The organism is uncultured Plantibacter sp. (genome assembly GCF_963518075.1).
Lineage (GTDB): Bacteria > Actinomycetota > Actinomycetes > Actinomycetales > Microbacteriaceae > Plantibacter > Plantibacter flavus_A.
In genome coordinates this window covers 229,870-287,064 of sequence record NZ_CAUQHZ010000002.1, presented here as the reverse complement: position 1 = coordinate 287,064, position 57,195 = coordinate 229,870, and the positions used below count along the sequence as shown (strand labels likewise).

Sequence of the window (57,195 nt, the reverse complement as noted above, 5' to 3'; positions counted from 1 at the left end):
AGATCACGCTCATGACGTCCATGCAGCGACCCCAGTGTCCCGTCTGCGAGTCATCGCGGCAAGCCACCGTTGTCGAACATCGTGCGAGCCAGGTAGGTTGACGGCGACGTGATGAAGGGACCACCGTGGCCAAACGCAAGACGCCGGAGCAGATCGCCGACGAGGAACGTCGCTACGAGCTCGCGCGATCGGCGAGCACGTTCGAGGAGTTCTCCGTCCTCGCGAACGACCCCAATCAGGCGATCCGCGCCGCTGCGGCCCACAACCCGGCAGCCGACCCAGCGGCGTTGGAGCTCTTCCTCGAGGACCGCTTCTGGGGTGCGCGCATCGAGATCGCGCTGCACCCGAACGCCACGGACGAGCTTCTGATCCGCCTCCTCGAAGCCGATCCGCGCAAGCGTGGCGTCGTCCACCACGAGGCGGAACGCCGGCTGGCGGCGAAGGGCTTCCGCTTCGACGACGACGGCCTCCCGCTGACCGACGACGCGGGCACGAGCGCTCGTTGAGCCCGTACAGCCAGGTCGACTGGGACGCGAGCCCCGAGCATCCGTCGTCCGTCGCCGAACCGTATCTGATGGGCACCGGCGTCGTCACCGACGAGGACACCAGGAGTCGACCGCTCTCGCCACCGCACCGTCATCCGGACGCCATGCTCGCCTGGTGCTACCGCGGCACCGTGTGGGTGCACCTCCCGAACGCGATGTGGCGCCTCGCACCGGGTCAAGGCGTCTGGATCCCAGCACACACGCCGCACACCGCGCACCACGAGCGCGACTCCACCGGGTGCTACACCTACCTCCCCGCCACCTCGCTGATCGCGCCCGTCGAGACCGTCACCCAGGTCCTTGTCCCGCGTGCGGTGCAGGAGATGTTGCTGCACCTCGGCATCAACGACATGCCGACCGACCTCCGGGTCCGTGCGCAGGCGGTCCTCATCGAGATGCTGCAGCAGCCCGCGCCGGAGACGGCGGACGGCTGGGGCGAGATCCCGATGCCGTCCGCCGATCGTGTCCGTCCGCTCGTCCGTGCGATCCTCGCCGACCCGGGTGACCTCCGGGGCGCGCGCGAGCTGTTCGACGTGCACGGCCTCCACGAGCGCACCGTGCTGCGGATCTTCCAGCATGACACCGGGATGAGCTTCGCCCGGTGGCGAACGGGCGTCCGGATGACGCTCGCGGCGCGGCTGATCATCGACGGCATGCCGATCGGGGCGGCAGCACACCGGTGCGGGTACGCGTCCTCGAGCGCCTTCTCCGCGAGCTTCCGAGCCCGGTTCGGTATGACCCCGCGGGAGTACGTGGAACGGGTGCAGGCGGACCCCGCCCACCAGCTCTACTGGCGCTGATCCACCCGGGCACGCATCGTCCTGTCGGATCGGCGACAGAACTCGTCGGTTCCTCGACACTGTCACGCCGTGAAGCACCCTACGATCGTTCTGTTAGGACATGCTTACCTAACTTCTGGATCGCCAGCGGTGATCCCACTCCCCCCTCTTCAAAGGAGCCCCATGCCGCACGCTTTCGCGCGCCCGAACGTCCGCCGAGGATCCACCCTCCTCGCCGCCGTCATCGCCACCGCTCTCGCTCTCGCCGGATGTTCGGCCGCCACCGGCGACACCGGATCGACGACGGCATCGACCGACGGCGTCGTCATCGAACACGCCCACGGTGAGACCGTCATCCCGCAGAAGCCGGAACGGATCGTGGCCCTCGGGTGGATGACGCCCGACATCGTCGCCGCCCTCGGCACCAACCCCGTCGGCATCGAAGAGGTCTGGGGAGCCGGTGAGAGCGGCTATCAGCCCTGGTTCGAAGACCACGTCTCCGAGGCGTACGGCGAGATGCCCGAGATCATCCCCTTCACGGACGACGGCCCGAACTACGAGGCGATCAAATCCCTGAAGCCCGACCTGATCCTCAGCCTTTACTCCGGTGTCACCGACATCGAATACGAGCGGCTCACCGAGATCGCCCCGACCGTCCCCTACATCGAGGGACCCTGGAACCCGGGCACCTGGGAGGGCATGACCCGCACCGTCGGGAAGGCGATGTCGGAGGAGGCCAAGGCCGAGGAGCTCATCGGCGAGACCGAGGATCTCATCACCTCCCTCGCCGACGCACACCCCGAGTTCGACGACAAGAGCTTCGTCTGGGGCCTCACCCTGAACGAAGGCGGGACGGACCTCGGCGTCTACCTCGAGTACGACCCGCGGGTCCGCATCACCGAAGCACTCGGCTTCACCTCGACCTCGGCGATGGACGGCTTCCTCGCGAGCGCCGAGGGCGACAACTGGTACACCGGCGTCAGCCTCGAGCAGCTCTACGACGTGGACGCCGACCTGTTCGCCGCATGGGGCGGAAGCGCCGAGGAAGGGACGTACACGGTCGAGAACGCCGTGGTGTCGCGCTGGGCGCCGATCGCCGCCGGGTCCTACGTGATCTACGCCGACGCCGCCAAGGCCTCTGCGATCAGCGCGCCGACCGTCCTGTCCCTGCAGTACGTCCTGCCCGGCTACGTCGACGACCTCGCAGCGGCCCTGCAGGGCGAGCCGACCATCGACGGCAAGTGACGTCGGAGATGTCCCGGTCCGCCGCCCCGTCAGCAGCGCCGGCTGCGGGCGGGGCGGCGGACGTCCCGACGCCCGGTGGGGCCGGACGCGCGGACGTCTCGCCCCACCGCACCGGGACCCTCGCCGTCGGGCTCCTCGTCGCCACCGTGGTGCTGATCGCCGCAGCCGTCGCCTCACTCGTCATCGGCAATCGGGCCATCGACCCCTTGACCGTCGTCCGCGCGCTCGTCGCCTATGACGACGCGAACCCCCTGCACCTCATGGTCATGGAGCTGCGCGTCCCACGGACGCTGCTCGGTATCCTGGTCGGTGCGGCGCTCGCCGTCTGCGGCGGGCTCATCCAGGCCTTCACCCGCAACCCGCTCGCCGACCCTGGCATCCTCGGGGTGAACGCCGGTGCGTCGTTCGCCGTGACCTTCGCGGTCGGTGTCCTGGGACTGACGACTCCCGGCACCTACGTCCCGTTCGCCCTGGCGGGTGCGTTCATCCTCACGGTGATCGTCTACACGCTCGGATCCGTCGGGGCCTCGGGCGCGACCCCGATGAAACTGACCCTCGCGGGGGTCGCCCTCGGTGCCGCCTGCACCGGTTTCACCACCGCGATCGTGCTGCGGGACGAAGGCACCCTGCAGGTCATGCGCTTCTGGAGCGTGGGATCCGTCGGAGGCCGCACCCTCGACCAGCTCACCTGGGCTGCTCCGTTGATCGTCGCGGGCCTCGTGATCGGCCTGCTCTGCGCCCGGTCGCTGAACGCGCTGACCCTGGGAGACGAACTCGCCCAGGCGCTCGGGGCGCGAGTGCGCAGCACCCGGGTGTGGGTCGTCGTGGCCGTGACCCTCCTGGCCGGTACGGGCGTCGCAGCCGCCGGTCCCATCGCCTTCGTCGGACTCATGATCCCCCATGTCGTCCGGTGGTCCACAGGCCCCGACCAGCGCTGGGTGCTGACGTACTCGATGGTGATCGGCCCCGCGTTCCTGCTGCTCGCAGACGTCCTCGGCCGGATCGTGCTGCCCTCCGGAGAGCTCCGGGTGGGGATCGTCACGGCACTCCTCGGCGCCCCCATCCTGATCATGCTCGTCCGCCGGAAGCGGGTGAGCGGACTGTGAGCGTCGTCGACCACGGCCGACGCCAGATCCGCGTGGAGACCGTGCACATCGCGACGCTCGTACCGGTGCGGTCCGTCCTCGTGTGCCTCGGACTCGTCGTGGTGATCATCGGAGCAGGGCTGTTCGCGACGACGATCGGCGCGTACGAGATCGGCTTCGACGCGGTGATCCGGGCGATCGTCGACCCCGCGTCCGACCCCGACGTCCGCCAGGTCGTGACCGAGTGGCGACTCCCACGGGTGCTGTTCGCGGTGCTCTGCGGAGCGGCACTCGCGCTCTCCGGAGGTATCTTCCAGTCGCTCACCCGCAACCCGCTCGGCTCACCGGACATCATCGGGTTCGGTGTCGGCGCACAGTTCGGCGTCACGCTGACGATGCTCGTCCTCGGGCTCAACACCTACCTGTTCAAAGCCGCCGGGGCACTCGTGGGCGGTCTACTGACCGCCCTGCTCGTCGCCGTCCTCGCGAACCGCCACACCATGTCGTCCTTCCGGCTGATCATCGTCGGCATCGGCGTCTCGGCCGGGCTCGGTTCCCTCACCTCCTGGATCCTCATCTCGGTCAGCGTCGAGCAGGCGATGATGGCGGCCACCTGGGGTGCAGGATCCCTCGCCTCGCTCGGCTTCGACCAACTGCTCCCCGCCGCCACGGCGTTCGTCGTGTTCGCCCTGCTGGCTCGGCCACTCCGGCGTTCCCTCCCCGTGCTCGAGATGGGAGACGACGCCGCCATGGCCCTCGGCGTGCGTCCCGGACGCACTCGCCTGATCGCCATGGTGGTCGGTGTGGCCCTCGTGGCGCTCGTCACCGCCGCGGCCGGCCCGATCTCGTTCATCGCCTTGGCCGCCCCGCAGATCGCTCAACGGCTCACCCGCTCGAACACCCCGATGGGCCTCGCGCCGGTGATGCTCACCGGAGCCGCCCTGGTCGTCGTCTCCGACGCCGTCGCCCAGCTGCTCGCGGTCCCGGTCGGCGTGGTGACGCTCTCGGTCGGTGGCATCTATCTGACCTGCCTGCTGGCCGCCCAGTTCGTGCGCCGCACGTGAAAGGAACTCCCATGACCACGTCGCTCCTCGCCCGCGACCTCACCCTGGGCTACGGCGATGCTCCGATCGTCTCCGAGCTGTCGCTCGAGGTGCCGGACGACTCGTTCACGATCATCATCGGACCGAACGCCTGCGGCAAGTCGACCCTGCTCCGCGGACTCGCACGGCTCCTGCGCCCGACCGCCGGCGCCGTCCTCCTCGACGGGGCCGACATCCGCGCATCGAAACCGAAGGACACCGCTCGCCGACTCGGGCTCCTCCCCCAATCCGCCATCGCCCCCGACGGGATCACCGTCGCCGACCTCGTCGGGCGCGGCCGGTTCCCGCACCAGAGCGCGATGCGGACGTGGAGCAGCGCCGACGAAGCGGCGGTCTCGGAGGCGATGGCCGCGACGGGGGTCACGGAGCTGTCCCGCCGGCTGGTCGACGAGCTCTCGGGCGGACAGCGGCAACGCGTCTGGGTCGCGATGGCACTCGCCCAGCAGACGAAACACCTGTTGCTCGACGAGCCGACGACGTTCCTCGACGTCGCGCACCAGATCGAGCTGATGGAGCTGTTCACGGATCTGCACCGCAGCGGCACCACCCTCGTCGCGGTCCTCCACGACCTCAACCACGCCGCCCGCTATGCGACGCATCTCGTCGCGATGCGCGACGGCGCGATCGTCGCCCAGGGCGATCCGCAGGAGATCATCACCGCCGACCTCGTGGAGGCCGTGTACGACCTGCCGTGCCGGGTCATCACCGACCCCGTCTCCGGTACCCCGCTGGTGCTCCCGCTCGGACGGCGGAGCCGGTGAGCGGGACGACGACGAATACGCCGCGGCGCCTCTTCGGCATCGCGCTGGGAGCGGACGGTCGCGGCGCCATGCTCGCCGCCGCGACCGGCCTCCTCATCGTGCACGCCCTGTCGGAGGCGGCGATCCCCGTGATCATCGGGGCGACCATCGACCGCGCGGTGGTGCCGTCCGATCCGGTCGCCCTCGGGGTCTGGATCGGGGTCCTGGTCGGAACCTTCCTCGTCCTGACGGTGAGCTACCAGTCGGCGTCGCGCCTCATGGTGTCGATCTACGGGCACGGCGAACAGGCGCTCCGGCACCTCACGCTCTCCCGGATGCTTCGGCCGCGGTTCTCACGACAGAACCTGTCGGCGGGTGAGGCCCTGACGGTCGTCACGTCCGACACCTACCGGGTGGCCGGCGTCGCCTGGTCGGTCGCGCAGCAGTCGGCGACCATCGCCGCGATCATCGGAGCCGCCCTGGCGATGTCGGTGATCTCGCCCGTGGCGACGATCGTGGTGTTCGTGTCGACCATCGGGATGATGCTCGTCATGCGCGTCGTGTCCCGCCCGCTGGAGCGCCGAGGGTTCGCCGAGCAACGGGCGGCGACCGAGGCCGGAGCGGTGGCCGCCGACTTCATGAGCGGGTTCCGAGTGCTCGTCGGCATCGGCGGGCGGGCTGAAGCCGTCCGGCGATATGACGCCGCCAGTGATGTCTCACGACGCGCAGCGACGGCCGCCGGGCGGTCCCTCGCCCTCTTCGACGCCGTGAGCGGCACGCTGGCGGCGTTCGTCCTGGCCGCACTCGTCGGCTTGTCCGCCTGGTTCGCTGCGGATGGGCGGATCAGCATCGGTGAGCTCGTGACGGTGCTCGGTCTCGCGCAGTTCATCAGCGGGTACCTCGCACAGGCGGGTTCCTTCCCATCGAACTGGATCCACAAGCTCGCGTCCGCCAAACGCCTGGCCGCGGTCGTCGACGCCGACGACCTGCTCGAAACGGGCGGTCGGCTGGACGAGCTGTCCGACTCCGGCCCTGCGTCCGACGTCGTGCTGTCCTTCCGCCCGGAACACCAGGACCGACCGGTGGACGTCCATGCTGGTGAACTGCTCGGCGTCCGGCCGCCCGACAGCGACACCGCGCGCGCCCTCTCCCGCCTACTCGGCATGCGGACCCCCGCGGAGCGCGGCAGCGTCTCGCTCGCTGTCGACGGTACACTCGTCGACCAGCTGGACCTCGACCCGGTGGCGTACCGCCGTCGTGTGGTCGCGCCACCGCACGGCCAGCGCATCATGAGCGGCACCCTGGCGGAAGCGGTCCGCGGTCATGACGCGACCGGCGACCCGGATGCGGTGTTCGTCGGCATGGCGGCGCTCGACGACGCGGTCGTGCAGCTCGGCGGTTGGTCGTCTCCGGTCGGTGAGGCGGGCAGACGGCTCTCCGGCGGGCAACGCCAGCGCGTCGGCATCGCCCGGGCGCTCCATGCCGGTGCGGACGTGCTCGTCCTCGACGAACCGACGTCGGCGGTCGACGTCCTCACGGAGACCCGCATCGCCCGAGCACTCGCGGCGCACGAGGGCACCGTCGTCGTCATCACCACCTCGCCGGTCCTGTTGAACGCCTGCGACCGGGTCGTCGAGCTCACTCCCGGTTCGGAGACCCGCCATGACTGATCCCGCCATGGAGCCCAGCACCGCCGAGATGCTCCCCGTCGCCGACGGCTCCCGCGTCCGAACCGTCGTCGGTGCCCTCCTCAGACGCCACCGCGGACGGACCGCCGCCGTGGTGGTCCTCTTCCTCGCAGCCGCCGCACTGGGCGTCGTGATGCCCGCCTGTCTCGGGCGGATCGTGGACGCCGTCGCTTCCGATGCCGGACTGAGCGTCGTCTCAGGCTGGGTGGCCGCAGCCGCGGTCGGCGCTGTCGGGGCGGTCGCGGTGACGCTGTGGGCGACTCGGGTGCTCACGGGGCTGGTGCAGGACCTGCTCGCCGAACTGCGCGAGGACGTGTTCGCCTCGGCCATGCGGCTCCCGGTGAGCACCGTCGACGACGGCGAGCGTGCCGATCTCCTGTCCCGGGTCACCGGCGACGTCGACGCGGTCGCGGAGGCCGGCGGGAACGTCGCCCCGACCCTGCTCTCCGCCGGGTTCGCGATCGGGGTGTCGGCCGTCGCCCTGGCAGCCGTCGACCCGTGGCTCGCGCTCGCCGGTCTCGCCTCGGCGCCGTGCTACGTCCTCGGGACCCGGGCGTTCCTCCGGCGATCCCGAGTGGTGTTCCGCACGGTCCGGATCCGCGAAGCGTCGCGCAGTCAGGCCGTGCTGGACGCGGTCGACGGCGCGGAGACCCTCGCCGCGTTCGCGGGCACGGACCACGCGCTCGAACGCGTCCGGGAACGCGCTACCGCCTCCATCGACGCGCAGATCGAGGGCGTGCGCGTCGCGAACCGTCTGTTCCGATGGATCAACTCGGGTGAGCTCGTCGGGCTGTCGGCGATCCTGGCGACCGGCTTCCTCCTCAACCTGCAGGGCACGATCACCGTCGGGCTCGTGACCACCGCCGCGCTCCTGTTCCACCGGCTGTTCGATCCGGTCGGCCGGCTCATCTTCGGGCTCGACGACATCCAGCGGGCCACGGTCGGGCTGGCTCGGCTCGTCGGGGTCATCGACCTCGCAGCAGCGTCGCCCGCGATGCCGGAGTCGCCCTCGCCCGTCGGCGGTACCGCGGACGATGTCGCCGCACCGCCGGCGATCCGAGTGCACGACCTGACGTTCCGCTATCCGACCACGGACCGCGGGGTCACGCAGGTCACCCTGGACGTGCCGCCCGGGACGACCACTGCGCTCGTCGGCACGTCCGGCTCGGGCAAGAGCACCCTGGCGCGGGTCGTCGCCGGACACCATCCCCCGACGTCGGGGCGGGTGCTCGTCGGCCACACCCCGTACTACCTGTCGCAGGAGCTCCACCACTTCCGTGGCTCGATCGCCGACAACCTCAGGCTCGGCGCACCGGACGCCAGCCGGGACGAGATGGTGTCGGCGCTCCGTGCCGTCGGAGCCGAATGGGCGGTCACCGCGTTGCAGGACGACCCGGCGGCGGACCCGACCGACTCGAGGCCGTCGCCCGTGCCGCTGGACGAGGGACGGATCCAGCAACTCGCGGTCGCTCGGGCGTTCCTGGCGGACCCGGCGATCGTGATCCTCGACGAGGCGACGGCCGACGTCGGCTTGCACCATCGCGACGCCGTCGAAGCGGCGATCGCCGCCCTCCGGACGGACCGGACCGCGCTGCTGATCGCGCACCGGTTGGAGCAGGCCGCCACCGCCGACCGGATCGCGGTCTTCGCGGACGGTCGGATCGTCCAACACGGCACGCACGCGGAGCTCCTCGCCTCGCCCGGCCCCTACCGCGAGTCCTGGCTCGCGCACAGCCCGCACCCGACCCAGCACACCGAACCGACCCGAGAGGCCGAGACGCCATGAAGATCCACCGCGGCATCGTGACCGCAGCGACACCCCTGAGTCCGAACCTGATCCGCATCACCCTCGGCGGTCCGGGCGTCGAGGACTTCGAGAGCACCGGCACGGGTGATGAGTACGTCCGCGTCTTCTTCCCCCACGGCGCCGACCCGACGGAGGTCTCGCTCCCGGTACCGGCAGGCGACTGGTGGGAGACGCCGGAGGGCTCCCCGCAGGCACCGATGCGGACGTACACGATCAGCGCCGTGCGGCAGGACCCCGTCGAGATCGACATCGACTTCGTCGTGCACGACGCCGGGGTCGCGGGGCCGTGGGCGGCTCGCGCCCAGCCCGGGCACGTGCTCGGCCTGAACTCGCCCACCGGTCTGTACGCGCCGCCCGCCGACATCGGTTGGCAGGTGCTCGTCGCGGACCTCACCGGCCTTCCCGCAGTCAGGCGCATCGTCGCACGGACTCCGCGAGGACTGCGGACCCGCGTGGTGCTCGAAGTACCGAGCGAGCGGGATCGGGTCGCGGTCGAGACGAACGACGACGTGACGGTCACCTGGGTGGTGGGCGGCAACGGACACGGCCCGAGCGCGCTGGGCCGACTCGTCCGGAGTGTCGTGGACGAGCGCCTCCCGCTCGATCACGGCTACATCTGGGTGGCCGGCGAGACGGTGGCCCTCCGCGACGTGCGCAAGTATCTGCGCAGGGAGCTCGGGCTACCCGCCACCCGGTTCAAGGTGGTCGGCTACTGGACGCCGATCGCAGCATGGGACGAGAAGTTCGCCGCCCTCCCGGCCTCGGTCCAGCGGGAACTCGAGGCGATCTGGGCGCCGATCGACGGCGTCGAGCCGGAGGACGTACAGATCCGGTACGAGGAGCAGCTCGAACGGCACGGGCTCTGACCTCTCGCCGGTCCACGGGTTCGGGTGTCCGGCCCAATAGGCTGAGGGCGAAAGGACGACACGGCCATGACCTCACCTGCCGGGCGCCGGAGACACGGCCGCCCCACCATCTCCGATGTCGCCGCGCTCGCGGGCGTGTCGGCGGGAGCGGTCTCGAAGGTCTTCAACGGCACGGGTCGCATCTCGCCGCCGACCGCCGAGCGTGTCCGGGAGGCCGCGCGCAAACTCAACTGGACGCCGAACCCGGCTGCGATCGCTCTCCGGACCTCGCGCGCCCAGGCGATCGGGCTCGTCCTCACCAGTTCCTCCCCGGTTCCCGAGGTCGGTGCGGCCAATGTCGGACTCATCTCCGGGATCGAGTCCCTCCTCAGTCCCCGCGAGTACGGGCTCCTCCTGAACGTCTTCCTCACGGGACAGCACGACGAATCGGCGTTCTACCGGTCCCTCGCTGAGCGCCAGCGGATGGACGGCGTCATCCTCACCAACTCGGTGGTCGGCGACACCCGCTTCGACCTCATGCGCGACCTCGGTGTGCCCGCGGTGCTCGTCGGCACCCCGTGGAAGCCGGGCGTGGTCGACTACATCGACGCGGACCCGCCGAGCGCCGGCATCCCCGAGACGGTCGACCACCTCGTCGGTCTGGGCCACCGCGACGTCGCGTTCGTCAGCGGCCCCGACGGGTTCGTGCTCCCGAACATCCGACGCGAGGCGTTCACCGCCCGGCTCGCCCATCACGGGCTCACCCCGCACTCCATCTCGAGCGTCGGCTATTCGCCGGCGGCCGCCGCCGAGGAGACGAGTCGGCTCCTCGACGGGGCGGCACCGCCGACGGCGATCCTCTACGGCACCGACACCATGGCGATCGCCGGGATGCGGACGATCCAGAGCCGTGGACTGCGGGTCCCCGAGGACGTCTCGGTCGTCGGGTTCGAGGGGCTCGAGGTCGGCGAATGGGTCGACCCCCAGCTCACCACCGTCCAGCGGTTCGCGTTCCAGCGTGGGCGGGCGGCGGCGGCGAAGCTCCTCGGCCTCCTCGGTGAGACCATCGAGGAGGACGTACCGCTCGAGAAGCCGGTGCTCATCGTCCGTCAGTCCACCGCCCCGCCGCGCGGCCGCTGACGAGACCGGGACGCGTCGGGGCCGACACCTGCGGTGCCGACCCCGATCAGCGGGCGTGGGCCCACCACCCCCTCAGAAGCTCAGTCTGACCATCCCGAGCTCGCGGACGGTCGGGAGCTCCACGATGATCGTGCCGTCGGCCACGGCCACCGGAGCCGGCGTCCGCCGATCGTCGAGGACCACCTCCGCCATGAGCTCGGCCGGGACGACGGGACGCCCTGTGGCCTCCGCCAGTCGCGCGGCGTCGATCTGCACCCGGATGCCGGTGAGCTCGGTCACCGCACGTTGCTGGCCCCGCATCGCCAACGGGTCGGTGAGATTGGCGAACGCCAGCATGAACGCCGCTCCGTCCGTCCATACCGCCGCATCCAGGAGCCCCGGGCCGTCGATCCGAACCAGACTCGATCCCCCGAGCGCGGCCTCGATCGTGTTGCCGAGCAGGGTGAGGTGATCACCGAGGAGCGTCTCGTGGTACAGCTCGGCGAGGTTGAAGGCGATGACCTGGACCGTCCCGGCGCCCGCCTGCACCGTCCCGCCGTCGTCCGACGTCGCCAACGACGCACGGAACACCGCGGGGTCCACGGCTTCACCTCGCGGGTAGACCTCCTCCATGGGGAGGTCGGGGTGATCGGGCACGAACCGCCAGTGCACGACGGCCTCGGTGGTCGGCGCGAAGCGGGCCAGACGGGTTCCACCGATGATGCGGTCCGCGCCGTCCAGACCGGCGGCGAGTGCGCCGTCGGACGCGCGTTGCACGTAGTTGTTCCGAACGACCCCGGCCGAGCGGGCGGTCAGCGGTGCGCCCGTGAGCTCGGTCACGAGCGGTGTACCCCCGTCGATCAGGGGCCCGGCTCCGGTCACCACGAGCTCACCGCCGCCCTCGACGAAGGCACGCAATGCAGCGGCGGACCGTTCGTCGATCTCGTCGATCTCCGGGAGGACGACCACCCTGGTCTCAGGCAGTCCGAGCCGATGCAGGCCACGGGGGCCGACGAACTCGAACGGCGTCCGCAGCTCGACGAGTGCTTGGTACATGCCGGAGGCGGCCCGTCGCGTCCGGGCGTCGGCGAAGGCGTTGTCCACGTCCCAGACGCACACTTCGGCGACCGGGCGCGACTGCTGCCAGATCGCACCGATCTCGCGATGCAGCGTGAACGCCCGCTCGACCGCTGGAATCCAGCGCGTGTCGTGGATCCGCGCGGCGAACTTCGTGAACCACGGGAACGCTCCGTGCACGAAGCCGTCGACGATCCAGCCCACGGTCTCCTGACCCGCGTTGACGGAGTCCTTCCAGCGGTAGCCGTGCGACTCGGGCCCGACGGAGGTGATGAGCCCCACCGGCTTGTCGGGGTGGATGGACCGGGTCCGCTTCGCGTCGCGGCCGGCCGCCCACTGGGTCTCCCCCTCGTTGCGCGCCTGGTGGTCCACGAGGAAGAACGGGACATGCAGGCGGGCGACGTCGTCGCGAAGCTCGCCCGCCGCGAACGAGCCGAGGTTGGGGATGAAGCGCACCTCCGGCTTCACGTCCTGGACCGCCGCGTCCCAGTGGGCGACCAGGTCGCTCAGCCGCTCCCGGCGCCATCCCCGGTAAGCCCGCCAGGACTCTCCGTCGACGGCGTCGCGTGAGGTCGGCAGGGCGAGCCCGGACGCCGCGCGGAAGAGTCGCTGCGCGGTCTCGGTGTACCCGGGTCCGTGACCCTGCCACCGGTTCGCGAACACCGCGTCGATGTCGTAGTCCGAGGTGACCTCGCGTGCGACCTCGGTCGTGAACTCCCAGTTGTAGTCGCCGAACGCGTCCGTCACGAAGGTGCCCGGGTGTGCCCAGTGCTCCTGCAGTGCCCCGTCCTCGGTACGGGCGATCCACTCCGGATGGGCGTCACGGACGTCCCGATGGACGGCGTGCGGGTCGATCCGAGCCATGACGACCATGCCACGACTCCGTGCGAGATCGACGATCTCGCCGAGGAGATCGCGGTCTCCGAGGTGCCGGCTGCGGTAGTGCAACGGGATTGAGGTCGGATAGAACGCGATGTACCCCCCGGCGCTGATGCAGATCGCGGTCGACGCGGTCCGGTCCAGGACGTCGGCCCACGCGTCGAGGTCGAAGTGGAGCGGGTCGTCCTCGACGAACGTCAGTTGTGTCCAGCGCTGGTCGCCGGAGAACCAGGCGATCGTGTCGGTTCCGGTCGTGAGCGGCTGTGTCGTCGTCATTTGATTCCCGTCGTGGCGATGCCCTTGATGATGTACTTCTGCGCGAAGAGGAAGAAGAGGAGGATCGGGACGAGCGAGATGAGCGACATCGCGAACATGATGCCGATCCCGCTTTGCGTCTCCGTGTCGACGAGCGATTTGAGCGCCACCGGCACGGTGTACAGCTTCGTCTTCGTCAGGTAGAGGAGCGGTCCGAAGTAGTCGTTCCACGTCCAGATGAAGGTGAAGATCGTCGTCGTGATGAGTGCCGGCTGCATGAGGGGCAGGATCACCGACCAGAAGATGCGGAACGGGCCGGCACCGTCGAGCATCGCCGCGTGGTCGAGTTCCCGCGGGATGGTGCGGATGAACTGCACCATGAGGAAGATGAACACCGCGTCGGTCGCGAGGAACTTCGGGATGAGCAGCGGGGCGTAGGTGTTGATCCACCCGAGCTCCGCGAACAGGATGTACTGCGGGATGATCAGCACATGGAACGGCAGCATCATCGTCATGAGGGTGAGGCCGAAGTACAGCTTGTTCGCGCGGAAGTTCAGCCGTGCGAGCGCGTACGCCGTCACGGAGCAGGAGAACAGGTTCCCGACGATGGCCCCGACGGCGATGAGACCGGAGTTGAGGAGGAACGCTGTGAAGGGCGTCCCCAGGGAGTTCCATCCGTCCCGGTAGTTCGACAGCGTCACCTCGCTCGGGATGAGCCCCGTCTGCGACAGGATCAGGTTGCTGGGTTTGAAGGAGCTGACCACCATCCACAGCAACGGATACAGCATGAGGAGCGCGAACACCACGAGGAGGATGTGGCGGACGATCGGTCGCGGTCGGCCGGCGTCCCGCTTGCGCCGGGTCGGCGTGGGATCGGGGTCGGCTGGAAGGAGGGTGGTACTGGTGATGGCCATCATTCGTCTCCGTAGTGCACCCAGCGGCGCGAAAGGATGAAGTTGCCCGCCGTGGCGATCGCAATGACGATCAGGAGGACCCAAGCCATGGCAGCGGCGTAGCCCATGTCGAAGTTCACGAATCCCTCCTGATAGATGTAGAGGGTGTAGAACAGCGTCGAGTCGAGGGGTCCACCCGTGCCGCCACTGACCACGTGTGCTTGGGTGAACGCCTGGAACGCGCTGATCATCTGCAGGATCAGGTTCAGGAAGATGATCGGCGTGAGCAGCGGGATGGTGATCGACCAGAAGCGTCGCACCCGGCCGGCACCGTCGACCTCGGCGGCCTCGAGGAGTTCGTCCGGGACCTGACGCAGCCCGGCCAGGAAGATCACCATCGGCGAGCCGAAGGTCCACACGTTGAGGATGATCAGCGTCCACGGAGCGGTCGCGGGGTTCTGCAACCAGCTGTCCGCCTCGATGCCGAAGAACCCGAGCACCGTGTTGATGAGCCCTGCGTCGCCGAACAGCTGGCGCCACAGGATCGCGATCGCGACGCTGCCACCGAGGAGCGAAGGCAGATAGAAGGCGCTCCGGTACAGGGAGAGCCCGCGGATCCCCTTGTCGAGGATGACCGCCAGGAAGAGCGCGAAGGCGAGTTGCAAGGGCACGGAGACGAGCACGTACAGGCCCGTCACCCGTGCTGACGCCCAGAACCGCTCGTCGCCCATCATGCGGGTGAAGTTGTCGAACCCGATGAACGACGGTGCGGTCAGGAGGTCGTAGTCGGTGAAGGCGAGGACGGCGGACGCGATCAGCGGTCCTGCCGTGACGGCGATCATCCCGAGCATCCATGGGAGGAGGAAGACGTGTGCCACCCAGCCCTGCCGCTGGTGGGAGGCCCGACGCCGCTTCCGTCCGGTCGTCGTCGCGGATTCGGCCGTCCCGGTCCGCGCCTCGGGCTCGCGTTTCATGGTGAGGGTCATCAGTCGCCCACCGAGGAGGAGACGGCCGAGACGAAGTTCGACGCGGCCTGTGAGACCGAGGTGTTCCCGAGGGTCACGCCCTCGAGTTCGCGGATCATCACGGTGCGCCATGAACCGGAGCCGGCGGGAGCCTCGTATCGGGGCCGCTGCTCCTTCGCCGCGATGTCGCGGGTGGTCGCGATCACCTTCTGCTCGTCCGGGGTGGCCGACGGCTCGTACTCGTCGAGGAGCGCCAAGCTCGGTGGCGCCCCGGCCGACAGCCCCACCAGCTTCAGCAGGTCGATCGAGTTGAGGTTGTAGCTCATCAGTGCTCCGGCCGCGTCGACGCGGTCGTCCTCGATCCCGGCGTACATCGCGAACCGGCTGAAGTAGGTGAAGTGGTACCCGGGCGTCGCATCGGCGAGTGCCGGGACGTCCCGCTGCCGGAACTCGTAGTCGGGGAACGCTGCGGCCTCGTCGACGATGTGGTTCGAGTTGGCGAAGGTGGCGAGGACCTTGGCGCCGGTGTCGGACCAGCCGGGCTCGATGCCGTCCTGCTCGCTGATGCTGGTGGTCGCGCCCGCTTTGCGGAGCTGCTCCCACCAGTCGATCCACGCAGCGACGCCGTCCTCGCTCGCGGCCAGCCTGCCGTCCTTCGACCACAGGTCCTCGCCACGCTGACGCAGGAACGACTCGAAGGGCATGTCGTGGTAGGCGCCGTAGGTGGTGCCCTTCCGACCGGCGGCGTTGTTCTTCGAGTAGTCCGTGAGGAACTCGGCCAGGCTGTCCCAGGTGAGCGTCTCGGGGAGCGCGATGCCGTCCTCGTCCATGAAGGTCTGGTTGTACCGCAGGACCGGGGAGAACATCGACTTCGGCAGGGTGTTGAGCTCGCCGTCGATCCGGAAGAGGTCGAGTTCCGCCTCGCTGAACGCCGAAAGGTCGAGGGTGCCGACGTCGTCGAGTGGCCGGTAGATCTTCGCGTCCCGGTAGGTCAACACCGCGGGCGAGGGGATCCAGAAGACGTCAGGAACGTCGCGCGCCGCCATCTGCGTGGTCATGCGCTCCTGGTAGGCGGTGTAGTCACCGAACTCGGGCTCGATCGTGACGTCGCTGTTCTGCTTGCTGAACAGGTCCATCCCGGCCAGATAGGCCTTCTGGCGTTCAGCGCCTCCCCACCAGGCGAACCGGATGGTGGTGGCACCGCCGGCTCCGGAACCGCCTCCGATGGAGCAGCCGGCGAGGGCGAACGCTCCGAGCGAGAGGGCGCCGACCCCGGCGTAGGTGAGGAATCGGCGTCGGCTGACGTCCTGCGGCATGTTCGACATGGTGTCCTTCTTTCGATACGGCGTTGTATGAGTGATGACGGTGGTGCGATGACGGCGTCCCCAGGACGCCGGTGTTCAGGCGAGGGAGTTCGGGTCGACGCGGTTGACGAGCGGCTCCTCGGTGACCCGACGTCGGAGGTTGTCGAGGAAGATCGCGGTTCCGCGATCGGCGGTGGCGGTCGTTGTGGCTCCGTTGTGCGGCGTCACCACCACGTCGTCGCGCGACCAGAACGGGGAGTCCGCCGGCAGCGGCTCGACCGTGTGCGCGTCGAGACCGGCTCCCGCGACGGCACCGGAGTCGAGGGCCGTCAGGAGGTCCGCGTCGACGACGATGCCCCCTCGGGAGACGACGACGACGGTGGCTCCCGGGCGGAGCGCAGACAGGACGCGGAGGTCGATCGCTCCGCGCGTCTCCACGGTGAGCGGGGCCGTCACGACCAGCACGTCGCACCGCCCGGCGAAGTCGAGGACCTCCTCCGGTCGGTACAGGCGGTCGACGGCGGCCGGGGTGCGACCGACGTCGCGACGGAGGCCGATGACGGTCATGTCGAAGGCGCTCGCGCGCGGCGCGAGGGCGGCGCCGATGTTGCCGAAGCCGTAGATGCCCATCGTCTTGCCGGCGAGCTCGCCGTGGACGAACCGGTCCCATCTGGCCCCGCGGGCGGCATCCGACCAGCGATGTCCGCCTCGGTCGAGCTGGAGGGCCAGCAACATCGCGTGCTCCGCGAGCGGAACCGCCCCGTTGCCCGCCGAGGACGTCACCGTGACGCCGCTCCCGCGGAGCACCGGTCCCACCTCGGACTCGACGCCGGCGGCCCAGGAGTGCACCCAGGCGAGCGCCGGCAGCCCGGGCAGCTCCTCGTCGCGCACCCGGCCTGCGATGATCGTGGTCGCGGGGTGGGCGGTCTCGTCGTCGAGGACGCGGACCTCGGGGAAGTCGCTGCGGATGCGCGAGCGCACGGCGTCCGCCTGGCCGCCGCGGATGAGGACCACCTCAGGCGTCATCCCGCTCACCTCCGTCCGGGACCACGACGACCGCTCCGTCCACGACCTCGACGATCTCGACGAGGAGATCGTCTCCGACCGTCGACACCGTGGCGTCGACGTCGCCGGCGGTCACATGGTGGACGCGGGTGCCGACGGCGTCGGCCGCCCTCCCGGGGAACCGCAAGCGGGTTCCACGGACCGGGACGGTGGGACCGAAGGAGTTCCGACGTTGACCGGAGTGGTTGAGCAAGTGCACGACGAGACCCGCTCGGGAACGACCGACGGACACCTCCACGTGTTCGCTCGCCTCCACCCCCACCGTTCCATCCTCCCCGACAGCGTCGACCACGAGATCGGCGATCAGGTCGCGGACGGCCGTGAGCCCGAGTTCGCGATACGCCGCGCCGACGGTCCACGGGACCTGCGTGGCCCGTCCACGACCGAGCGTGAACACCCCGCAGGCCGATACCGGTCCCACCACGTGACCGTGGGCCTTCTCGGGCGGTCCGTACGGTGCTCGCGGGACGAACTCGTGGCGCAGCTCCGCGCCGGAACGCCACGCCAGGGTGTGCAGCCGCCCACGCACGGGCACGAGGTCCGAGCCTTCGACCGACGGCCCACCGCCCCGTTGGACGTAGCTCGACTTGAGCGCCTCCGCGTCGTCTTCCAGCGACCGTTGCCGCGCTCCGGGGAGCCAGGCGACCACGGAGCCGTCCGCGTGGATGCCCGACCGCCCCGTCGCGACGACCCGCCCGCCGGCGCGCACGAACGCCTCGAGGGCGGCGTCCTCCTCCTCGGTCGGGGCGATGAGATCCGGGAGGACCAGCACGCGGAAGCGTCCGAGGTCCACGACGGGCAGCGACTCCGCCGGCACGACGTCGACGGCGACGTGCCGTTCCAGCAGGGCGGAGAACAGGCCGCGGAACTCGTCGACCGACGAGTGATGCACCTCTGCGGGCGCCGCGAGCGGGTTCGGTCGGACGATACCCACGTCGGCCGCGGGCGCCAGTCCGGCGTACAGGTCGGCGTGATCCCGGTGGAAGCGCGTCACGACCCCGGCCGGAGCGAGACTGGCGTAGTCGATGAGCCCGGCCGGCCCCATGATGTACGTCGACGGGTTCGCCCCGCGCGACACCGCCTGGAGGAGGTACTGCCCGAACATCTCCGGCTGTTCACTCGCCAGCCGGTACGGCATGTCGATGAAAGCCACGGCGTTCACCAGGACCGGTTTGCCTGGCTGCGCGACCCGGAACGCGCTCACCGACTCACTCGTCGCGTGTGGCCAGAGCGGGCGGCCGAGGGCGTTGTTCGCCTCATGGAACAGGATGTCCGCCGAGCGGCCCAGGATGAGCCCAGCGTGGGGTGCTCGTTCGGCGATGTGCCCGCGGATGCGCGCCGTCAGGCGGTCGATGGTCGCCGCGGCGAACCGTTTCCACTCCAGGTAGCCGGGATCACCCGCGAACGACGGCAGCTGCTCGATCCCGGTCTCCCGGACGAAGGCCTCGGCGCAGGCGTCGCAGTGACAGACGCCGTGGACCCGTCCTCCGTAGTCGACCTCGTTGAACCCGAACCAGTTGAAGAAGAATCCGTCGACGGGATACGCGTCGAGGATCTCGTCGATGATGTCGAGCGACCGGTCCTGGTAGTACCCCGCGCCGGGGCAGACGCTCACCAGCCCCTCGTAGACCTGTCGTTCCCCACTCGGTGACCGGAAGCACCACTCGGGGTGCTCGTCGGCGACGCGCGCGGCGACCTTCGAGAAGTCCATGCGGGCGAGGAGTCGGACGCCACGACGATGCGCGGCTTCGATCGCGTCACCGACGAGGTCGCCCCCGGGGCGCTCCTCGAGCAGTGGGTTCGTCGACTGGAACGGCAGCGTCGACGGGAAGTGCGAGAGGATGCCTCCGACGTTGAGCAGCCAGACGCCGGCACCGTGCTCCTGGATGGCGTCCAGGACCGTCTCGACGTCGAGCAGCGCGTCGATCTCGCGCAGGTTCGTCTGGAACATGTCGAACGGCTCGTGCCACCAGCCCGGGCGGACGTCGGCGGTCTCGACGGCCGCGCGTGGTTCCGTGACGGTCATGCGCCGGCCCCGCCGTTCATCGAGCGGGCGAGCTCGACGAGCGCGGAATGGTCGGAACCGCCCTGGCCGCGGGCGACCACCGAGCGGAGCAGCTGTGTGACGAGTCCGGTCGCGGGAAGACCGACGCCGGCGGTTCGCGAAGCCACTTCGACGATCGCGAGGTCCTTCGCGTGGAGCTCGGACCGGAAGCCGGCGCGGAAGTCGTCCGCCAGGACCGAATCGGTCTTGCGTTCGAGGACGGTGCTGCCTCCGAGACCCTTGCGGATCACCGAGAGCGCCGTCTCCACGTCGACGCCCTGGGCCTCGAGGAAGACGACAGCCTCGGCGAGGGCCTGCAGATGGAGTGCGACGACCAACTGGTTGGCGGCCTTCACGACCTGGCCGCTACCGCTCGGGCCGACGTGCACCACCGAGGCGCCGAACGTCTCCAGGACGGACCGCCAACGCTCCAGGGTGGACGACTCACCACCGACCATCACGGAGAGGGTGCCCTCGCGCGCGCCTGCCTCACCACCGGACACCGGGGCGTCGAGCGCGCCGTGGCCCGCCTCGATGAAGGCGGTGGCCACATCACGAGCCGTCTCGGGTCGGATCGTCGAGAGGTCGATGTAGTCGGCCCCGTCGGCGAGGTGCGCGAGGATCCCGTCCGTGCCGAGCGCGACCGATTCGACGTCCGGCGAGTCCGGCAGCACCGTGACGACGAGTTCGGCACCGGTGACGGCCTCGGCGACGGAGTCGGCCACGCGGAGGCCGGCGTCCCGGGCGGCCGATCGGCTTGCATCGCCCCGGCTGAACCCCGTCACGTCGTGTCCGGCTGCGGCGAGGTGCTCCGCCATCGGGCGCCCCATCACGCCGAGTCCCACGAATCCGATGGTCGTCATCGTCTCTCTTCCTGTCGTTGTCGCCCGGTCGATCGAGCTATCGATATACCAAGACAAGAAGTGAGCTCCATCGCCCCGGCGTTGCGTTCGAGTATTTCGATATACCAAACTGGTGTCAAGCACCCCGATCGAAAAGGAACGAACAATGCAGTTCTCCGCAAACCTGTCCATCTTGTTCACCGAGGTGCCGTTCCTCGAGCGGTTCGCCGCTGCGAAGGCCGTCGGGTTCGTCGACGTCGAGTGCTGGTGGCCGTTCGCAACACCCGTCCCCGAGGAGGCGGAGCTCCAGGCCTTCCTCGCTGCGATCGAGCGGGCGGAGGTCTCGCTGCGGGCGATCAACCTGTACGCCGGCGACATGCCCGCCGGAGACCGCGGCGTGGTGTCGCACCCCGGGACCGAGCAGCTCGTCGCAGACACCGTCGACGTGGTGGCGACGATCGTCGAGGCGACCGGGTGTCGTGCGGTCAACGCGCTCTACGGCGTCCGGCCGGCAGGCGTCTCGCACGAGATCCAACTCGCCACCGCCGTCGCGAACCTGGGTCGTGTCGCCGAGCGCCTCGATCCGCTCGGCGTCCGGATCCTCGTCGAGCCGCTCACGAGGGGCGAGAACGGCGACTACCCGGTGACGACGATCGACGAGGCCCTGGAGGTGATCGATCGGGTCGACCACCCCGCGGTGCGTCTGCTCTTCGACGCCTACCACCTGCACAACAACGGCGCCGACGTGGTGCAGGACGTCGTGGCGTGGGCCGATCGCATCGGCCATGTCCAGATCGCGGACAGCCCGGGACGCGGCGAGCCCGGTTCCGGGACGATCGACTTCGACGCGTTCTTCACCGCCCTGGAGGTCAGCGGGTACGACGGGTTCGTCGGGTGCGAGTACCGACCGACGACCACGACAAGCGAGAGCCTGGCCTGGCTCACCGAGCTGCGCGGGGCTCAGGCCCCGGCGATGCGATCCGGGGCGTAAACGCGGTCCGCGGTGTCGTGGAAGATCGCCCGCTGCTCCGCCGCCGACAGTGACGCGGCGGCGTCGAGGTACGCGTCCAGGAGCCCCGCGTAGTCGGTGAACATCCCGTCGACCGGGAAGTTGCTGCCGAACATCAGCCGGTCGGCGCCGAAGAGCTCCACCAGCGTGAGCACGGGCTCACGCACGAGCTCGCTCGACCACGGGACCCCGGCGACGCAGAGCCCGGACGCCTTCACGACGACGTTCGCGTGCGCCGCGAGTCCGGCCATCGCCTCACGCCAGCCGGCCACCGTGGCCGGTTCGCGGTCGAGGAGGACGCCCGCGTGATTGACGACGATCAGTGTCTCGGGCACTTCGGCGGCGAGGTCCGCCGCCTCGTGGAGGTTCCACCAGGGCGTCTGGAGTTCGAAGTGGAGACCGTGCGTCGCGAGAGCCGCGTACCCGCGCCGCCACAGCGGGTCGCTCAGGAGCGTCCGACCACCGAGCCGCGCCTCGTCGGCGGTGGCCGGTCCCCCGGGCTTGTGACGCACACTGCGGACGATCGGCGAGGCCGCCTGGGCGGCGACGACCTCGGCGGCCGTCGGAGCGTCGAGCCACGCCTGCGCGGCCATCGCGCCCGGTACGCCGCCCTCGGCGGACAGCTCCTCGACGTAGCGCGTCTCGCCCAGCGGATCCGCCGGGTTCCATTCGGCCTCCATGTAGACGCTCGCGACGACGCCGAGACCGGCCGTGTCCTGCCGGTAGTCGGCGGGCAGGTAGCTCCGCTTGACGACGCTGTAGTCGCCGTAGCGATGCGGGACGAGGACGTCGGGCAGCAGCCACGGGTACCGGTTCCGCTCGAGGTCCCACACGTGGTGGTGCGCGTCGATCACGGGGCCTGCGTACCGGGCGGCCGCCAGACCCGACGACTCAGGCACGAGCCGGCTCCGCCGGCGTCGGCTTCGCGACCCCGGAGAAGTTGATCATGAGCGATGCCGCGAGGTAGACCGCGGCTGCGATGGCGAGGAAGACGAGCACCGCGGTGTAGCCACCGGTGATGTCGAGCAGCACACCCGCGACGATCGGCACGACGATGCCGGCAGACGTGCCGGCGAAGTTCATGACCCCGCCGACGAGTCCGACCTTCTCCTTCTTCGCGAGCATCGCCGGGATGGTCCAGTAGAGACCCCCGAAGAGGTTGAAGAAGACCCCGATGCAGAGCAGGGTGACCGCGAGTGCTGCGTCGGTCACGAACGGGAGCGAGATCAACGCGATGAGGCTGAGCGCGCCGGAGCCGCCGAAGAGCAGTTTGAACGAGCGGTTCCGGCTGAAGACCCGCTGCAGCCGGTCCGCGAGGAACCCGCTGAGGATCTCCCCGAGGGCGCCGCAGAGGAAGATCAGGAAGGTCGCGAAGCCCATCGCCTGGAGGTCGAGCCCACGGGCGTTGCTCAGGTAGCTGGGTCCCCAGGTCACGAGGCCCCAGAACACCATCGCCCAACCGAAACGGCCGATGACCATCGCCGTCGCGTTACCCCGGGTCACGCCGGGCTTCTCGTCCTCCGGACCACCGGCGACCGTGATGAGGTCCACTTCAGCGCGGTTCACGAGACGGTGTTCGCTCGGCAGGTTGCGGATGTACAGGTACACGCAGAACCCGATGACGACCGTGGAGACGCCGATGATGATGAACGACCACCGCCACGAGCCGGTCGCGGTGATGAGCCAGGCGACCAGGAGACCGCCGAAGGCCGCACCGAGTGGTGCGCCGGAGTCGATGAGCGTGACGCCGGACGCGCGACGCTTGGGCGGCATCCAGTTCGAGACGAGCTTGGATGCCGCCGGCATGTACGGCGCCTCGAAGGCACCGAGTCCGAGGCGCGCGAGGATGAGCATCACCCCGTTCACAGCGAGCCCGGCGAACGCGGTGAAGGTGCCCCAGACGGCCGAGGCGATGCCGATGATCCGCCGTGGACCGAAGCGGTCCGCGGCGAGACCGCCTGGGATCTGCATGAGGCAGTACGTCCAGAAGAATGCACTGAGGATGACGCCCTGCATCGTCGGGGTGAGCTCGAACTCCCCGACGATGCTCGGCATCGCGACCCCGAGCGAACTCCGGTCGATCGAGTTGATCGTGTAGAAGAGGAAGAGGACGACGACGACGCTCCAGCGGATGTTGGTCGCTCGACCGCCACCACGCTGCTGATCGGGTGCGTTCGCGGTTCGGCGGCTGTCTGCGGTCATGGACGGTCTCCTTCGACGGTGACGAGCTTGGGGATCTGGGCGTCGCCGCGGCGGGCCGAGCGGACGGTGAGGACGAGGACCGCGCCGAGGACCATGAAGCCGGCCGAGACGACCAGGGCGATGTTCGGGCTCCCGGTGGCGTCTCGGACGAAGCCGATGAGGTAGGGCGCGGCGAAGCCGGCCAGGTTCCCGGTCGAGTTGATGAGCGCGATGCCGCCGGCGAGCGCGGTGCCGGTGAGCATGGCGGTCTGGAAGCTCCAGAAGATCGCCGGGATCGCGAGGGCGCCGGCGTTGGCGAGGCTGAGGCCGATGATGCCGAGCACGGGGTTCGGACCGGCGATCACGCAGATCGCGAAGCCGATGAAGCTCAACCCGAAGGCCGCGGCGATGTGCTTCTTGCGCTCCTGGTGACGGTCTGAGCTGAAGCCGAAGACGACCATCGCGACCATCGCGGCGATGCTCGGGATGGCCGAGATGAAGCCGATCTGGAGCGTGCCCTCGACGCCGAGACCCTGGATGAGACTGGGGAGCCAGAAGCTGATGCCGTACAGCGCGAAGTTGTAGGAGAAGTAGATGAGCGCGAGGAGCCAGATGATCGGGCTGCGGAACACGTCGCGCAGGGGGGTGTGCCCTGCGGGTGGACGCTCCGCTTCGAGCATCTCGCTCAGGCGGGCCTTCTCGGCGTCGTCGAGCCACGGCGCGGTCCGGTGGTCCTCCCGGAGGAACTTCAGGATGACGAAGCCCAGGATGACCGTGGGGACCGCCTCGATGATGAAGAGCCACTGCCAGCCCTGCAGGTCGAGCGCCAGATGCGTGCTGTTCAGGATGATCCCGGAGAGCGGTCCGCCGACCACCCCGGAGAACGCGAGGGCGAGGTAGAACACGCCCCAGGCGCGGCCCCGGCGGCTCGCCGGGAACCACTGCGCCATGTAGAAGAGCACCCCGGGGATGAAGCCGGCCTCGGCGACACCCAGGAGGAAGCGCATGAGGTAGAACATCCACTCGGAGTCCACCAGGAACATCAGACCGGAGATGATCCCCCACGTGATCATGATGCGCGCGATCCACACGCGCGCTCCGACTCTCGCGAGGATGAGGTTCGAAGGGATCTCGAAGATGAAGTAGCCGATGAAGAACACGCCGGCTCCGAGGCCGTACACGGCGTCGGAGAAACCGAGGTCCGAGGACATCTCGAGTTTCGCGAAGCCGACGTTGACGCGGTCGAGATAGGAGAGGAAGAACCCCATCATCACGAGTGGGAGGATTCTGAATGCGATCTTGCGGAACAGTTTGTCGTCGTTGACGCCCATGGGGTGGTCCTTCGGGTTGCTGCGGATCGGGGGTGGTGGTGCGGGTCAGTCGTCGAGCGGGACGCGGTACACCCGCGCTGCCGTCCGGGCGAAGAGCTGGTCGAGATCGTCGTCAGAGGCGCCCGACAGACCACTGAGGACGGTGTCGACGACCTCGCCGAAGCTCGGAGCGGTCAGCGTGGCGACCGGGAGGTTCGAAGCGAACATCGACCGGTCGACTCCGAAGACCTCGACGGTCTCCGCGACGACGCGTTCGTTCGACTCGCGCTCCCAACGGTTGCGCGGCAAGCCGAGCTCGGACACCTTGACCGTGGTGTTGGGCAGGGCTGCGAGCGCACGCATGCCCCGGCGCCAGACGTCGAGTCCGGCCTCGGACCGGTCGAGCGGCAGCCCGCAGTGGTTGACGATCACGGGGATCCCGGGCAGCTCGCGGACGATGTCCGCGGCCTCTGCGAGGTGCCAGTAGGGCACCCGGAGGTCCCAGGAGAAGCCGTACCGCTCGAGTTCGGCGAGACCGGCGAGCCACACGGGGTCCTGCATCGTCCCCGGGGTTCCGGCGATCGTCTCGGCTTCCGCCGCGGTGGCCGAGGTCACGGGCTTCGAGCGGATGCCTCGGATGAGCCCGATCTCGGCGTGCTCGGCGAGCACGTCGCCGAGGTCCGGGCGTGCGAGCGACGCGTGGGCCACGGCTGCGGCCGGGAACCTCGGGTCCTCGCGGTGCAGGCGGTCGAGGAACCGGCTCTCGTCGACCTCCTGCTCGCGGGAGCGTTCGGCTTCGACGTGCACCGTGCCGACGACGCGATACCCCGCTGTCGCCTCCCGGTACTGGGCGGGCAGGAAGGTGTGGAGCATCCCCGTGTAGTCGCCGAGGAAGAACCGGTCGTTGTACTCACCCTGGAGCCAGGGGTAGTAGCCGGGGCCCTCGAAGTCCCAGAAGTGGTGGTGCGCGTCGAGGATGCGGATTCCGCGCGGGTCCACATGCGTCATGCGCCGAGCTCCCGGCCGACGGCGAAGGCGTCCCAGAGACGCTGGTCGAACCCGTCGATGTCCTGCAGGGTGATGAGTTCGCCGGCCGCCACGGGGCGGACGAGCCTGGTGCGGTCGAGGAGGTAGAACGGCGCGACGTCGGGAGCGGTGTCGGCGGTCGCCCGCAGCACGGGTGCGACGCCGTCGATCTCGTGGTGGTGCCCGGCGACCTGGAGCGCCGCGCCCGCGGGGAGGTCGCGCTCGGCACGGCCGGTGAGGGTCGAGTACTGCCGAGGCTCGGCGGGCACGCGGTGTCCGGACACCGCTTCGAGGACGGACAGCGGGGTCTCGACGCCCATCAGGTGGTATGGCGAGAAGATGCAGGCGTATCGTCCGTCGCGGCTCACGACGTGCCCCTTCTGCCGCAGCGTCTCCCAGGTGACGGCGTCGCCCGTCTCGACGATGACGAACTCACCCCCGGCGAAACTGGCCTCGCCCGGGAGCCGGAGCATGCTGAAGACGTCCGCGGCCCCGGTCCGGCCGAGGAGTCCCCCGTGCTCGCGGAGGGCGTAGACGTCGGCCAGTTCGTCGGGCCGGGCGACGGGGTAGTGCATGGTCTCGACGTCGGGCACGTGTCCCGAGTACTGGGAGACGACGGCCATCTCGCAGGAGTCGGCCGCGGCCGCCCGCTTGAACCCGGCGACCGCCTTCGCGCGGGCGTCGAGGGTCGCGGTGCGGTCGTCACCGAGGGTGAGCAGCTCGGCGAGTTCCGGCGCGTGCAGCTCGGCGTCGAGCTGACGGACGACACCGGTCGATGGATCGAAGACGAGGTCGTACTCGCTGGACTTGCCGACCGCGACGACCGGCAGGCCGACGGCCTTCACCCATCCGAGCAGCGCGAGCAGGTTCGCAGGCTGGTCGCCCATTCCAGGGAGGTAGGCGACACCGGCTTGCTTCGCCCGATCGGCGAGGTACACCCCGGACAGGCTCTCGACCTCCTTGCTCACCATGATGACGTGCCGGCCCTGCTCGATGGCACGCTCGGCGAACGTGAACCCGGCCCGGGTGCTGCCGGTGGCCTCGACGAGGACGTCATACGCCTCCGCGGTGAGGAGCTCGATGTCGTCGACGAGCGCGAGCCGGCCGCCCGCGACGGCGTTGGACACCTCGACCGCATCGCGACAGATCGACCAGGAGGTGTCCGGGTACCCGAGCTCGTTCAGCAGCGATGACGCCGCTTCGAGGTCGAGGTCCACGAGAACGGAGGCGCGCATGGTCTCGAGTCGCTTGAGCTGCGCGAGGAAGGTCCGACCGAACCCACCGCTCGCGCCCGTGATGGCGACCGCGATGGGTCCGCCGTCGGTCTTCGTGATGATGGAAGCTGCTGGGTGAGACATCGTGTGTCGGGTTCCTCTCTGAACGACGTCGCGCGAACATCACGCTTCACATCGATTCACACAAACTATGACCAATTTATACTATTGTCAATTATCGACACAGATATTCACACCGACGCGGGACGTGACCAACCCACGACCGCGCGGAGGACGAGAGGCACCGGATGACCCACCTGGGCGGTATAGCCGACGATTTCACGGGAGCGACCGACCTCGCGACCAACCTCGCCGGACACGGCTTCGACGTGGTCGTCGTGACCGAGCGCGGACTCGACACCATCGAACAGGATCCGAGCGTGCGCGCACGCCTGAGCGAGTACGAGGCGGTCGTCGTGGCGTTGAAGACGCGGACCGCCCCCGTGTCGGTGGCCGTCGACGCCTCACTGCGGGCTCTCGGAGCGCTGCGCGCGCTCGGCGCGGAACGAATCTACGACAAGTACTGCTCGACGTTCGACTCCACCGACGCCGGCAACATCGGACCGATCCTGGATGCACTCGCCGAAGCCCTGGAGATGGACCGGACCGTCGTCGTCCCGTCCTTCCCCGACAACGGGCGCACCGTCCGCGACGGCATCCTGGAGGTGCACGGCGTCCGGCTCGAGGATTCATCCATGCGCACGCATCCCCTCACCCCGATGACACGGTCACGGGTCTCCGAGCTGCTGCGCCCGCAGACCACCCGGACGATCGCCGAGATCCACACCGCAACCGTCGACGCCGGCGCAGGAGCGCTGCTCGAGGCCATCGCGGCCAGCGACGCCGACTACCTCGTCGTCGACGCGACGTCCGACCACCACCTCTCGACCATCGCGGCGGCGACCGCCGACGCACGACTCATCTCCGGTGGGTCCGGTCTCGCCCTCGGGCTCGAACCGCAGGCGCCGCGGTCCGCCGCGCCGATGGAGGTGACCGCCGGCCGCCGGCTCATCCTCGCCGGGAGCGCCTCGAGCGCGACCCAGGGCCAGGTCAGGCACGCCGCAGAGCGCATGCCGCACCGGAAGGTCGATGTCGGAGCGCTCGCCATCGACCCCGACGGCGAGCTCGACGCGATCGCCGCCTGGGCGGTGCAACAGCCCGAGGACGGCCCGGTGCTCGTCCACGCGGTGGCCGATCCCGCGGACGTGGTCTCCTCCCCCGAGGCCGCCGCGGCGGTCGAACGGCTGCTGTCCGCGCTCGCCGTGCGTCTCGTGGGCGCGGAGGCGGGCTTCACCCGGCTCGTCGTCGCCGGCGGCGAGACCTCCGGCGCCGTGGTGTCGGCACTCGGCCTCGACGAACTCGTCATCGGACCGCGCATCGCTGCCGGGGTCTGTTGGGCGTCGGGCGTCACCGACCGGGCCGGTACCGGCATCGCCGTCAACGTCGCCTTGAAATCGGGGAACTTCGGTGACGAGGACCTCTTCTCCGCCGCCTGGAAGGAACTGCACGCATGAGCCTCGGCCTCCACGATCCCGTGTCCACCACCAGAACCCAGCTCGCGTCCGACCTCGTCGCCGCGGGCGCCGCCGTCGTCGCCGCCGGGCTCAGCCCGGGCAGCAGCGGAAACCTCAGCGCTCGCGCGACCGACGGCACCATACTCATCACGCCAGGTGGTGCCGTTCTCGGCGCACTCGACCCGGACCGGCTCGCGGTGCTCGACGCCGACGGCGAATGGGTCGGCGGCGACAAGCCCTCCAAGGAGGCGTCGCTGCACCTCGCGCTCTATCGCAAGAACCCGGAGCATCGCGCCATCGTGCACGTCCACTCGCCGCAGGCCGTCGCCGCCTCCTGCCTCGAGCCGTGGGCTCCGCACAGCGCGCTCCCGCCGCTCACTCCCTATTTCGTCATGCGCGCCGGCCAGACCCCGCTCGTCCCCTACCGCGCGCCGGGTTCGCCGGAACTCGCCGATCTCCTGACCGCCCTCACGTTCCCGTTCCACGCTGCGCTGCTGCAGAACCACGGGCAGCTCACGAGCGGACGCGACCTCGCCACCGCCATCGATGCGGCGATCGAGGTCGAGGAGGCGTCACGTATCACCCTCATGACCGCCGGTCAGCGACGTCGCCTGCTCGACGAGGCGGAGATCGCGGACCTCACCGCACGCTTCGGATCGTCGTGGACGCCCGACAGCCGATAACGTGGACCGCACGCCGACGGATGACGAGGAGACGATGACCACCGACACCGGAGATCTCGCCCATCTCATCCCCGAGCAGCGACGCGAGCTCATCGTCAAACACCTGCGACGCGAGCAGGTCCTGAGCTTCCCCCAGCTGGCGAGCCTGCTGGAGGTCAGCCACATGACGATCCGGCGCGACGTCGCGGCGCTCGAGGAGGAGGGCCGCGCGCTCTCCGTCCCGGGTGGTGCGAAGATCGCCAGTCGTCTCCTCGCCGAGCCGAGCCACGCCGAGAAGGCGCTGGTCGACGCCGGCGAGAAGAGCGCGATGGCCGCGGCGGCCGCGGAACTCGTGACCGACGGGTCGACGATCTACCTCGACGCCGGCACGACGATGCTCGCGATGGTGCCGCATCTCGCCGTACGCCGGGATCTGACCGTCGTGACCAACGACTTCGCGATCGTGCGCGAGCTCATCGACCACCCGTCCATCGAACTCATCAGCGTCGGGGGTCGCGTCGATCTCGCGAACCAGTCCACCGTCGGGCGGCTCGCCGCGGAGATGATCCGTCAGCTCGCCGTGGACGTGGCCTTCGTCTCCACGAGCTCGTGGGACCTGAAGCGCGGGCTGACCACTCCCGCGGAGTCCAAGGTCGAGGTGAAGCACGCGGCCATGTCGGTCTCGTCCGAGAACGTCCTCGTCGCCGGGAGTTCCAAGTACGGTTCCTTCGCCAAGTACAAGGTCGTCGACCTCTCCCGGTTCGACCTCATCGTCACCGACTCGGGTCTCAGCCCGAACGTCGCATCGGGCATCCAATCGCTCGGGGTGACGGTCCGACGCGTCGACTGAGCGCGTCACTCCGACAGGACGCCGGGCATGGTCCACACGGTGGACTCCCCCGGGACCGCACCGGCTTGGAGGGAGCCCAGCACGACGGCGTCGTGCTCCGCCTCGAGCGGGAACGGCTCGGTCCCGAAGTTCGTCAGGACCTGCCAACCGTTCGGCCGCACGAATCGGACGACGTCCGGCCGCCCCGTCTCGATCCACTCGAGGCGCTCCTCGGTCTGCAGCAGTCGTCGCAGCCGGAGTGCCTCACGGTAGAGCGAGAGCGTCGAGTTCGGATCCGCAGCCTCGACATCGACCGCGTACTCGGCGAACCAGGTCGGTTGCGGCAGGTGCGCGACCGCACCTCCGAATCCGAACGACGGACCCTGCGCCGACCAGGGCAGCGGTACGCGGCAGCCGTCGCGACCCAGCCCGTCGTACTCGCCGCCGCGGAAGAACGCGGGGTCCTGGCGCTGCTCCGCGGTGATCGCGGCGACCTCCTGCAGACCGAGTTCCTCGCCCTGGTAGAGGTAGGTGCTCCCAGGAAGCCCGAGGAGCAGGAGCGTCGCCGCTCTGGCGCGTCTGAGGCCCTGGTCGCGATCGACGTCGGACTCGGGACCACCCGCCGCGACCCACTCGGTGCCCTGCTTCACCGGCCGCCCGGCCAGGGGTGGGAGTCCGTACCGCGTGGCGTGACGGGTCACATCGTGGTTGGACAGCACCCACGTCGTCGACGACCCCGTCTCCGCCGCCTGCGCCAGGTTGTCGGTGATGACCGTGCGGAACTCGGCGGCTTCGAAGTCCGCCTCGAGCAGGTCGAAGTTGAAGGCCTGGCCGAGCCCGTCCGCCGATGCGTACTTCGCCCGACGCTCGGGCGAACCCACCCACGCTTCGGCGACGGCGGTGCGCGGCGGGTCGTACTCCTCGAACACCCGCCGCCACTCGGCGTACACCTCGTGCACGTCGTCGCGGTCGAGCAGCGGATGGTTGCCGTCCTGTGGCATGAGATCCAGTTCAGCGCGACTCGGCAGCGGCTCGGAGAGATCCTTCGTGAGCATGTGCGCGACGTCGATCCGGAAACCGTCCACGCCGCGATCCGACCAGAATCGCAGGGTCTTCAGGAAGTCGGCGCGGACCTCGGGGTGGTCCCAGTTGAGGTCCGGCTGCTCGGTGGCGAAGTTGTGGAAGTACCACTGGCCGTCCTCGACCCGCTCCCAGGCGGGGCCGCCGAAGACCGACTCCCAGTCGGTGGGCGGTTCCTCGCCTGATGCGCCCTTGCCCTCGCGGAAGACGTACCGGTCGCGAGCCACCGACCCGCGACCGGCGGCGAGCGCCTCCTGGAACCACCCGTGCAGATCCGAGGTGTGGTTCGGCACGATGTCGACGATGACCCGGATACCGCGCTCGTGCAGTGCGACGATCAGTTCGTCGAAGTCCTCCAGTGTGCCGAGCCGGGGGTCGACGTCGCGGTAGTCCGCGACGTCGTACCCGCCGTCGGCCAGCGCCGAGGGATAGAACGGACTGAGCCAGATCGCGTCGATCCCGAGCTCGGTGAGGTAGTCGACCCGGGAGCGGATGCCCGGCAGGTCGCCGAGACCGTCCCCGTCCGCGTCGGCGAAGCTCCGCGGGTAGATCTGGTACACGGCGGCCTGACGCCACCAGGTGGCGTCGGCCGTCCGCCGGGCGTCGGCGGACTCGGTGTCGGTGTCGGTGTCGACGAGTAGTGCGTCGGTCATGACGGCGTGGTCCTCGGGCTTTCTCGTGGTGGATGGGTCCGGTGTCGGTCGGTCGGTCGGACGGGTCACCCCTTGACGGCACCCTGGGTGACGCCCGACATCACCCAACGCTGCGCGAACAGGTAGGCGATGATCGCGGGGGCCATCGCCATCAGGTACGAGGCGAAGGCGACGTTGTAGTTGCTGCTGAACTGGGTCTGGAAGAGGTTCTGCCGCACCGGGAGGGTCTGGAGCCCCGCGTCCGAGATGATGAGCGACGGCATCATGAAATCGTTCCAGGCGTAGAGGAACGCGAAGATGCCGACCGTGGCGCTCATGGGAGCCAGGAGCGGGAAGATCAGCTTCCAGAACGTCTGCCAGGTGCTCGCACCGTCGATGCGCGCACTCTCCTCGAGTTCGATCGGGATCGACCGCAGGAACGCCGTGAACAGCAGCACGCTGAAACTCAGCTGGAACATCGTGGCGAGGATGATCACCCCGAACGGGTTGTCGAGTCCGACACGACCGGTCAGCTGGATCTGCGGCAGGGCGACGACCGGGAACGGGATGAACATCGCGGCGAGCAGGTAGAAGAACGAGAAGCGGAACAGTCGGCGATCCCAGTTGCGCACGATGGCGTACGCGGCGAAGGAGGCCAGGATGATCGTCGCGACCACGGTCCCTGCGGTGACGAGGAGCGACATCGCGAAGCCGACCGGGAACTTCGTGAGCGTCCACGCCTGGACGAAGCCGTCGATGCTGAACGGTGCCGGGAGCGAGAAGGCGTTGCCGTCGACCGACTGGGTGTCGGTCTTGAACGCCATCGAGATCGTCACGTAGAGCGGCAGCAGGACGGTCACGGCGCAGAGCAGCAGGATGATCGTCGTCGACCAGCTCACCCGCTCTCCCCTGGTCCGCTGCTTCGGGGTGGCGTTCGCCGTGGTGATGGACTGGGTGCTGAGCACGGTTGGCGTGGCCATCAGAGTGCGTTCCTTCCGCGCGTCGCCGAGAGTTGCACGAGGGCGATGATGATCGTGATGATGAAGAACAGGGTGGCCGTGGCCATCTGGTAGGCGTAGTCACCCGTCTGGAACCCGCGGATGATCGTCATCGAGATGCTCCGTGTGGAGGTGCCCGGGCCACCGTTGGTCAGGCCGACGATGATGTCGTAGGCGTTCAGGTAGTTCTTGAAGCCGAGGATCACGTTGATCACGACGTATCCCATCACCAGCGGCAGGGTGATCCGCAGCAGCTGCTGGCGCTTGTTCGCGCCGTCGAGCGACGCCGCCTCGTAGACGTCACCGGGGACCGCGAGGAGACCCGCGATGTAGATGAGCAGCGTGCCGGGGATCGACTGCCAGGCGGTCACGATCACGATGCCGAGCCAAGCGAGGTCGGGGTTGGAGAGGATGCTCGTCTCGAGGAACGGGATCCCGAGCGCCGAGCCGGCGGCCGGCACCGAGTTCATGAAGAGGAACTGGAACACGTAGGCGATGATGATGCCCGAGATGACCATCGGGATGACGAAGATCCCGCGAAGTCCCATCTTGAAGCGGATCTTCGCGGTCAGGCCGACCGCGAGCAGGAACGCGATGACGTTCACCGCGATGACCGTCACGAGCGAGAACCCGAAGGTGAAGAGGAAGCTCGTGAGGATGGCCGGATCGCTGAACGCGGCGATGTAGTTCGTGAAGCCGATGAACTCCCAGTCGCCGATCCCGATGGAGTCGGTGAAGCTGAAGAAGATGCCGACGACGCCGGGGAGCGTGATCGCGAGCGTGAACAGGATGACGGCTGGGAACAGGAAGAAGTAGTAGATCGGTTCGACCCGTTTGGTGCTGCGTCGGACCTTCGGGTTGCCCCCGGTCACGATCGATGTGGTGGCGCTCATTCGGAACCCTCCTTGCTCGCGACGGGCGGCTGTCGGAACGCGAGTCGCGCCCAGTCCGCGTCCATGGTGCGGAGCATCGACGCCGCGTCGGTGCCGAGAACCAGCGACTGCGCGTAGTTCTCGGTCGGGATGGCGCGGGGGTTGAGCACGCCCGGGCCCTGGTAGAACGCACCGGCGTCGTAGTACGGGATCATGCCTGCGACTCGCGGGTCGTCGGGAGCCTTGCCGTCGTCCGTCGGGACGAACCCGAGCTGCGATTCGTTGTAGGCCTGGATGACCTCCGGCTGGAAGAGGTACTCGAGGAAGTCGCGGGCACCCTCGGGGTTCTTCGCCTCCTCGGGGATGATGGTGACGAGGTCGAGGTTCACCCGGACCTTGAGGTCCTTCGGGTCTTCGGTCATCGGCAGCGGGAAGGTCCCGAGGTCGAGGTCCGGTGCGGTGAGTGCGATCTGGCTGAACGCCCACGGGCCCTGCAGGTACATGGCGCCCTTGCCCTCGGCGAAGGCGACGTTACCGGCGTCGTAGGTGCGACTCGGCGCATCGGCCTGCGTGTACTCCTTGGCCAGCAACTGCATCTTCTCGACGGGCTCCAGGAAGTCCTTCTCGAAGGAGACCGGAGCATCCGGTCCGACCTCGGTGCCTTCCTCCGCGAGCCGGTCGTAGAAGTCCGGGATGTCGACGGCGCCGCCGACCGAGTAGTCGAACCAGCCCTGGTTGGCGGTCCAGGCATCGGCGAACGTCGCGTAGAACGGCGCCACGCCGGCCGCCTTCAGCGTGTCGGAGACGGCGATCAGTTCACTCCACGTCGTCGGCACCTCGAGGCCGTACTCGGCGAAGATCGTCTTGTTGTAGATGACGGAGGCGGCCATCACCGAGTAGGGCAACGCGCTCGTGCGTCCCTCGCAGACGCCGTACTGGTCGAGCAACGGCTGGAGGTCGTCGCGGATGGACGCCGCCGCCGTGGTGTCGGACAGGTCGGAGAGCGCGCACCGTTCGACGAAACGCGACACCTCGTGGTTGTAGTTCGAGAGCATGAGGTCCGGCGGGTTGCCACGGACGAAGCTCGCCGCGAGCGGATCGGGCCCCGAGGTGTCCATGACGACCTCGTACTGCTGCTGCGAGGCGTTGTAGTCCGCGACGGCCTGATTCATGAAGGTGAACGCCTCACGCTTGCTGAACGTGAAGTGGATGGTCTCCCGGCCATCACTCGAGCAACCGACGAGGACGCTGGCCAGGAGTGCCACACCCGCCACTCCGGCCGTGGCGCGTATCGCGCGTTTCAGTGGGTTCGACATCATTGTCCTTCCGCGGAGCCCTCGATGGATCCGCTGACTAAATACAGAGAGTAAATCAACTGATGACGGAAACTCTGCCATCCGTTCGACGTCTGGTCAAGCACCGGTTCCATCACGACAGCCATTGGTCGGAACCCGTGATCGTTCACGGTTCTGCGCGCCGTGCCGCTCTCCCCCGGCTCGGCATCCGCGCACGACCTCGGGATCGTGGATATCGTTGTCGGTCATGGAAGCGACGACGACGGAGCGGGCAGTGGAGCCGCGCTCCTCCAGCATCACCGCCGTCCTCGATCACGCCTGGGCGTCGTCCGCGTTCACGGCGGCGGACATCATCACCGCCACCGGCTTGTCACGATCGACGGCGATCACGCTCTCCGACGAACTCATCGGACTGGGTTGGCTGACGGAGCTCGATGACGCGCGTCAGGCCGGTGCCGCCTATCGGAAGGGTCGCCCCGCCCGTCGCTACGAGCTGCGCATCGATGCCGGGATCGTCGTCGGTGTCGACGCCGGAGCCCACTCCATCACCGCCATCGCCGCAGACCTGCGCGGTCGGGAACTCGCGAGGTCGCATCACACCGTCGATCCGGCGGCCACCGCTGAGGCACGGGTCGACGCCGTCGACGCGGCGATCGACGAGGCCGTGCGGCAGTTCGGCACGAAGCCGCTGCTCTGCATCGTGCTCGGCGTCCCGGCCCCCATCGACGCGCTCGGGCGGTCCCCCGAGGGCAACGTCTTCTGGGATCGGATGAACCCTCGGCTCGGTGAGCGCATCCGCGACCGCGGCTGCGCGGTCGTCACCGACAACGACGCGAACCTCGCCGCCGTCGCCGAGGGCGCGATCGGTGCCGGCGTCGGCGTCGACTCCTACATCACGGTGGTCACGGGCGAGCGGCTCGGCGCCGGATACGTCGTCGACGGTCGCCTCGTCCGCGGTCGCGGCCGGGCGGGCGAGCTGCACCTCCTAGATCTCGTCGACGGCGTCGGTTCATCGCGAGGCATCGCCGCGATCCTGCGCGATTGGGGTCGCGAGTACCGCGAGAGCGGCGGGCTTCCGGAGAGCAGCCAACTCAGCCGCATACCGGTCGCGCAGGTGGATGCGCAGTCGGTCCTCGCTGCGGCGGACCAGGGCGATACGGTCGCGCTCGACCTGGTGCGCCGGATGGGTGATCGCATCGCGCGGATGAGCGCCATCCTGGGCGGGTTGCTCGACGTGGAGCGCATCGTGTTCGCCGGTGGGATCTCCCCGTCGATGTCACAGCTGCTCGCGGTCGCGTCGGAGCGTATCCCCGGCTACATGAGCGCCGAACCACCCCAGCTCGTCGCGTCGGAACTCGGCGCCGACATGGTGGCGCAGGGCGCGGTTGCGACCGCGATCGACGACGTGCGTCGCAACGCACTGCGGATCGACCTCGCCCGACCAGTACGCTGACGTCGTAGCCAGCCGGAAGGAGCACCATGGCCGATGCGATCGTCCTCGTGTCAGGGGGTGCGGCCGTGACCCCGTTCACGAGTCCGGACCATGCCGCCGGCTCCGGCCTCGCCGCCGGGAACACCCTCACCGCGCTGCGTGCCCACCTGCTCGGGCGGGAGGTTCCGGTCTTCACGGCACCGGCACGCATCGGTGCCGGTGAGGTGCACGAGGACACGGGTTGGCAGGGGTTCGCCGACGTCCCGATCGCGCTTCCCGCCGCGGTGACCGTCAACGCCGTCGGTGGGATCGACGCCGGCGGGACAAGCCTGGGCGCGTTCCTGCGGTGGCTGTCCGAGGAACACGGCTTCGCGGGCGTCGACCTCGTCGCCCACTCCATGGGCGGTCTCTTCTCTCGTGCCGCGATCCGCGAGCTGCGCGACTCCGGCCCGTCGATCGGCCGGCTGGTCACCCTCGGCACCCCCTGGGAGGGGTCGCTCCTCGGCGACGTGCTCACCGGCGAGGTCTCGGTCCACGACGCCCACGGCGATGCGGGGACCGCGACGATCCTCGAGCGGTCGAGGGGCTATGCCGCCGAGCATTCACAGGGCGCTGCCGACGAGGTCTCACGCCGGTTCCTGCGCGAGTGGAACACGACGCAGCTCGGGTTCCTCGACGACGTCGCCGTCACCGCGGTCGGTGCGGGTCACTTCCACACGGCAGCCGAGCCTCGGCAGCTCTGGCCACACGACGGCCTGGTGGCCCTGCGAAGCGCCCGAGCCGACGACGTCCCGGTCGACGTCCTCCCCCGCGTGGTCCGCCGTTCCTTCGAAGACGACGTCCACAGCATCTTCTTCGCCGACGCCTTCGACCTCCCATGGGAGCGCGCGCTCACCTGGGATCCCGAGGTCTTCGCCGTGGTCGACGAGGCGCTCGCGTTCTGAGCCAGCGTCGATGTCCGTGCAAGCGGACCAGCGCTTCGGAATATACCCCGGAGGGGTATCGTTCGGCTTGCTGAACGAACCGAAGGAGTACTCATGAGCGACCACACCCACCACAGTCACGGCCCAGCAGCCGACAATGCGACCTCCTGGCGGATGGCGGCCAGCGCCACCCTCCACTGCCTCACCGGTTGTGCCATCGGCGAGGTGCTGGGCATGGTGATCGGCACCGGCCTCGGACTGCACAATCTCGGCACCGTGGTGCTCTCGATCGCACTGGCCTTCGTCTTCGGCTACGCGCTCACGATGCGTGGCGTGCTCCGCGCGGGCCTGTCCTGGCGCGCCGCCATCGGTGTCGCGCTGGCCGCGGACACCGTGTCGATCGCGGTCATGGAGATCATCGACAACACCGCGATGCTCGCCATCCCCGGAGCGATGGACGCCGGCCTCACCAGCGGCCTCTTCTGGGGGTCCCTGGTCGCCGCTCTCGCCCTGGCCTTCATCGTCACCACACCGGTCAACCGTTGGTTGATCAGCCGCGGCAAGGGGCACGCCGTCGTCCACGAACTCCACCACTGACGTCCCTCGGCTTGTCGGCCATCAGGTGGTCCCGACGCCGACCGCCAGTCCCTCCAGGACGTCCGCGAGCGCCACCGCACCGGCCTCCGCGTCGGCGTCCTCGGCGTACTCCTCCGGCGAATGGGAGACGCCGGTCGGGTTCCGGACGAAGAGCATCGCGGACGGCGCGTGGGACGCGAGCACTCCGGCGTCGTGCCCCGCGCCGGTACCGAGCACGGGCGCCTCCGGCAGCATCCGTTCGAGGCGCCCGCGGAGCAACGGGTCGAAGTCGGTCGTGGCGCTGAACGACTCCTCGGTGATCGCGGCCATGCATCCCTCCTCCGCTGCGATGAGCGACAGGCGATCGGTGATCGCCGCCACGATCGCGGCGGTCACGGTGTCGTCGGGATGGCGGACGTCGATCCAGAAGTCCACGCTCGACGCGATCACGTTCGTGCCTCCCGGCCACGGAAAAACCCGGCCGACGGTCGCCCGAGCGTCAGGCGTCGCCAGTCCGATCGTGCGGATCTCGGTGATCATCCGCGCAGCCGCGACGAGCGGGTCCCGTCGATCCTGCATGAGCGTCGTCCCCGCATGATTTCCTTCACCGCGGATCGACACCCGCCACCGTCCATGCCCCAGGATGCTCGAGCCGATCGCGACCGGGCGATCGAGGTCGACCAGTGCCCGCCCCTGCTCGACGTGGAGCTCGACGAACGCGTCGATCGCTCCGAGCCCGGCCGGATCGGGCCCCACACCCCGCGGATCGACACCATTGCGTGCGAGGACCTCGGCGAAGGTGTCGCCCTCCACGTCGCGCAGGGCCAGGGCCCGCTCCGGACTGATCGCACCGGTGAGGAGCCGTGAGCCGAGGCAAGCGACGCCGAAGCGCGAGCCTTCCTCCTCCGGGAAGACCGCGACGACGATCGGCTTGGCCGGCTCGAAGCCACGCGAGCGCAGGTGATCGATCGCGACCAACGCCGATGCGACCCCGAGTGGTCCGTCGTAGGCGCCACCGCCGGGGACCGAATCGAGATGGCTCCCGGTGACCACCGCACCCGCCGTCGAACGGGACGGCACATGCCACCAGGCGCGGATGACCCCGTTCCCGTCGATGTCCACGTCGAGGCCACGGCGCTCGGCCTGACCGACGAACCACTCCCGCAGCTCGAGTTCGGCCGTGGAGTAGACGGGCCGCGAGTAGCCTCCCCGACGCGCATCCAGACCGATCCCCGCGATCTCGTCCAGGAGGGAGACCACGGTGTCGCGGTTCACCGGACCGCTGCCAGGCTCGGCCGGAACATCGCCGGCACAGTGTCTCGGCCCTCGACCAGCGCGAGGGCGTATTCGCCGATGAGCGGGGCGAACTTGGCACCGTGGCCGGAGCAGGGCGCCAGGACCGTGATCCCGTCGACCCGGTCGATGACGAAGTCCTCCGTCGGGGTGTTCGTGAACAGGCAGGTCGTCTCCGCATACGGTTCCGGGACGAGGCTCGGGAGGAACTCGCGGACGTAGGCGACGACCCGTCGGCGGTTCGCGTCGTCGACGACGCCGTCATGATCGGCGGCCGAGGGGATGCGCCTGCCGCCGTTGTACTCGGCGACCTTCTGTCCACGCCACTCGGCGTCGCGGCCTCCGGGGAGCCCGTAGACCTGCATCCGCGCGGACTTGTGGATGAAGGTGGGCCACACGGCTCCGGATCGTGCCGGGCCTTCCGCGTCGACGCCGATCCGGTCCCGATACGGGAAGTGATACGCCTGCTCCTGACGGACCTCGAGGGCCGGGAACGCGTCGAGGAACCCTCCCGGCAGCGCGAGGTCGCCGAGCAGGTCCGGAAGCCAGCCCCCGGCTGCGACCACCACCTGCTCCGCATCGAACGCCCTCCCCCCATACCCGAGCACCCGGTACCCGGTGGCAGTCCGCTCGACCCGCTCGACCGGCCAGTCGTTCAGGACCGTGGCTCCGGCGCGGACGGCGGATTCGAGCATCGCCATCACCGCCTGCTCCGCGTCGATCACGCCGGCTCCCGGATGCCACAGGGTGGGCGTGTCGAAGCCGATGTCCCAACGGGCACTGGCCTCGTCTCGGGAGAGCAGCTCATGATCGATGCCGTGCTCCGCCAGCACCGACGCGAGGTGCTCCGGGCGACGGGTCGTCCCGAAGTCGAGCGCACCCGTCCGCGTGATCAGTGGACGCCCGTACTCCAGGCCGAGCTCGTCCCACCCTGATGCCGCCGCGAGGACGAGACGGGTGTAGGACGCCTCCGGGTAGGCGTAGCGGAAGATCCGGGCCGATCCGTGGGACGATCCCCACTCGTTGGCCGGACGACTCCGCTCGAGGACGGTGACGTCCTGCCCGGCCTGGGCGAGGCGCCAGGCCGCCGCAGCACCGGCGAGCCCGGCTCCGACGACGATGACGCTGGTCATGCGCGTGCTTCCAGGTCTTCGTCCTCGTAGGCGCGCTCGGCGTGGGCGTGCTCGTCGATCCCGGCGACCTCGTGCTCCTCGGGGATCCGCAGACCGATGGTGATCTGGATGAGCTTCGCGATCACCCAGGTGACGATGAACGAGTAGGCGAGGACCGCGACGGTCGCGATCGTCTGCACGCCGAGCAGTTCGAACCCGCCGCCGTAGAGCAGACCGGAGCGTCCGTTCGGAGCCGCATCCGTCGCGAACACCCCGATGAGGAGCGTCCCGATGATGCCCCCGACGAGGTGGACCCCGACGACGTCGAGGGAGTCGTCGAACCCGAGCCGGAACTTCCACTCGATGGCGAGGCAGCAGACGACGCCCGCGATGGCCCCGATGATGATCGCACCGATGGGCGAGACGGCGCCGCAGGCGGGGGTGATCGCCACGAGGGCGGCGATGATCCCCGATGCGCTGCCGAGGCTCGTGACCGCTCCGTGGCGGAGTCGGTCGACGATGGACCAGCCGATGAGGCCGGCACAGGCCGCGACGGTGGTGTTGAGGAACACGACGCTCGCCGCATTGCCGGCTGCCAGCGCTGAACCGGCGTTGAAGCCGTACCAACCGATCCAGAGCAGTCCGGCGCCGACGAGGACGAGCGGGCGGTTGTGCGGACGGAGCTTGCCGCCCCAGTCCTTGCTCTTACCGAGTACCAAGGCCAGTGCGAGCGCCGCGACTCCGGCGTTCATGTGCACGGCCGTCCCACCGGCGAAGTCGACGGCACCGAGGGTGTTCGCGATCCATCCACCGGTCGCCGTGTCGTTCGAGAAGGCGAACACCCAGTGCGCGACCGGGAAGTACACGAGCGTCGCCCAGAGCCCGGCGAACAACAACCACGCGCCGTACTTCATGCGACCGGCGGCGGCACCGGCGACGAGTGCCGTCGTCACCCCCGCGAACAGCAGTTGGAACGCCGCGAAGAGTGCGAGCGGGATGCCGGCATCGGGGTCGTCGGCGAGTGCCTGGTCGAGCCCCGCGAACTCGAACGGGTTCCCGATGAGTCCGAGCCCGCCGACGGAGTCACCGAAGACGAGCGAGTACCCGAAGGCCACCCAGAGCAACGCGACGAGGCTGGCCCCGCCGAAGCACATGATCATCATGTTGAGGATGCGGCGGGACGAGACCATCCCGCCGTAGAACAGAGCCAGGGCCGGGATCATGAGGGCGACGAGCGCCGAGCTCGTCAGGATCCAGGCGACGTTTCCAGCGTCCACAAATCACTCCATCGTTCGAGGTGCACAGCGGCCGGGCGGCCACGGCGTCGGGTTCGGGCGGAACAGGTGTCGGTGCCGGTCGGCGGTCAGGCCAGGCCCGGGGCTTCCCAGAGGTTGAGCTTCGTGCCGATCCCCTGCTCGACGGCGTTCTCGTAGATCGTCTTCGCCCACGCGACGTCCTCGACGCCCATCCCTCCGACGCTGAAGAGCACCGGCTGCTCGGGGAACTCGCGCCCGACGGCGTTCCCGTCGAAGACGTCTCCGATGTTGACCACGCGGGACTCGTCGAGCTCGCCGGTCCCGATGAGGTCCTGCCAGTAGAGGCCGATCATCCCGAACGCGGTCTCGTGCGACGGCGCCGGGTACTCCTCGGCCCACGCCTCGTAGATCTTCTTCGCGTCCGCGATGAGGCGCGCCTTGCCGGAGAGGGTGTACTCCTTGTCCATGCGCAAGTTCGCGGGCAGGCTCAGGAAGGCGCCCGGCTTGATCCAGTCGCCGTCGATGAACGGGTAGTTCTCCGAGCCGACCAGGCCGGTGACGGCTTCGGAGACGATGTCCGAGTCGCGCACGGCGGCCTCGACCGTCTCGGCGATCTCGATCGTCGTGAACTGCGGGTAGTGCTCGCGGACGTAGTCGGCGAACGCCTCGGACGTCGACCGTCGGCGCCCGTGGATGCGGATGGTGTCGAGCGAGGGACGGGCGGTGGTCATGGCGTGCAGGGCGCTCTTGTTCATGGCGCCGGGCCCGATGATGCCGAGTGACTTCGCGTCCACCGGTGCCAGGAGCTTCGCGGCGGCTCCCGGCACGGCAGCGGTACGGTAGGCGCTCTCGAGGTTGCCGGACATGATCGCGTAGGGCGCGCCGGTCTCCTTGTCGTTGAGCACGATGAGGTGGATGGAGCGCGGGAGGCCCCGCTCGCGGTTGTCGACGTTCGACCCATACCACTTGACACCGGCGGTGTCGAAGCGTCCGCCGAGGTAGGCGGGCATCGCCATGAACCGGCGGTCGGCGGCGTCGAGCGGCATGCCGGGGAACGGTGAGGTGGTGGGGAACCCGATCGGTGCTCCGTGCGAGTTGGCGGTCGGGCCGGCCATCCGGTAGTCACCCTTCGCGACGAGCACCAACACCTCCTCCATGACCTCCATGCAGTGGGCCATGTCCTTCATGCCGGCGGCGATGACCTCCGGTTCGCTCAGGTAGAGCATGTCGATCCGGGTGTTCGGGGAAGCGTCTGCGGTCACGGGTGGTCCTCCAGGTCGGGGTGTGTGGTCCTCAGCGAACACGGTCGCGATCGTCCTGGTCAAATACCGATTCGAACCTCGATTGAGAGCGTTTCGCTCGCAATCTGGACGAAACAGCGCGGTAATACGAGGGTCGTATCGTCGATGGGATGGAGCTCCGCCAGCTGCGCTACTTCCTCGCCGTCGCCGAGGAGCTCCATTTCGGTCGTGCCGCCCGACGGCTGCACATGTCGCAGCCACCGCTGAGCGTCCAGGTCGCACGACTCGAGCAGGAGGTCGGCACCGCGCTGTTCGACCGTTCGACGAGGCGGGTGGCGCTGACCGCCGCCGGACGACACCTCCAGGCGCGGGCGCGACACATCGTCGAGGAGCTCGACACGGTCCGGAGTGAGATGCGCGACTTCGTCGACGGTCTCGCCGGGGAGCTCACCGCAGGGTTCGTGAGTTCGGCCAACTACACGGTCCTCCCCGGCGTCGTGCAGCTGTTCCGGGCGAGCCGCCCCGGGGTGACGCTGCGCCTGGTGCCGTTGACCTCAGGAGAGCAGTTCGACCGGCTCCGCGACGGCACCCTCGACGTCGGGATCGTCCGTGATGAGGTCCCGCAGACGCCATCCGACAGCTCCCCCGCGCTCACGACCGAGGTCGTCTTCGAGGAGCGTCTCGTGGCGTGCCTCCCGGTCGGTCACCCGTTGGCAGGGCGACCCGAGGTCACCGCGGAGGAGCTCTTGGAGGTCCCGATGATCTCCTACCCGCGGGCGCTCATGCCGGGATTCGTGGACCGCGTCGCGGAGGTCCTCGGCACGTCGAGTCGGACGCAGGTGGTCGAGGAGGTCGTCCATCAGGAGACCGCCCTCGGGTTCGTCGCGGCCGGCGTCGGTACGACGATCCTGCCCGAGTCGGTGCGGCAGCTGGTGCCGCCGTCGATCGTCGTCGTGCCGCTCGCCGGGTCGCCGACGACACGCCTGCTGGCCGCTCGTCAGGAACGAGTGGACGAGAGCCCGGTCCACGACGCGTTCATCGCCTGTCTCCGCGACGCGGCCGCACAGCTCGGGTGAAGGCCCACTCGAACACCGCGCGTCCGCTTCCCGTCTCGACGGCGTAGCCCCGGTGTTCCTGTCCGACATGGACAAACGAGTCGACCCTGTCCAAGCTGGAACCGATGACCGACACCCGCGACGACTTCACCATCCGACGAGCCACTCCGGACGACGTCCCCCTCCTGCAAGCGTGGAGCTGCGACGAACCCGTCGCCTGGATCGACCCGGAACGGCTGACCGCCGAACTCGCGAGTCGGAACTGTCGACCGGAGTGGTCGTGGATCGCCGAGCAGGACGGTCGCCCGATGGCACGAGCACTCTGGTGGGGCCAGGCGGATGCGAACCGGCCCGCCACGCTCGACTGCCTCACCACCACGGTCGAAGTCGCGGAGCCCGAACGTGTCGGCGCTGCGCTCATCCGCGCCGGACTGGACGCCTTCGGCGCGGGACCGGCACTGGAGTTCAACGTCGACGTCTCCCCTGCCTGGGCCGATGACGCTGCGAGCGTGGAGGCGGTGCGGTGGCGCCACGAGCCTGCACGCGCCGGTGGGTTCTCGCGCACGACCGAGCGGGTCAGTTTCGCGAGGTCCACCTCCGATCCGGTGCCGGCACGATCGCAGCGCCTTCGTTTCGTCGCCGCCCCGGACGACGCGTTCCACGAGCTGTTCGCCCTGGTCGCGACCGGCACCCTCGATGCGCACACGCAGGACATGGTCGCGCGCGAAGGACTCGAGGCGCTCGCGGACGACGATCTAGCGTTCTACCGATCGCTCCCCGGCGAACGGGATGCCTGGCGGGTCGCAGAGCTGCTCAACGGGACGATCGTGGGATTCATCATCCCGACGAGGACGGCGTACGACGCGAGCATCAGTTACCTGGGCGTGCTCCCCGAGCATCGCGGACACGGTTACGTGCACGACCTCTTGGAGGAGATGGTCCACGTGCACCACGGGTCGGGACAGGACCGGATCGTCGGCACCACGGATGCCGCGAACACGCCGATGCGTGGCGCGTTCGAACGAGCCGGTTTCTCGGTCGCGCGCGTTCGGATCGTGCACGAGCAGTAGGTTCGCCCCGGGCTCGGTTCCGACCGTCTCAGTTGAGCACCGCGACACGGTCGACCGCCGCGCTCGTCAGACCCGCGACGACTGCAGCACGCGGACGACCCCGGAGCAGACCGCGAGCCAGATGATCAGCTGCAAGACCGCAGCGACGAGGAGCGGCAGCACGAACGATCCGCCTTCGGCGGAGGACAGCCAGACCATCACGACGACGGTTGCGGCGATCCCTGCGCCCGAGACCGCCAGGAAGAGGGCGCGCAACGCCACTGCCTCCCGACGGTCGACGGTGTCCTCCGCTCCGGTCGGCGCTTCCTGCGGGTCGGTGGTCTGCGGCGTCACCTCGGACCACGCGGAGACGGCGCGGATGATGCGGTTCTCGGAGACCTGCAGCCCGAGCAGGATGACGACGCTCGTCAGCGCGACCGCGAACCCGATGAGGACCACGGAGCCGAAGAACGCCCCGCTCTCCCCCACCCAGAACGGACCGAGGACGGTCACGGTCGCGACGGCGAGGGTGGCGGCCACGACGAGTGCTACGGACGAGACGAGCCCGAGCGCCAAGCGGGCCGGGCGACCGTACTCCAGGAGCAGGACCTCCAGCGCGACATCGCCGACCTCAGGCTGTCGCTGTCCACGCTCGGTGGCATTGATCCACGCTCTCGCCTCAGCTCGGAGCAGGAAGGCGTTCCAGGCTGCCGCCGTGGATGACGCGGCCGAGGGCTTCGAGAGCGCTCGCCTCCGTTCAGGCTGCGGGGGTTGCTCGAGGGGCATGCGACGACCTTACGCTGACGGCGGGGCCGGCGAGATGGGCCCGACCTGATGCGGTGCGTGTCATCTCACTGCGCATCGATGAAGGTGCGGAGCGCCTCGACCCACTGCTCATGCGCGTCAAGGTGCGCATCATGCGATGCACCGCTGAGATCGACGCGACGTGCGCGCCTGCCCCGGCCTGCGAACGCCGCCTTCTTATCCTCGGTGAACATTCCTCCGTCTGCATAGACCACGAGGGTTGGCACGTCGATGCTCTCCCACTCGCGCCAGCGAGGCTCCCCGACCGCCTCGATCGTCGTCTGCATGACGTCTGCATCGAATCGTGGGACCAACCCGTCGACTGTCTCCTCCAGATCCTCGACCCAGGCACGTTCGAGCGGCCCGTCACCAAGCTCCGCCGCCGCGTCCGATCGACTTGCGAACGGGACGTTCCACGACCGGAAGAAACCGCCGAGGGCTCGGTGATCCTCCACCGTGCCGCTGCCCTGGTCCCCTTCGAGCATGACCAGCGCGCGAACGATGTCTGGCCTGTCGGCAGCCAGGAGCATCGCGGTATGCGCGCCCATCGACTGCCCGATGACGATCACCGGTTCTGATGTCTCGGCTTCGATCACCCGTGCGACATCCGAGACGTACGCCGCTCGAGAGGTGTCCATCGGCCGCCTCGTACTCTCTCCGTGGCCACGCTGGTCGATGAGGACGACCGATCGTCCGGCAAGCGCTCGAGCCGTTGGAAGGAACTCCCGACTGCTCCCGGCGAGTCCGTGGAGGATGACCGACGCCGGCTCGGAACCCTCGAACACGGTGTACGAGATCGTGACCCCGTCGTCGACGATCAGCTGCTTCCGTGTCGAGACCATCAGTCCAGCCTAGGAGGCGTTCGTGCGCAACCAGGCCGGGAGCGGCCACCGCTAGCCTTACGTCATGCAACTCAGGGGTGTGGGCGCATGACGATCGACGATCTTCTCGCGGAATCAGACGGCGGATGGTCTCGTAAACCACGGACCGTGCGTCAAATGCTGGGAACGCTCGGGGTGGCCATCGGTTGTATGGCCGGCTTCGTCGTCCTCGTCGTCGCGCTACTGGGGTCGTTTCAAGGCAGCTACAGCTCGTTCCTCGAAGGTGACGTGTCCGTCTGCGGCTACGCAGGCGTGGATTCGGTCTGCCAGCAGGAGCTGCGGGAGCAGGTGCGCACCACGATGCACATTCCGCTCGCCAAGGACGTCCGCGTCGAGAAGCTGCGTCGCTACGGGTTCCCCGATCCGATCTATCAGGCCCGGTTGTCGTTCCCGAGCGCCGCCGATGCGAGGGCCGCCGGTCACACCGTGCTGGAGGTGCTACCGAGCGGCGCGGCCATCGTCATCGTCGAGGCGAACGGCTGACTCCCGACCCATCCTCGCTCACCTGCCGGCGGCGCCGCCGTCACCGGGCCGCGAGCATCCGGTCGGCGGTGCGCAGCGACAACGCCATCTGTGCAAGACCCGGGTTCGCGGAGAGCGCGCTCGGGAACGTGGAGTTGTCACAGATCCACAGGTTGTCGATGTCGTGCGATCGCCCATCCCCGTCAACCACGCCGTCACTCGGATCGTCGCTCATCCGGCACGTGCCGAGCGTGTGCGCCGTGCGCGCGAGCACCCTGGTGCTCCGCGCACCGGCTGCCGTGAGGATGTCCGTCATCGTGCGGATGGCGTGGCGGTCGATGGCCTGCTCGTTGTCACCGGGCGAGAACGAGACGGTCGCACGCGGCAGACCCCATTCGTCCTCCTCCGACGAGAGCTCGAGCCGGTTACCGTCGGCGGGCAGACACTCGGCGTTCATCCCGATGCCGGCGTTGTACCGGGACGCGTCGAGCTCGTCGACCAGCTCGGTGCCCCAGAGCCCGCCGCCGCGCACGAGGGTCGTCGCGTAGTTGAACGGCATGACGCCGAGGCTCTGCAACAGATACCCTCCGGCGAAGTCAGCACCTTCGGGGCGGACGAAGTCCTCGGTGATGAGCGCCGACGGGTAGCCGCGGTAGCCGCGGATCTGCTCGTCGAACCGTCCCCACACCTGCACCGCCCCGTGGGCCAGGAAGTTCCGACCCACCTGACCGCTGGCGTTCGCGAGGCCGTTGTGCAGCAGGAGCCGAGGGGTCTCCACCCCGCCGCCCGCCAACACGAGCACCTCGCAGCGCTGCCGCTTGTCGACACCGTCCTGGCGATAGACGACGCCCGTCACCCGACCGCGGGCGTCCCGCTCGATGGTGTGCACGACGGCGTCCGGTCGGATCTCCGCCCCCGCCGCGACCGCAGCCGGCAGGTAGGTGATGGCCGTCGTCGCCTTCGCACCGTGGCGCTCGCCCTGGTGGATCGAGCCGACGTTCGTCGTGGCACGCCGCAGGCCATGGTGAGGCTGATCGCGGTCGCGGGTGATGATCGCGGCGGGTGCGTCGGTCGCTCGGATGCCGAGCGACTCCGCGCCCTTCGCCATGAGGTCGGCAGGCGCGTTACGCTTCGGCGGCGCGTACAGATAGGTCCGCGACGGGTCCCACGGATACGGCGTCGGCCCGGAGACACCGATGGTCGCCTCGACCTCTTCGACGTAGCGCGTGAACTCCGCGTGATCGACGGGCCAGTCGCGTCCGAAACCGGTCTCGCTGCGCAGACGCAGGTCACGGGCGTCCGGCCGGGGCGTGAACGCGCCCCAGTGCACGGTGCCACCGCCGACGCCGAACCCGCTGTTGTTCGGGCCGAACGCCGTCGGAGCGTCTCCACCGCTGAACCGGCTGGACATCCAGTTGATCGTCGTCGCGTCGACCTCGTCCGGGGTGGACTCGGCAGGGTCGTGATTCGGCCCCGCTTCGAGGGCGACGACGCGGAGTCCCGCTGCAGCGAGTCGCGCGAGCAGTGGTGCGCCACCCGCACCGGTACCGACCACCACGACGTCGACGCTGTCGTCGAGGTCGTAGGTCTTCATGGTGTCCAGGTTCACGCTGCGTCCTCCTGCTGCTGTGCGGGCGCGACGCCGAGTTCGGCGGGCTCCCAATCGTCTCTGGTGCCGGCACCCAACTCGCGGTAGCCGGCGAAGTCGACGTCTTCAGCGCCGGTCGCGAACCCGTCGTAGCCGACGCGGGCCAGCGACGCGGGATGGATGAGCCACTCCCGCGTGACGTCCACGCGCAGGTCCTCGAACCAGCGCCGCAGATCGTCTCCGTCGATGGCGCCCCCGGGGACGCCCTGGCCGTCGATCACGGCACGGATCACGGCATCCTGGTCATCGGCCGAGTCCGGCCACGCGGTTCGGAGATCATCCAATCCGGCGCGGTAGGCCTCGTCGTCCGTGAGCCCTCCGACCGGCCGCCATCCGTCGCCACCACCTGCTGCGAGGTCGGCGTCGACCCGGGCGGCGAGATCGATCCGCCCCTCGGTCGCCTGGGGAACCAGGCGATCGGCGACGGAACGGAGCAGGTCCAGCTGTTCCACGCTCAGGACGCGGGGCCGATACTCGGGGTCATCCGGCAGGGCGCGTCGTGCCAGCGCGCTGCGCACCCGCGGCGTGGTCCGCAGGGACGCGATGACGAGCCCCCACTCGGCTGGGACGATGGCGCTGTGTGCGACGATCTCGTCCCAGAACTCGGTGAGCGCGCGCGCGACCGTGACCGGACGCTCGTACGAGAGCAGATGTCCGGCTCCTGCGAGCGACACGAATCGTGCACGGGGGTAGACGTCCGAGAGCATCTCGGGCTGCACTGCGGCTCCGAGCGCCTCGTCCTGATCTCCGGCGAGCACGATGCACGGGAGGTCGAGCTTGCCGACGGAGGACGCGATGTCCTCCTCGCTGCCCTGCTCGAGCCAGCGGCGCCACGCGACGGGCGACATGGCCTGCACGGACGCCACGGCGGCGGCCTGCAGCTCGGTCGGCAGAGGTGCACCCACGTTGTCGTCGACGAAGGTCTGCGCGTCCGCCTCGGCGATGGGCCCGTCCTCGATCCAGCTGAGCATCTGGTGGCGCTTGGCGTCAGGCATCGGCTCGGGCGTGGGCGGTGACGGTGCCAGGAGCACGACGCCGAGGAGCCCGAACACGGGGACGTCGCCGTCGCGGACCCGGGCGGCGATCCCGGCGGCGACCTTGCCACCCATGCTGTGCGCACACAGCATCCAGGGTCCGCCGTCGGCCTGCTCCGCGATCACGGCGAGGGCAGCGTCGACCTGCGAGTCGACCGAGCCGTCCGGTGCGTCGGCCGTGTCGCCCTGTCCGGGCAGCTCGACGGCGATCATCCGGAACCGAGCGTCGAGCTCGCGAGCCACTGGTGCGACCGCGGCGGCGTCGAGCCCGAGCCCGGGAAGGAAGAAGACCGTGCACGCAGCCGCGGTCACGGGGTGACCATGCCGCCGTTGACGTTCAGCGTCGCCCCGGAGACGTAGCCGGACTCCGCCGAGGCGAGGTAGACGTACGCCGGCGCGAGTTCAGCCGGCTGCCCGGCACGCTGGTAGGTGTTCTCGTCGTCGAAGTGCTCCATCTGCTCGTCGGAGACGCCGTCGGAGACCTGCAACGCGGTCCACACGGGGCCGGGGGCGACGACGTTCACGCGGATCCCCCGGGAGGCGAGCTGCAGCGCGAGCCCCTTGGAGAGGTTGTTGATCGCGGCCTTCGTAGCCGCGTAGTCGAGCCGGTCGGGTGACGGCTTGTACGCCTCGAGCGATGCCGTGTTCACGATGCTCGCGCCCTCGCCGAGGTGGGCGAGTGCCGCCTTGGTGATCCAGAAGTTCGCGAAGACGTTCGTGCGGAACGTCTCCTCGAACTGCTCGTCGCTGAGGTCCTCCACCCGGTCGACGGCGATCTGCTTGCCGGCGTTGTTGACCAAGATGTCGAGGCCGCCGAGGAACTCGGCTGCCTCCGCCACGAGCCGACGGCACTGGTCGGCGTGTGAGATGTCGGCGACGATCGCCTTGCCCCGGCGCCCGGCGTCGGCGATGAGCGAGAGGACGTGCTCGGCGTCCTCCTCCTCACCCGGCAGGTGGGCGATGACCACGTCCGCGCCTTCGCGGGCGAACGCGATCGCCGTGGCGGCACCGATACCGGAGTCGCCGCCCGTGATGAGCGCCTTGCGACCCGTGAGGCGTCCACTCCCCCGGTAGCTCGCCTCTCCGAGGTCGGGCACGGGGTTCATCTTGGCCTGCACGCCGGGCTCCGACTGATGCTGCAGCGGGGGCTCGACCCGGTCGTACTGGGTCACGGGGTTGGTCAGTTCGTACTGGTCGCGCGGAGACATGACGACCACGCTAAACGAGACCTCGGCCGGAACCGGTGGGGTTGCACTCAGCGCGTCCGGTGGTGCAGTGGTTCGACGGAGGGCCTGCGTTCGGGCCGCGTGATCCTTGCGCGGAGCACGTCGTCGCCGATCGGGTCAGCAGAACGACGAGGGTCCACCCCAGCCGCCGACCCAGGCCGCCACCCGGGGATCAGGCCGGAGCTGCCGGACGCCGTCGGCGACGAGCTGCTGCGTCTCGAAGGCGGCGGATGTGGCCCAACGTTCCTCACGCCGCCTGGCCCGCCGGGATCGCACGCGGCCGAGCGACGCGCCGTCCGGGTCGACGAGCTCGACGGTGCCCACGTCTCCGGTGCCGAGGCGGTCGACGAGACCGACGATCCACGTCGGGTCGAGGATCACGATCGGGCGGTCGAACTCCCACGTCACGCGGGCATCGACTCCGGCTGCTCCACTGAGGACGCGCGGGTCTTCCCCGAGCTCCTCAGCTCCGCCGTCCTCGAGGACCAATCGAGCCTGCGGGAAGGCTGCGAAGAGCGAGTCCGCCGCGACGAACCGAGCGGCCGCCGTGTGGTCGCCCCGCAGCCGCACGACGAGATCGACCGCGGCCGACCACAGCGCCCGCGGCGCGGACCCCGACACGGGGATCGACGAGAAGAGCCGCATGGTCTGCGCGTTCGCGCGGTCCATGCCTGAGCCGTCCCGCTCCGCCCACTCGGGGCCGTCGTGCCAAGCCACCGCGGCCGGGACATGGGCGAAGACCGCTCCCGCCTGCCACATGCGGTGCGCCCACTCCCAGTCCTCCCCGCCGTACGAGGTGAACGACTCGTCGAATCCGCCGACCTCGTCGAACATGCTCCGCGAGCAGGCGATGACCGCGCCGATCATGAACCGATAGGACCTATCGTCCGCGTTGCGCAGATCCCGACTGCGCGCGTACGCCTCGGCGAGCCATGCCGGTTCGGCGAGCTCACGGCCGGCGGCCGCCTCGACGACAGGAGCCTCCAGGGCGACCCCGGTGAAGTCGGCATGGCGACGCCGCCCCACCGTGACCGCCTCGGGCAGCAGGGCGGGCAGCCGCGTGAGCGCGCGCACGTAGCCCGGCTCGGGGACCGTGTCGGCATCGAGGAAGCACAACACCTCGCCACTGCTCGCCCGCACGCCCAGATTGCGGACGGCGGCGAGCCGGAACCCCTGGTCCTCCTGCCGGACGAGGATCACGTCGTCCGGAACCGACACGTCACCAGGGGAACCGTCGTCGGCGACGATCACCTCCAGGAGGTGACGCGGGTAGTCCTGCGCGGCGAGGGCGTGCAGGGTCCGGAGCAGCTCACCGGGCTGGTCGTAGTGCGCGACGATCACCGAGACGCGCGGCAGCGGATCAGGCTGGACGTCGTCGAGCGTGTCCCACCGGTTGCCGACGACCCACGGCTGCGCACTCCCGTTCACGCGTTGCGCCACACGGAGAGCAGGGCCGCGAGCCGGTCGACGGCGACGACGACGAACTCGGGGTGGGACGCGTACCAATCGGTGTGGGCGGCGCGCACCTCGGCGTCGTCGACCTCGACGCCCTCGATGATCCAGTGGTCGCGGGGCTCGTCCGTCAGGGACCAGGCGTCGACGACCTCGGGTGCGATGGGCGCGCGCACCGCGTTGAGCAGGGGGCGTCCGGGGTCGGTGACGCCGCCTGGCGCCCCCAGGGCCTCGAGGATGCGGGCGCCGAGCGGCAGCCAGATCGCGTTCCCCGGGTGATTGACGGTGCGCGCGTGGTCGGCGGTGACCGCGTCGAAGAGGTCGGACACCGGCACGTCGGTCGCGGCCTCGCGTCGCCGCAGTTCCTCGACGGAGACTCGGCCGATCGCGCGCACGGCGTCCGGCTGGAGGGCAGGCACGACGGGGATGCCTGCGGCGGCCGCGAGCGTCCGGACGTCGTGGTACGCCACGAGCGGCGGGTTCTCCTCGACGCCGGGGACCCGGACGGCGGCCTGGAACGGATGCAACCCACCGAACCGCACCGGAGTCACCGTCAGCACGCTCGCGCTCGTGGCGGCGGCGACCTGTCGTGTGCCGAGCGGCAGTCCGTGGTAGTCGTCCCGCACGGGTTGCGACACCACGGTGTGCGCCGCCCCCACCACCTCGTGCAGCCGCTCCGCGTCCTCGGCGGTCATCTCGTGCACGGCCGGAACGCGCACGAACCGGCGGTCCGGCGCATCCATCACGGTGCGCAGGGATTCAGCCTGGCAGTTGCCGAGCACCACCCCGAACTCCGTCGGCAACGGTGCGAGGCCGTAGAACTCCGCGTAGTGCCTGCGGCGTGCCTCCACCGGCGACCCGGCGGGCGCAGCGGTCGTGCCCGGTTCGAGGGTGTGGCTCATGCGTCGACGCTATACCGTCGTCGCGCCTACCATCGATCTCGCGCATCGGGTTGACGACAGGCGTTCACCCTGCAGTGTGAGAAGGAATCAGGCATGAACACACCACGGAACTTTCGGAACGCCCTGGTCGCCATGGGGGTCGCCGCGCTCGCGGTCCCCTTACTCGTCTCATCCCCCTCCGCCACCACCGCGGGTCTCCTGATCGAGGGATACCTCATGACCGGATCAGGGGCGCAGTACATCGCCCCGAGTGCCTCGGCACTCTCGCTCGTCGGCATCGACGGCGTCAACCTGACCTCGACCGGCGCAGCGGTCACGGCGACACCGCCGGAGGCCGCGGGTATGGTCACCGCGGCGAAGAGCAAGGGTCTCAAGACCGAGCTGCTGTTCGGCAACTTCGACGCGTCGATCGGCGACTTCTCCCCGGCCATCGCCACGAAGCTCCTCAGCAGCACGGTGAACCGGAAGGCCGTCGTCACCTCGCTCGTCTCCAAGGTCGCGCAGGGCGGGTTCAACGGAGTGCAGATCGACCTCGAGTCACTGAACAGCTCCCACAAGGCCGGTCTCACGAAGTTCCTCGCCGAACTGCGCGCCGCACTGCCGTCAGCGTCGACCATCTCGATCGCGCTCATGGCCACCGACACCGCCGCGGGCTACGCCGACGAGGGGTACGACATGAGTGCGCTGAACGCCTCCGTGGGGCGGTTCGTGCTGATGGCCTACGACCAGCACGGACCGACCTGGACCGATGCGGGCCCCGTCGGCGGCACGCCCTGGGTCAAGAGCGTGCTGACGGCATTCATCGCGACCGGTGTCCCGAAGAGCAAGATCGACCTCGGTGTCGCCGAATACGCGTACACCTGGCCGGGTGACGGGACCGACGGCGTGCAGCTGACCGTCGCCGAGGCGAGAGCGAAAGCAGGCAATCGTGCGACGTGGGACGCGACGCAGCAGGAGTGGACGGCGACACTCGCGGACGGCACGGTCATCTGGTGGTCCGACGCCAAGACCCTCGGTCTCCGGAAGACCTACGCCACCCGACAGGGTGTGCACGGCCTCGCCGTGTGGGAGCTGAGTCTCGGTGATCCGATCAGCTGAGTCGCGCCAGCCTCGAGCCCGTCGAACGCCGCGTCGGAATCGGATCAGGCGGTGGGTGGGCGGATCCAGGCAGTGACGGCCCGCGAATGGCTCGGTTTCTCCGGGGCCGGCCAGACCGACGGAGACGGTCGGTCTGCTCAGAGCGCCTGAAGCCGCACCCGTCTTCGGATCAGATGAGCTCCGCCGTCCGACTGCGCGCGGCGTAGACGGCGGGGGTCACGGAGAACCGGGTGCGGAACGCCCCGATGAAGCTGCTCACCGACTCGTAACCGACCGCGGGTGCGACCTCCTGCACGGCGACACCCCGACCGAGCATTCCCGCCGCTGCATGCAGGCGCACGCGGACCCGCCACTCACGGAAGGTGCATCCCGTGCCGTCCACGAACGCCCGGCCGATCGTCTTCGAGCTGACGCCCGCCGCCGAGGCCCAATCGTCGAGCCCACGCGGGTCGGCGGGGTCGGCCATCAGGGCCGACGCGATGGCACGCGCGCGCGGTTCACGGGGCATGGCCAACGCCTCATCGTCGCGAGCCGCCGCCGACAGCAGGTCGATCAGGAGCGACCAGCATCGCCATCGCCGGCGCCCGGCCGGGTCGGCGTCGAGCAGGTGCGCCAGCAGCGCTCCCGAGAGGTCGTCGACCCGGACGGTCCGTGCACCGTTCCAACGGCCGCCCTGTGGGCGCAGCATCGGGTCGGCATAGACGCTGATGAGCTCTCCGGGCTCGCTGAAGCTCATCTCGTGCACCATCCCCGCGGGGATCCAGGCGAGGTGCTCTCGCCGCAGTCGCCGTCGATCGCCGAGGACCGACACCTCCATCGCGCCGGAGCTCATCCACGCGAGTTGGTCCTCGCGGTGCGAGTGCTCGTCGAACCGTGTCGTCGCATCGACCCGCGAGCGGGAAACCCGGAACTCCCCCGATGTCCCTTCGGCGTCATCCAGTGGGCCGAGGAGCCTGATCCCGCCGTCCGAGTGGTCACGACCAGACATCCAGCTGTCTCCATTCGACAAGTCCTGTCCACTCAGCGCGATAGCGCGAAGCGATTAGGCAAGGCTAACCTGACTGGCGTCATCCCGCCAGCCGAACCATTGAAGGACCCCATGATCGTTCCGAAGCACCACCGCGCCCCGAGCGCGAGGACCGCTCGCCTGCTTGCCGCGGTGAGCGCACTCGCCCTCGTCGGCGTCGCGCTCTCCGCCTGCTCGAGCGCCTCCTCGACGACCGCCGAGAACCCGAACTACACGACCGAGCCGAGCGACTCGTTCCCGGTGACGATCGAGCATGAGTACGGCGAGACGGTCATCCCCTCGGAGCCGCAGCGGATCGTCGTGGTCGGACTGACCGAGCAGGACATCCTCCTCGAACTCGGTGTCACACCGATCGCGACGACGGAATGGTACGGCGAGCAGCCCTATGCGGTGTGGCCGTGGGCGACGGACCTCCTGGGCGATGCCGAGCCGACCGTCCTCACCACGACCGACGGGTTCGAGTACGAGAAGATCGCGTCGCTGCGGCCCGACCTGATCATCGGGACGAACGCCGGTATGACCGAGGAGAACTACGGGAAGCTCGCGGAGATCGCGCCGACCGTGACCAACGAGGAGGGCGCCGGGCTCTACTTCGCGGATTGGCGGGACCAGACCAGGATGGTCGCCCAGGCCGTGGGGCGCTCAGCGGAGGGCGAAGCGCTCATCACGGGCGTCGACGAGGCCTACGCCGCGGCGGCTGCAGCGCACCCGGAGTTCGCGGGCCTCACGGCGACCTTCTCGCAGGGTGGGCCGTGGGACGGCAACCTGTGGGTCTACCCCGACGGCCTCAACACCGACTTCCTGACGGATCTCGGGTTCACGATCACGCCCGGGCTGCAGCAGTACGTCCCGAGCGAGGGCGGACAGGCTCAGATCGCCGCCGAGAACGTCGGTGTCATCGACGCTGACGTGATCGTCTTCGCGACGGAGTCCACGAATTCCGTTCAGGAGGTGCTGGGCTTCGGCACCACCTCGAGTCTGGACGCCGTGACCGGCGGACACGCGGTCTTCACCGACGGCGAGCTCGCCGGTGCGATCTACTTCCTCACCCCGCTCAGCCAGAAGTACGTCCTCGAGCAGCTGGTGCCGCGCCTGGTCGACGCCGTCGCCGGCACAGCTCCGCAGAGCGTCGACGGCTGACCCGTCGGTGACCTCGCGCACCCCTCGCGGGCGCCGTTCGCTGGGGCTCGGGATCGCGGTCGCGGCACTCGTGACCGCGATCCTGCTCAGCATCCTCGTGGGGTCCCACCCCGTGGGCCCGACCGACGTCTGGCGGGCACTCACGAGGCCCGATGGCTCCGTCACCGATCTGGTCGTCCTCGATCTGCGGATCCCCCGCACCGTGGCCGGACTCGTCGTCGGTGTCGGGCTCGGCGTCTCGGGCGCACTCATCCAGGGCCTCACCCGAAACCCCCTCGGTGATCCGGGGATCCTCGGTGTGGACGCGGGCGCGGCGCTCTTCGTCGCGATCGGTGTCCTGCTCGGCGCGCGCACGCCCGTGCAGTACCTGCCGTTCGCGTTCCTGGGAGCCCTGGTCGTGACAGCACTCGTCTACGTGATCGGCTCGGCAGGACGTGGTGGTGCGGATCCGGTCCGGCTGACCCTCGCCGGCGTCGCCCTCGCTGCGGTGCTCAGCGGCATCACGACCGCGATGATGCTCCTCGACCCGGTCACGTTCAGGCAGCTCCGCGGGTGGAACGCCGGGTCCTTCGTCGAGCGGGGCCTCGACGTCATCATGCCCGCACTCCCCTTCGTCCTCGCG

Annotated in this window: 51 protein-coding genes (1 of these 51 only partly in view); 23 read left to right on the top strand and 28 right to left on the bottom strand. The window is 69.4% G+C overall.

What is annotated here, in order from left to right:
- Positions 1-125 precede the first annotated feature (125 nt).
- The 10 genes from RWN05_RS05045 (at position 126) to RWN05_RS05000 (ending at position 10,977) form a co-directional block, all read left to right on the top strand.
- The gene (locus RWN05_RS05045; RefSeq protein WP_314138788.1) at positions 126-506 is read left to right on the top strand and encodes a hypothetical protein; all 381 of its coding nucleotides are present in this window, start codon (positions 126-128) and stop codon (positions 504-506) included.
- Positions 503-1,345 carry an AraC family transcriptional regulator gene (locus tag RWN05_RS05040; protein WP_314138786.1) on the top strand — a complete coding sequence of 281 codons (843 nt, stop codon included), beginning with the start codon at positions 503-505 and terminating at the stop codon, positions 1,343-1,345. Before RWN05_RS05045 ends, RWN05_RS05040 begins: the two co-directional genes overlap by 4 nt.
- Before the next feature lie 162 nt (positions 1,346-1,507).
- Positions 1,508-2,569 (top strand): ABC transporter substrate-binding protein, encoded by a 1,062-nt coding sequence (locus RWN05_RS05035; protein WP_314138784.1) that lies wholly within the window; start codon positions 1,508-1,510, stop codon positions 2,567-2,569.
- A gap of 8 nt (positions 2,570-2,577) precedes the next feature.
- Complete coding sequence (locus RWN05_RS05030; protein ID WP_314138782.1) at positions 2,578-3,675, top strand: iron chelate uptake ABC transporter family permease subunit; 1,098 nt, start codon at positions 2,578-2,580, stop codon at positions 3,673-3,675.
- A complete protein-coding gene (locus RWN05_RS05025; RefSeq protein WP_071260006.1) occupies positions 3,672-4,718 on the top strand; it encodes an iron chelate uptake ABC transporter family permease subunit in 1,047 nt (348 codons plus the stop codon). The genes RWN05_RS05030 and RWN05_RS05025 overlap by 4 nt, the downstream gene beginning before the upstream one ends.
- An 11-nt stretch (positions 4,719-4,729) precedes the next feature.
- Positions 4,730-5,518 carry an ABC transporter ATP-binding protein gene (locus RWN05_RS05020; RefSeq protein WP_314138781.1) on the top strand — a complete coding sequence of 263 codons (789 nt, stop codon included), beginning with the start codon at positions 4,730-4,732 and terminating at the stop codon, positions 5,516-5,518.
- On the top strand, positions 5,515-7,167 hold the full coding sequence (locus tag RWN05_RS05015; protein WP_314138779.1) for an ABC transporter ATP-binding protein: 1,653 nt from the start codon (positions 5,515-5,517) through the stop codon (positions 7,165-7,167). Before RWN05_RS05020 ends, RWN05_RS05015 begins: the two co-directional genes overlap by 4 nt.
- The gene (locus RWN05_RS05010) at positions 7,160-8,971 is read left to right on the top strand and encodes an ABC transporter ATP-binding protein (RefSeq protein WP_314138778.1); all 1,812 of its coding nucleotides are present in this window, start codon (positions 7,160-7,162) and stop codon (positions 8,969-8,971) included. The genes RWN05_RS05015 and RWN05_RS05010 overlap by 8 nt, the downstream gene beginning before the upstream one ends.
- Positions 8,968-9,858: a siderophore-interacting protein gene (locus tag RWN05_RS05005; RefSeq protein ID WP_314138777.1), complete on the top strand. Its 891-nt coding sequence runs from the start codon at positions 8,968-8,970 to the stop codon at positions 9,856-9,858. Before RWN05_RS05010 ends, RWN05_RS05005 begins: the two co-directional genes overlap by 4 nt.
- Positions 9,859-9,924: 66 nt before the next feature.
- A complete protein-coding gene (locus tag RWN05_RS05000; protein ID WP_314138776.1) occupies positions 9,925-10,977 on the top strand; it encodes a LacI family DNA-binding transcriptional regulator in 1,053 nt (350 codons plus the stop codon).
- A 72-nt stretch (positions 10,978-11,049) separates the two neighbouring features.
- Here the strand turns inward: RWN05_RS05000 and RWN05_RS04995 are convergent, their stop codons facing one another.
- From RWN05_RS04995 to RWN05_RS04965, 7 genes are all read right to left on the bottom strand, one after another.
- A complete protein-coding gene (locus RWN05_RS04995; protein WP_314138774.1) occupies positions 11,050-13,188 on the bottom strand; it encodes a family 10 glycosylhydrolase in 2,139 nt (712 codons plus the stop codon).
- Positions 13,185-14,081: a carbohydrate ABC transporter permease gene (locus tag RWN05_RS04990; RefSeq protein WP_314138772.1), complete on the bottom strand. Its 897-nt coding sequence runs from the start codon at positions 14,079-14,081 to the stop codon at positions 13,185-13,187. The genes RWN05_RS04995 and RWN05_RS04990 overlap by 4 nt, the downstream gene beginning before the upstream one ends.
- Positions 14,081-15,046: a carbohydrate ABC transporter permease gene (locus tag RWN05_RS04985; protein WP_064293720.1), complete on the bottom strand. Its 966-nt coding sequence runs from the start codon at positions 15,044-15,046 to the stop codon at positions 14,081-14,083. Before RWN05_RS04985 ends, RWN05_RS04990 begins: the two co-directional genes overlap by 1 nt.
- On the bottom strand, positions 15,046-16,350 hold the full coding sequence (locus RWN05_RS04980; protein ID WP_071259985.1) for an ABC transporter substrate-binding protein: 1,305 nt from the start codon (positions 16,348-16,350) through the stop codon (positions 15,046-15,048). Before RWN05_RS04980 ends, RWN05_RS04985 begins: the two co-directional genes overlap by 1 nt.
- Before the next feature lie 75 nt (positions 16,351-16,425).
- Positions 16,426-17,355, bottom strand: a complete 930-nt coding sequence (locus RWN05_RS04975; RefSeq protein WP_314138770.1) for a D-2-hydroxyacid dehydrogenase — start codon at positions 17,353-17,355, stop codon at positions 16,426-16,428.
- Positions 17,345-19,420, bottom strand: coding sequence for a beta-galactosidase trimerization domain-containing protein (locus tag RWN05_RS04970; RefSeq protein ID WP_314138768.1), 2,076 nt, complete (start codon positions 19,418-19,420; stop codon positions 17,345-17,347). The genes RWN05_RS04975 and RWN05_RS04970 overlap by 11 nt, the downstream gene beginning before the upstream one ends.
- Positions 19,417-20,301, bottom strand: a complete 885-nt coding sequence (locus tag RWN05_RS04965) for an NAD(P)-dependent oxidoreductase (RefSeq protein WP_314138766.1) — start codon at positions 20,299-20,301, stop codon at positions 19,417-19,419. Before RWN05_RS04965 ends, RWN05_RS04970 begins: the two co-directional genes overlap by 4 nt.
- Before the next feature lie 145 nt (positions 20,302-20,446).
- Between RWN05_RS04965 and RWN05_RS04960 the strand changes: the two genes are divergently transcribed.
- Positions 20,447-21,271, top strand: coding sequence for a TIM barrel protein (locus RWN05_RS04960; RefSeq protein WP_314138764.1), 825 nt, complete (start codon positions 20,447-20,449; stop codon positions 21,269-21,271).
- Here the strand turns inward: RWN05_RS04960 and RWN05_RS04955 are convergent.
- From RWN05_RS04955 to RWN05_RS04935, 5 genes are read right to left on the bottom strand one after another with little or no spacing between them, the layout of a single operon-like run.
- Entirely contained in the window at positions 21,241-22,143 is a 903-nt protein-coding gene (locus tag RWN05_RS04955) for an amidohydrolase family protein (RefSeq protein WP_314138762.1), read from the bottom strand. The genes RWN05_RS04960 and RWN05_RS04955 overlap by 31 nt on opposite strands.
- A 37-nt stretch (positions 22,144-22,180) precedes the next feature.
- The gene (locus RWN05_RS04950) at positions 22,181-23,491 is read right to left on the bottom strand and encodes an MFS transporter (protein ID WP_079002417.1); all 1,311 of its coding nucleotides are present in this window, start codon (positions 23,489-23,491) and stop codon (positions 22,181-22,183) included.
- Positions 23,488-24,801 (bottom strand): MFS transporter, encoded by a 1,314-nt coding sequence (locus RWN05_RS04945; RefSeq protein ID WP_064293713.1) that lies wholly within the window; start codon positions 24,799-24,801, stop codon positions 23,488-23,490. Before RWN05_RS04945 ends, RWN05_RS04950 begins: the two co-directional genes overlap by 4 nt.
- A 45-nt stretch (positions 24,802-24,846) precedes the next feature.
- Positions 24,847-25,788 (bottom strand): amidohydrolase, encoded by a 942-nt coding sequence (locus RWN05_RS04940; RefSeq protein ID WP_064293712.1) that lies wholly within the window; start codon positions 25,786-25,788, stop codon positions 24,847-24,849.
- Positions 25,785-27,164, bottom strand: a complete 1,380-nt coding sequence (locus RWN05_RS04935; RefSeq protein ID WP_314138758.1) for a homoserine dehydrogenase — start codon at positions 27,162-27,164, stop codon at positions 25,785-25,787. Before RWN05_RS04935 ends, RWN05_RS04940 begins: the two co-directional genes overlap by 4 nt.
- A 164-nt stretch (positions 27,165-27,328) precedes the next feature.
- Here RWN05_RS04935 and otnK point away from each other — a divergent pair, with 164 nt between their 5' ends.
- From otnK to RWN05_RS04920, 3 genes are read left to right on the top strand one after another with little or no spacing between them, the layout of a single operon-like run.
- The gene (otnK, locus tag RWN05_RS04930; RefSeq protein WP_314138757.1) at positions 27,329-28,594 is read left to right on the top strand and encodes a 3-oxo-tetronate kinase; all 1,266 of its coding nucleotides are present in this window, start codon (positions 27,329-27,331) and stop codon (positions 28,592-28,594) included.
- A complete protein-coding gene (locus RWN05_RS04925; RefSeq protein ID WP_064293709.1) occupies positions 28,591-29,277 on the top strand; it encodes an aldolase in 687 nt (228 codons plus the stop codon). Before otnK ends, RWN05_RS04925 begins: the two co-directional genes overlap by 4 nt.
- Positions 29,278-29,311: 34 nt before the next feature.
- Complete coding sequence (locus tag RWN05_RS04920; protein ID WP_064293873.1) at positions 29,312-30,106, top strand: DeoR/GlpR family DNA-binding transcription regulator; 795 nt, start codon at positions 29,312-29,314, stop codon at positions 30,104-30,106.
- A 5-nt stretch (positions 30,107-30,111) separates the two neighbouring features.
- On the opposite strand, the gene RWN05_RS04915 is transcribed toward RWN05_RS04920, so the two are convergent.
- The 4 genes from RWN05_RS04915 to RWN05_RS04900 all read right to left on the bottom strand — a co-directional run bounded on the left by RWN05_RS04915 (position 30,112) and on the right by RWN05_RS04900 (position 34,983).
- Complete coding sequence (locus RWN05_RS04915; RefSeq protein WP_314138756.1) at positions 30,112-31,818, bottom strand: glycoside hydrolase family 13 protein; 1,707 nt, start codon at positions 31,816-31,818, stop codon at positions 30,112-30,114.
- A gap of 65 nt (positions 31,819-31,883) precedes the next feature.
- A complete protein-coding gene (locus RWN05_RS04910) occupies positions 31,884-32,777 on the bottom strand; it encodes a carbohydrate ABC transporter permease (protein ID WP_064293707.1) in 894 nt (297 codons plus the stop codon).
- Positions 32,777-33,688: a carbohydrate ABC transporter permease gene (locus RWN05_RS04905; RefSeq protein ID WP_079002413.1), complete on the bottom strand. Its 912-nt coding sequence runs from the start codon at positions 33,686-33,688 to the stop codon at positions 32,777-32,779. Before RWN05_RS04905 ends, RWN05_RS04910 begins: the two co-directional genes overlap by 1 nt.
- On the bottom strand, positions 33,685-34,983 hold the full coding sequence (locus RWN05_RS04900; RefSeq protein ID WP_079003912.1) for an extracellular solute-binding protein: 1,299 nt from the start codon (positions 34,981-34,983) through the stop codon (positions 33,685-33,687). Before RWN05_RS04900 ends, RWN05_RS04905 begins: the two co-directional genes overlap by 4 nt.
- Before the next feature lie 226 nt (positions 34,984-35,209).
- Between RWN05_RS04900 and RWN05_RS04895 the strand changes: the two genes are divergently transcribed.
- From RWN05_RS04895 to RWN05_RS04885, 3 genes are all read left to right on the top strand, one after another.
- Positions 35,210-36,415 carry an ROK family protein gene (locus RWN05_RS04895; RefSeq protein WP_079002412.1) on the top strand — a complete coding sequence of 402 codons (1,206 nt, stop codon included), beginning with the start codon at positions 35,210-35,212 and terminating at the stop codon, positions 36,413-36,415.
- Between the two features lie 26 nt (positions 36,416-36,441).
- Positions 36,442-37,338, top strand: a complete 897-nt coding sequence (locus RWN05_RS04890) for a triacylglycerol lipase (protein WP_071259962.1) — start codon at positions 36,442-36,444, stop codon at positions 37,336-37,338.
- A gap of 93 nt (positions 37,339-37,431) precedes the next feature.
- The gene (locus tag RWN05_RS04885) at positions 37,432-37,914 is read left to right on the top strand and encodes a DUF4396 domain-containing protein (protein ID WP_079002411.1); all 483 of its coding nucleotides are present in this window, start codon (positions 37,432-37,434) and stop codon (positions 37,912-37,914) included.
- Positions 37,915-37,935: 21 nt separating this feature from the next.
- On the opposite strand, the gene RWN05_RS04880 is transcribed toward RWN05_RS04885, so the two are convergent.
- The 4 genes from RWN05_RS04880 to RWN05_RS04865 all read right to left on the bottom strand — a co-directional run bounded on the left by RWN05_RS04880 (position 37,936) and on the right by RWN05_RS04865 (position 42,816).
- Entirely contained in the window at positions 37,936-39,168 is a 1,233-nt protein-coding gene (locus RWN05_RS04880; RefSeq protein ID WP_079002410.1) for an allantoate amidohydrolase, read from the bottom strand.
- Entirely contained in the window at positions 39,165-40,319 is a 1,155-nt protein-coding gene (locus tag RWN05_RS04875) for an FAD-dependent oxidoreductase (protein ID WP_079002409.1), read from the bottom strand. Before RWN05_RS04875 ends, RWN05_RS04880 begins: the two co-directional genes overlap by 4 nt.
- Positions 40,316-41,575 carry an ammonium transporter gene (locus tag RWN05_RS04870; RefSeq protein ID WP_079002408.1) on the bottom strand — a complete coding sequence of 420 codons (1,260 nt, stop codon included), beginning with the start codon at positions 41,573-41,575 and terminating at the stop codon, positions 40,316-40,318. The genes RWN05_RS04875 and RWN05_RS04870 overlap by 4 nt, the downstream gene beginning before the upstream one ends.
- A gap of 86 nt (positions 41,576-41,661) precedes the next feature.
- Positions 41,662-42,816, bottom strand: coding sequence for a tyramine oxidase subunit B (locus tag RWN05_RS04865; RefSeq protein ID WP_314138755.1), 1,155 nt, complete (start codon positions 42,814-42,816; stop codon positions 41,662-41,664).
- 149 nt (positions 42,817-42,965) lie between these two features.
- Between RWN05_RS04865 and RWN05_RS04860 the strand changes: the two genes are divergently transcribed.
- Complete coding sequence (locus RWN05_RS04860; protein ID WP_079002407.1) at positions 42,966-43,871, top strand: LysR family transcriptional regulator; 906 nt, start codon at positions 42,966-42,968, stop codon at positions 43,869-43,871.
- A 104-nt stretch (positions 43,872-43,975) separates the two neighbouring features.
- Positions 43,976-44,920, top strand: coding sequence for a GNAT family N-acetyltransferase (locus tag RWN05_RS04855; protein ID WP_079002406.1), 945 nt, complete (start codon positions 43,976-43,978; stop codon positions 44,918-44,920).
- 66 nt (positions 44,921-44,986) lie between these two features.
- Here RWN05_RS04855 and RWN05_RS04850 read toward each other — a convergent pair whose 3' ends face one another.
- Entirely contained in the window at positions 44,987-45,685 is a 699-nt protein-coding gene (locus tag RWN05_RS04850; RefSeq protein ID WP_079002405.1) for a hypothetical protein, read from the bottom strand.
- Positions 45,686-45,750: 65 nt separating this feature from the next.
- Positions 45,751-46,545: an alpha/beta fold hydrolase gene (locus RWN05_RS04845; protein WP_079002404.1), complete on the bottom strand. Its 795-nt coding sequence runs from the start codon at positions 46,543-46,545 to the stop codon at positions 45,751-45,753.
- Between the two features lie 87 nt (positions 46,546-46,632).
- On the opposite strand from RWN05_RS04845, the gene RWN05_RS04840 reads away from it, so the two are divergent.
- Positions 46,633-47,067: a hypothetical protein gene (locus RWN05_RS04840; protein WP_153303430.1), complete on the top strand. Its 435-nt coding sequence runs from the start codon at positions 46,633-46,635 to the stop codon at positions 47,065-47,067.
- 40 nt (positions 47,068-47,107) lie between these two features.
- On the opposite strand, the gene RWN05_RS04835 is transcribed toward RWN05_RS04840, so the two are convergent.
- The 5 genes from RWN05_RS04835 to RWN05_RS04815 form a co-directional block, all read right to left on the bottom strand.
- Positions 47,108-48,655 carry a GMC family oxidoreductase gene (locus RWN05_RS04835; RefSeq protein WP_240555762.1) on the bottom strand — a complete coding sequence of 516 codons (1,548 nt, stop codon included), beginning with the start codon at positions 48,653-48,655 and terminating at the stop codon, positions 47,108-47,110.
- On the bottom strand, positions 48,652-50,040 hold the full coding sequence (locus RWN05_RS04830; RefSeq protein WP_314138750.1) for an alpha/beta hydrolase: 1,389 nt from the start codon (positions 50,038-50,040) through the stop codon (positions 48,652-48,654). Before RWN05_RS04830 ends, RWN05_RS04835 begins: the two co-directional genes overlap by 4 nt.
- Positions 50,037-50,936 carry an SDR family oxidoreductase gene (locus RWN05_RS04825; protein WP_079003909.1) on the bottom strand — a complete coding sequence of 300 codons (900 nt, stop codon included), beginning with the start codon at positions 50,934-50,936 and terminating at the stop codon, positions 50,037-50,039. Before RWN05_RS04825 ends, RWN05_RS04830 begins: the two co-directional genes overlap by 4 nt.
- Positions 50,937-51,071: 135 nt before the next feature.
- Complete coding sequence (locus RWN05_RS04820) at positions 51,072-52,382, bottom strand: glycosyltransferase family 2 protein (protein WP_153303429.1); 1,311 nt, start codon at positions 52,380-52,382, stop codon at positions 51,072-51,074.
- Positions 52,379-53,308: a WcbI family polysaccharide biosynthesis putative acetyltransferase gene (locus tag RWN05_RS04815; RefSeq protein WP_079002400.1), complete on the bottom strand. Its 930-nt coding sequence runs from the start codon at positions 53,306-53,308 to the stop codon at positions 52,379-52,381. The genes RWN05_RS04820 and RWN05_RS04815 overlap by 4 nt, the downstream gene beginning before the upstream one ends.
- A gap of 93 nt (positions 53,309-53,401) precedes the next feature.
- On the opposite strand from RWN05_RS04815, the gene RWN05_RS04810 reads away from it, so the two are divergent.
- Positions 53,402-54,406 (top strand): glycosyl hydrolase family 18 protein, encoded by a 1,005-nt coding sequence (locus RWN05_RS04810; RefSeq protein ID WP_079002399.1) that lies wholly within the window; start codon positions 53,402-53,404, stop codon positions 54,404-54,406.
- Positions 54,407-54,575: 169 nt separating this feature from the next.
- Here the strand turns inward: RWN05_RS04810 and RWN05_RS04805 are convergent, their stop codons facing one another.
- Positions 54,576-55,394: an AraC family transcriptional regulator gene (locus RWN05_RS04805; RefSeq protein WP_079002398.1), complete on the bottom strand. Its 819-nt coding sequence runs from the start codon at positions 55,392-55,394 to the stop codon at positions 54,576-54,578.
- Positions 55,395-55,505: 111 nt separating this feature from the next.
- Here RWN05_RS04805 and RWN05_RS04800 point away from each other — a divergent pair, with 111 nt between their 5' ends.
- Together RWN05_RS04800 and RWN05_RS04795 are read left to right on the top strand one after the other, a co-directional pair.
- A complete protein-coding gene (locus RWN05_RS04800; RefSeq protein ID WP_079002397.1) occupies positions 55,506-56,573 on the top strand; it encodes an ABC transporter substrate-binding protein in 1,068 nt (355 codons plus the stop codon).
- 7 nt (positions 56,574-56,580) lie between these two features.
- Positions 56,581-57,195, top strand: the 5' portion of a protein-coding gene (locus tag RWN05_RS04795; protein ID WP_205847585.1) for an iron chelate uptake ABC transporter family permease subunit. 393 nt of this gene lie beyond the right edge of the window; only the first 615 of its 1,008 coding nucleotides appear in the window; it begins with the start codon at positions 56,581-56,583; its stop codon lies off the right edge, out of view.

Excerpts from the sequence above, each read along its gene's own strand:
- RWN05_RS05035 (WP_314138784.1), top strand. The coding sequence starts at position 1,508 with ATGCCGCACGCTTTCGCGCGCCCGAACGTCCGCCGAGGATCCACCCTC.
- RWN05_RS05030 (WP_314138782.1), top strand. The coding sequence starts at position 2,578 with ATGTCCCGGTCCGCCGCCCCGTCAGCAGCGCCGGCTGCGGGCGGGGCG.
- RWN05_RS05020 (WP_314138781.1), top strand. The coding sequence starts at position 4,730 with ATGACCACGTCGCTCCTCGCCCGCGACCTCACCCTGGGCTACGGCGAT.
- RWN05_RS05010 (WP_314138778.1), top strand. The coding sequence starts at position 7,160 with ATGACTGATCCCGCCATGGAGCCCAGCACCGCCGAGATGCTCCCCGTC.
- RWN05_RS05005 (WP_314138777.1), top strand. The coding sequence starts at position 8,968 with ATGAAGATCCACCGCGGCATCGTGACCGCAGCGACACCCCTGAGTCCG.
- RWN05_RS05000 (WP_314138776.1), top strand. The coding sequence starts at position 9,925 with ATGACCTCACCTGCCGGGCGCCGGAGACACGGCCGCCCCACCATCTCC.
- RWN05_RS04995 (WP_314138774.1), bottom strand. The coding sequence starts at position 13,188 with ATGACGACGACACAGCCGCTCACGACCGGAACCGACACGATCGCCTGG.
- RWN05_RS04990 (WP_314138772.1), bottom strand. The coding sequence starts at position 14,081 with ATGGCCATCACCAGTACCACCCTCCTTCCAGCCGACCCCGATCCCACG.
- RWN05_RS04985 (WP_064293720.1), bottom strand. The coding sequence starts at position 15,046 with ATGACCCTCACCATGAAACGCGAGCCCGAGGCGCGGACCGGGACGGCC.
- RWN05_RS04980 (WP_071259985.1), bottom strand. The coding sequence starts at position 16,350 with ATGTCGAACATGCCGCAGGACGTCAGCCGACGCCGATTCCTCACCTAC.
- RWN05_RS04975 (WP_314138770.1), bottom strand. The coding sequence starts at position 17,355 with ATGACGCCTGAGGTGGTCCTCATCCGCGGCGGCCAGGCGGACGCCGTG.
- RWN05_RS04970 (WP_314138768.1), bottom strand. The coding sequence starts at position 19,420 with ATGACCGTCACGGAACCACGCGCGGCCGTCGAGACCGCCGACGTCCGC.
- RWN05_RS04965 (WP_314138766.1), bottom strand. The coding sequence starts at position 20,301 with ATGACGACCATCGGATTCGTGGGACTCGGCGTGATGGGGCGCCCGATG.
- RWN05_RS04960 (WP_314138764.1), top strand. The coding sequence starts at position 20,447 with ATGCAGTTCTCCGCAAACCTGTCCATCTTGTTCACCGAGGTGCCGTTC.
- RWN05_RS04950 (WP_079002417.1), bottom strand. The coding sequence starts at position 23,491 with ATGACCGCAGACAGCCGCCGAACCGCGAACGCACCCGATCAGCAGCGT.
- RWN05_RS04945 (WP_064293713.1), bottom strand. The coding sequence starts at position 24,801 with ATGGGCGTCAACGACGACAAACTGTTCCGCAAGATCGCATTCAGAATC.
- RWN05_RS04940 (WP_064293712.1), bottom strand. The coding sequence starts at position 25,788 with ATGACGCATGTGGACCCGCGCGGAATCCGCATCCTCGACGCGCACCAC.
- RWN05_RS04935 (WP_314138758.1), bottom strand. The coding sequence starts at position 27,164 with ATGTCTCACCCAGCAGCTTCCATCATCACGAAGACCGACGGCGGACCC.
- otnK (WP_314138757.1), top strand. The coding sequence starts at position 27,329 with ATGACCCACCTGGGCGGTATAGCCGACGATTTCACGGGAGCGACCGAC.
- RWN05_RS04925 (WP_064293709.1), top strand. The coding sequence starts at position 28,591 with ATGAGCCTCGGCCTCCACGATCCCGTGTCCACCACCAGAACCCAGCTC.
- RWN05_RS04920 (WP_064293873.1), top strand. The coding sequence starts at position 29,312 with ATGACCACCGACACCGGAGATCTCGCCCATCTCATCCCCGAGCAGCGA.
- RWN05_RS04915 (WP_314138756.1), bottom strand. The coding sequence starts at position 31,818 with ATGACCGACGCACTACTCGTCGACACCGACACCGACACCGAGTCCGCC.
- RWN05_RS04910 (WP_064293707.1), bottom strand. The coding sequence starts at position 32,777 with ATGGCCACGCCAACCGTGCTCAGCACCCAGTCCATCACCACGGCGAAC.
- RWN05_RS04905 (WP_079002413.1), bottom strand. The coding sequence starts at position 33,688 with ATGAGCGCCACCACATCGATCGTGACCGGGGGCAACCCGAAGGTCCGA.
- RWN05_RS04900 (WP_079003912.1), bottom strand. The coding sequence starts at position 34,983 with ATGTCGAACCCACTGAAACGCGCGATACGCGCCACGGCCGGAGTGGCG.
- RWN05_RS04895 (WP_079002412.1), top strand. The coding sequence starts at position 35,210 with ATGGAAGCGACGACGACGGAGCGGGCAGTGGAGCCGCGCTCCTCCAGC.
- RWN05_RS04890 (WP_071259962.1), top strand. The coding sequence starts at position 36,442 with ATGGCCGATGCGATCGTCCTCGTGTCAGGGGGTGCGGCCGTGACCCCG.
- RWN05_RS04885 (WP_079002411.1), top strand. The coding sequence starts at position 37,432 with ATGAGCGACCACACCCACCACAGTCACGGCCCAGCAGCCGACAATGCG.
- RWN05_RS04875 (WP_079002409.1), bottom strand. The coding sequence starts at position 40,319 with ATGACCAGCGTCATCGTCGTCGGAGCCGGGCTCGCCGGTGCTGCGGCG.
- RWN05_RS04860 (WP_079002407.1), top strand. The coding sequence starts at position 42,966 with ATGGAGCTCCGCCAGCTGCGCTACTTCCTCGCCGTCGCCGAGGAGCTC.
- RWN05_RS04855 (WP_079002406.1), top strand. The coding sequence starts at position 43,976 with ATGACCGACACCCGCGACGACTTCACCATCCGACGAGCCACTCCGGAC.
- RWN05_RS04850 (WP_079002405.1), bottom strand. The coding sequence starts at position 45,685 with ATGCCCCTCGAGCAACCCCCGCAGCCTGAACGGAGGCGAGCGCTCTCG.
- RWN05_RS04845 (WP_079002404.1), bottom strand. The coding sequence starts at position 46,545 with ATGGTCTCGACACGGAAGCAGCTGATCGTCGACGACGGGGTCACGATC.
- RWN05_RS04840 (WP_153303430.1), top strand. The coding sequence starts at position 46,633 with ATGACGATCGACGATCTTCTCGCGGAATCAGACGGCGGATGGTCTCGT.
- RWN05_RS04825 (WP_079003909.1), bottom strand. The coding sequence starts at position 50,936 with ATGTCTCCGCGCGACCAGTACGAACTGACCAACCCCGTGACCCAGTAC.
- RWN05_RS04815 (WP_079002400.1), bottom strand. The coding sequence starts at position 53,308 with ATGAGCCACACCCTCGAACCGGGCACGACCGCTGCGCCCGCCGGGTCG.
- RWN05_RS04810 (WP_079002399.1), top strand. The coding sequence starts at position 53,402 with ATGAACACACCACGGAACTTTCGGAACGCCCTGGTCGCCATGGGGGTC.
- RWN05_RS04805 (WP_079002398.1), bottom strand. The coding sequence starts at position 55,394 with ATGTCTGGTCGTGACCACTCGGACGGCGGGATCAGGCTCCTCGGCCCA.
- RWN05_RS04800 (WP_079002397.1), top strand. The coding sequence starts at position 55,506 with ATGATCGTTCCGAAGCACCACCGCGCCCCGAGCGCGAGGACCGCTCGC.